Below are 57671 nucleotides of genomic sequence, written 5' to 3'. Positions count from 1 at the left end.
CGGCGTAGTGCGGCACATGGATATTAACCTGGCCCGTTTGGCCGATTCTATCCAAGCGGCCGATGCGCTGCTCGAGCAGGTCCGGATTCAGCGGCAGGTCGAACAGCACCAGCTCCTGGGCAAACTGGAAGTTGCGACCTTCGCTGCCAATTTCCGAGCAAATTAACACCTGCGCCCCGGCCTCGTGGTCGGCAAAGTAAGCGGCGGCGCGGTCGCGCTCCAGCAAGCTGAGGTCCTCGTGGAAAACCGCGGAGGCGATGCCCTTGCGCAGGCGCAGGAATAGCTCCAACGCTTGGGCGGTGTCGGCGCTGGCGCAAATCACCAGAACCTTCTGACCCTTGTTGTGTTTCAGAAACTGACCCAGCCAGTCTACTCGCGGGTCCACTTGCCACCAGTCGTCACCGGTGTGCTCCAACCAAAATTCCTGCGGGTGCAGATGGTCTTCCAACGACCGTTCGCACAGCGCCATCAGGTCATCATCATCCAGGTCGAGGGGGTGGCCGTGGAGCTTGCGTTCGGGAAAGCCCGAGACCGAGGCGCGGGTGTTGCGAAACAGCACTCGGCCGGTGCCGTGTCGGTCCAGTAGTTGGTGGATAGCGCTGTCCAGGGCTTCGCGGGGTTGGTCTTCGGCCCGAGCGGCGAGCTCGCCAATATCGTCTTTTGACAGGTATTTCGCCAGCGAGTCTTCCAGCTCGCTCGGCCAGGTCGCCGGCTCGGCGTCCCTGGCCACCAACAGCGACTGAACCAGATCATTAAGCGGGGCATATTGCTCCTGCTCCGCCAGGAAGGCGTCAAGGTCGTGGTAGCGGTCCGGGTCCAACAAGCGAAGTCGGGCGAAGTGACTCTCGACCCCGAGCTGTTCCGGGGTGGCGGTAAGCAGCAGCAGGCCTTCGGCGATTTTGGAGAGGGCTTCAACGCAGCGATAAGCCGCGCTCGGCTCGCCGTCATGCCATTGCAGATGGTGGGCTTCGTCCACCAGCAGCAGGTCCCAATCGGCCTCAAGCGCTTGTTCATGACGCTGGGGGTTATTGACCAGGAAGTCCAGGGAACACAGTATCAGCTGCTCGCTTTCAAAGGGGTTGTCCTCCGCTTCGGCGATTTCGATTTCCTCGTCATCGGGCAGCAGCGCCGGATCGATATCATCCAACCCCCCTATCGCCTGGCAGCGGGCCTCGTCCAACAATGTGAAACTGAGGTTGAAGCGCCGAAGCATTTCCACCAACCACTGATGTTGCAGGCTTTCGGGCACGACTACCAGGGCGCGTTTTACTCGGCCAGTCATCAGTTGCTGGTGCAGGATCAAGCCGGCTTCAATGGTTTTACCCAGCCCCACTTCATCGGCCAATAGCACACGCGGGGCGGGCCGACGACCGACTTCGCTGGCGATATAGAGCTGGTGCGGCAGAGGCTGTACTCGCGGCCCCGTCAAACCAAATGCCTGGCTCTGGCGGTGGCGATGCAGGGTTTCCAGGCTCTGATGCCGAAGACTGAAGTGGCTGTATTTATCGATCTGACCGGAAAACAACCGCTCTCGGGGGGTGCTGAACTGCACGAAGCTGTCCAGCTCAAACTCGGGGATCAAATGCTCCTCGCCCTCTTCCGTGCGGCCCTGGTAGGCCAGCAACAAGCCCTGCTCAAGCACCTCTGTAATGGTGATGGTGGTGCCATCTTGGTGGCTAACCACTTCATCCACCTGATAGCGCACCCGGCTGACGGGCGCGCTGCGCAGCGCGTAGGTGCGCCGTTGCCCCGCCGCGGGAAAGCTCAGCGTCACCTGGCGCTCATCCACTTCCAGTACAATACCTAGGCCCAGTTCCGCTTCGGTGTCACTCACCCAGCGCTGACCGATCATAAATTGCTGTTGACTCACGCCCGCCTCTTTTCTTCGTCACTGATTTCAGGATGCGCATGATACTGGCTGCGTGCCCGAAAGCCAAAGGATAGTCCGGTTTGACGTGGATATCGTAGAATAAGGGTCATTAACTCGCTAATCCGATGTATGTAAAAGGAGAGACCATGCCAGCGCTCGCCGAGCTTGTAGCACCCTACAATGGCGTCACCCTGACCGATAGCCGCACCCTCTTCCCAAGTGCCGAAGGAGAGGGCCTGCCCTTGATTCGGGTTGAAACGGCCCGATGCGAGGCCATTATCGCGCCCCAGGGGGCGCAATTGCTCTCGTTTACCAGGGCCGACGGCACACCCCTGCTCTGGCTCAGCCCCCAGTGCCACTTCCAACCCGATAAGGCATTGCGCGGCGGCATCCCGGTGTGCCTACCCTGGTTTGGCCCTCACCCCGACGGCGACAAACCCCAGCACGGCTTTGCCCGTACCCGGGACTGGACCCTGAGCCAGGTGGCCGAAGGCGAAGACGGCCGGTGCGAACTGTGGTTCGAGCTGCCCCACCCGGGCGATAAGCTGTTTGAAACACCTTTCAAGGCCGAGCTGCGAATGATGCTGGGGCACCAAATTGAACTGGAACTGCGCCTGACCAACGAAGCCGAGCAGCCGGTGGATTTCACTTGGGCACTGCACAGCTACCTGCCGGTGAGCGATCTGGACAAAGCGCGGGTTCCCGCCCTCAAAGAATGCACATACCTGGATAACCTGAAGCAACATGAGCCCGCCAAGCAGTCTGGGCCTTTGACCTTCAGCGGCGAAGTCGACCGAGTATTCCCCTCTGTGGAAACGCCCGTGACGCTTGAGCCCACCCCTCGAATTCGCATTGAGCACCACAACTGCCCGAGCCTGGTGACCTGGAACCCGGGCCCCGAAAAAGCGGCAAGCATGGCGGATATGGGGGCCGGCAATGAGCGCGGTTTTGTGTGCTTGGAAAGAGGCGCGGTACTGGAGGAAGGCTGGACGCTGGCGCCGGGGGAGAGGCGTGCGGCCATGGTGAACATTAGCGCGGCTTGACAGGTGCGGGGCCGAATCACGCGCCTTGCGCAAGGCCGACCTACTGAAGTTGCGCGAATGTCATCATTAAGTGTCGGATTAGGCCCGCCAGGGCCGTAATCCGACAACGAAGCAGCGGTTAAGCCGGCAGCAAGTCCTTCACCGCGTCGCGCTCTTCCTGCAGCTCTTTTTCAGTGGCCTGCATTTTTTCGCGGGAGAACTCATTGATCTCCACACCCTGAACGATTTCCCAGTCACCGTTCTTGCACACACAAGGGAATGAGTAAATCAGGCCTTTTTCGATGCCGTAACTGCCATCGCTGTAAACGCCCATGCTTACCCAGTCACCCTCGGCGGAGCCCAGAGCCCAGTCACGCATATGGAAGATGGCGGCATTGGCGGCGGAAGCGGCCGAGGAGGCGCCACGGGCTTCGATAATCGCCGCGCCGCGCTTTTGAACCACCGGAATGAACTCGCTCTCGTACCAGGACTGATCGACCAGTTCCATGGCGTTGGTGCCGGCCACTTGGGTCTGGTGAATGTCGGGGTACTGGGTGGAGGAGTGGTTGCCCCAGATGGTCAGGTGAGTCACATCGTTGATGGTTTTGCCAGTTTTCTGTGCCAGTTGGGTCATGGCCCGGTTGTGGTCCAGGCGGGTCATGGCGGTGAACTGGCGGGGGTCCAAGTCCGGCGCGTTGCGCTGGGCAATGAGCGCATTGGTGTTGGCCGGGTTGCCGACAACCAGAACCTTAACGTCGCGAGAAGCGTGGTCATTCAGGGCCTTGCCCTGGGCGGAGAAGATCTTGGCGTTGGCTTCCAGCAGGTCCTTACGCTCCATGCCGGGACCGCGCGGACGAGCGCCTACCAGCAGGGCGTAATCAGTATCTTTAAACGCCACAGCGGCGTCATCGGTGCATTCCATGCCGGCCAACAGCGGGAAGGCGCAGTCATCCAATTCCATCGCTACGCCTTGCAGGGCTTTCAGTGCGGGGGTGATTTCCAGCAGCTGCAGAATCACCGGCTGATCCGGGCCCAGCATCTCGCCCGCGGCGATACGAAACAGAAGGGAGTAGCTGATTTGGCCGGCGGCGCCGGTGACGGTAACGCGTACAGGTGCTTTCACAATGTGTCTCCGTTTTAGGTATGAATTCATTGACTTGCTCCCCGAGGTTCCTCGCCGATACTGCTCCGGCGGCTCCGACCCGTGGGGATGGCCGGCTGTCTTGTTGTGGGAGGTTAAACCGATGCAGCCTGACGGCCGGTCATTATAGGGAATTGGGAGAAAATTTCACCTGAGAAGCGAATTTTCCCGGCACGGGGCGCTTGAACACCGGCCGGAATCCAGGAAAACGGGCATTGCTATTCGCCTTCCACCCCCGTAATCGGGGTGATGCTGCCCCAGGTTTTGCAGCCGGGACACAGCCAATGCAGCTGGTTGCCCGCAAAACCGCATTTGCGGCAATGGTGGCTGGGTTTGGCTTCCAGTACCTGATCGACCAGCTGCTTAAGTAGCTGTAGGTTGTCTCGCGCCCGTCCTTCCGAGTGGAGCAGGTGCAGCTCTACCAGCCGATTCAACATTTTAATGGTGGGCCGGCGCCGGAGGTGCTCGGCAATGCAGTCCGCCGCTGCGTAGTCGTCCTTGGCCCAGCGCACCTGCTCGGCCATTTTGATGGCTAGAGAACTGCTCGGGTACTGGGCCAGGAGTTCTTCCAGGTAGCGCTGAAGCCCCTTGTGGTCACCCAGCCGTTCATAGCAGGCACATACCAGGTCGAGGCTTTCCACCAGCAGCTCCGGATCCTGGTGGGGAATGCGCTGCAAGGCTTTCAAGGCTTCTCGCTCGTTACCCAGACTGTGCTCCAACTGCCCCCATAACAGACTGGCCCGAACGGATTGACGATCATAACCCAGGGCTTTTTGCAGCCGCCGACGGGCGTCCAAGACATCGTTTCGCTCCAGTGCGTCTTCGGCCAGCTCACAGCAAAAGTGCGCGCGGGCAATGGCACGGGCACCATTGTTGCGGCCGAACCGGCGATGGTTGAGTTGATTGGCCGCCTCAATGGCTTTATCCCAGTCTTTTTCGTCCTGGTAAATTTCGATTAAGTGACCCAACGCTTCGGGCTTGTATTGGCTGTTGACCTCGACCAGCTCCTGAAGCAGCCCCTCCGCCCGGTCGAGCAACCCGGCGTGAATAAAGTCCCGTGCCAGCTCAAGTTGCGCTTCATGCAGTTGGGGCGTGGTCAGGCTGGGGCGAGCGAGCAGATTCTGGTGGATACGGGTGGCCTTGGCAATTTCCCCCCGGCGGCGCAACAGGTTGCCAAGCGCGAGGTGGGTTTCCAGGGTATCCGGGTTCACTTCCAGGGATTCGATGAAGGCATCGACCGCGCTGTCGGCCTGGTCATTGAGCAGGTAGCTCAGCCCTTTGAAGTATTTGGGCCCGAAGTGGCGGGTATCTTCTTGTAGCCGACGCCCCCTCTGGCGCCACCCGAGGAAGAATCCGGCGGCGATGGCAACCACGATCAGGCCGAATAAGCCGATGTCGACCATAGCGATCAGTCCCGAATGGGTTGCAGGCGCAGTTGTTTAAGTTCTTTCTCACACCGGGCCACCTGCCGCTCTTTGGCCCGCAGTCGCCGACGCAGGCCCATGACGGGTGGCAGACTGACGGCCATGCCGAGCAGTACGCCCAGGCCGGTGAACAGAAGCAGCCAGACGCCCAGCGACAGGGTGGGCAGTTCTAGGCCCATGAAGCTGACGGGGACGGTTTGGGCGTTTTCCAGTGCGAACCAGATGCCCAAAACGAATGCGAGCACGATGAGTGCGATTTTGACCCAGCGTGAGAGGGTTTTCATGGGGTCGTGTCCTTGGGCCCTTGGGCGCCGGGGTTAGTGGTGAAGGCTTTCGTTAACACGGTCGCGCATCTCCTTTCCCGGTTTGAAGTGGGGTACGTATTTGCCGTCAAGCTCGACGGTTTCTCCGGTTTTTGGGTTGCGCCCCATGCGCGGTGCGCGATAATGCAGGGAGAAGCTGCCGAAGCCGCGAATTTCAATTCTTTCTCCTGTGGAGAGTATGTCGGCCATGTGGTCTAGAATCAGTTTGACGGCTAATTCTATGTCCTTGACGGGGAGTTGGTCTTGCTGTTCGGCGATGTACTCGATCAGTTCCGATTTGGTCATGGCGGCTGCCCTGTTATTGGAGAAGAGAGCGCTTTTGCGCCCCGTGCTGGCCTTGCACTTATTTTTGTCCTATTTCAACAACTTAGGCTTAGCTTATACCGGACTTTCCACACACGCAAGGGGGCCATTCCAGGCCCTTTCGGCACGCTGTATCGCGTCCTACGCTCCAGAGAGAGCGGCCTGGGAGGGGGATGCCTTCCCTGGACACGCCGTAAATACATCCCTGTAGGCTCGAATCGCGGGTCCCCCGCTCCACGGTCCAGGGAAGGCATCCCCCTCCCAGGCCTCTGTGCCAAATTTTGGTGTAGGGCACGGTAAGCGAAGCGCACCTGCCAAAAACGGGTGGGAAAATAACCACCCTTTTGCCCGCATATCACCTCAATGTCCGATTACACCTTAGAGCAAATCCGACCTATGGAGGCTATTGAAACGTAGGGTACGGTAAGCCGAAGGCGCCACCTACCACGAGGGCCTCCGGCAAATCACCCCACCCCTCACTTAATGGCTCAACTCCAACAACAGCTTGTTCAACCGGTGCACGTAGGCAGCCGGGTCTTCCAGGTGGGTGCCTTCGGCCAGGTTGGCTTGGTCGAAAAGCACTTTCGCCAAGTCGGCGAAGCGGTCTTCGTCCGCTTCCTGGTCGAGCTTTTTCACCAGCGGGTGGTCCGGATTGAGCTCGAAGCTGGGTTTGGTTTCCGGCAGTGACTGGCCAGCCTGCTCGAGGATGCGGCGCATCTGGGCGCCCATTTCGTGCTCGGCCACGACCACGCAGGCCGGGGATTCGGTGAGCCGGTGGGTGATGCGCACGTCGGAAACGTCGCTTTCCAGGGCTTTTTTGACCCTCTCGATTAGCGGCTTGAGTTCTTCGGCCTGTTTTTCCTGGGCTTCTTTCTCGTCTTCGCTGTCGAGCTTGCCGAGGTCCAGTTCGCCTTTGCCGGCGTCCTGGAAGGATTTGCCGTCGTATTCCATCAGGTGACTCATCAGCCACTCATCAACACGATCGAACATCAACAGCACTTCGATGCCTTTTTTGCGGAAGACTTCCAGGTGCGGGCTGTTTTTGGCGGTGTTGAAGTTTTCCGCCGCGATGTAGTAGATCTTGTCCTGCCCTTCTTTCATCCGACTGATGTAGTCATCCAGAGACTGGTTCTGCTCCGGTGTGTCGGTGTGGGTGCTGGCGAAGCGCAGTAGCTTGGCGATTTTTTCGCGGTTGGCGAAGTCTTCGGCCGGGCCTTCTTTCAGCACTTGGCCGAACTCTTTCCAGAAGGTCGCGTATTTTTCGCCGTCGTTTTTCGCCACTTTTGACAGCATGTCGAGCACGCGCTTGGTCAGCGCGGTGCGCATGGTGTCGATGTTGGGGTCTTTCTGCAGGATTTCCCGCGAGACGTTCAGGGACAGGTCGTTGGAGTCAATCACGCCCTTGATGAAGCGCAGGTACAGCGGCAGGAACTGCTCGGCGTCGTCCATGATGAAGGTGCGGTGCACGTAGAGTTTCAGGCCGCGGGCGCCGTCGCGGTTGTACAGGTCAAACGGCGCGTGCTCGGGCACGTACAGCAGGCTGGTGTAGTCCAGCTTGCCTTCAACCCGGTTGTGACTCCAGGTCAGCGGGTCGGCGTAGTCGTGGCTGACGTGTTTGTAGAATTCCTTGTACTCTTCATCACTGATTTCTGAGCGAGAGCGCGTCCAGAGTGCGGTGGCGGTGTTGACCACTTCGTCTTCGGGCTCTTTGTCCTTGTCTTCTTCGGAGGTCTGCTGTTTTTGCATGACCACGGGGATGTCGATGTGGTCGGAGTATTTTTTGATAATGGAGCGCAGTCGCCAGTCGTCGGCAAACTCTTCGGCGTCTTTGCGCAAGTGCAGTTCGACGGTGGTGCCACGATCGGGTTTTTCAACATTCTCGATGGTGAATTCGGCTTCGCCTTGGCTTTCCCAGCGCACGCCCAGGTTGGCATCAGTGCCAGCCTTGCGGGTGGTTACCACGACTTTGTCGGCGACGATAAACGCGGAATAGAAGCCCACACCGAACTGGCCGATGAGCTTGGAGTCTTTTTTCTGGTCGCCGGTCAGGTTCTTGAGGAACTGGGCGGTACCGGATTTGGCGATGGTGCCGAGGTTGTCGATCACGTCGTCCCGGTCCATGCCGACGCCGTTGTCGCTGATGGTGAGGGTGTTGGCTTCTTTGTTGACGCTGACGCGGACTTTGAGGTCGCTGTCGCCTTCGTACAGGGCGTCGTTTTCGAGGGCTTGGAAGCGCAGTTTGTCGGCGGCGTCGGAGGCGTTGGAGATGAGCTCCCGCAGGAAGATTTCCCGATTGGAGTAAAGGGAGTGGATCATCAGGTGCAGTAGTTGTTTGGCTTCGGTTTGAAAGCCGAGTGTTTCTTTGTGTGCGTCCACGGTCATGGGAGTGTTTCTCCTGTTGTTTCCAATAGCGTTAAACATGGACTCCCCTACCATCACTGGTCGGGGAGGTTGAATTCGGATGGAGAGGATTTGGGGGCGATGGGGGGAATATCAAGGGGTTGTTTATTGTTTCGGGGGACTACGCATTTCAGTGCTACGGGAGGGCATACCGCCGCGAGACCCGCCGTGAATACCTCCCTGTAGGCTTCTCATCGGCATCCATGCCTCAGAGAGCCTCGCAGCGGTATGCCCTCCCTTCGCTGGTGGTTAGCTGGACGCTCGCAGGAGATAGCTCGCCCAAGAAAGTGCCAATTGATATCCCAGCCAAAGCAGCTCTGTGGGAGGAAAGGCGGTGGATGGTGCGACCCGAAGTGGCCAGAGCGCCTCAGCACCCAATCACACTCATGGAGGGTGAGGGTGTGCTACCTCCTCGAACTTTCCGTTGGCACAGCGGAGGGAGGGTAGGTGTCTGCGAGACCGTGGAGCGGGGGACCCGCGATTCGAGCCCCCAGGGATGGGTTTACGGCGTGTCTCGCAGACACCTACCCTCCCGCAGCGCTCTACTTCGAAGCTCCCCTATCCCGCCACTCAAATTAAGCCCGGTTCTTCTCGATTCGAATGCCCGAGAACGTCAGGTCCAGAGTGCCCTCGGTGGCCAGGCTGAAAGGCTCCAGCACGCGGGTGAAGAACTCCTCCGGGGGAAGAACCAGGCCGAAATCCGAGCCCACATCCGGGAAGCGGTCCAAACCGATGACCAGCGTCTGCCAGCCCTGCCCTTCCAGATCGCGCAGCTCGGCGGTGACATCCACCTCCGAGACCGCCGACGGACCGCAGCCGACCAGCCACTTGACCTGAGCCGAAGGCGCCTTATCCACCTTCAAATCCACCACCAGCGCGCCCTTGGAACGCCAGTAATCCGTCAGCACCTGACGATCCCGAGTGGCCAGCGAGACCAAGCCGAAACCCTCGCCATTCCAGCGAACGTGGCGGGCGTCCTCCTGAACCTCGCGGTCCACCGAATCCACCACTACCGTGGACACCTCGACCCGGTTGCCCGTCATTACATCGCGGTCGTTTTTGCCGCCTTCCACTTCGATCTGCCAGGCATCCAGGGGACGGAACTTGAACAACTCCCACACTTCCTCGGTGGCGGGCAGCTTTAAGCCTTCTTCGGAAAGGTTATCGGAGAGTTCGTCACTTTGCCCATATTCCAAGCCGTAACCGAAGGGGAATAGCGGTTGGTAGCCGGCCTCACCCATATTCAAAGGGGCCTGATCCGGCTGGGCCGGCCAGGAAAAGCTCAGCTTGCCTTTGACCGGATGCCGCACCTGCCCTTCGGCGTCGGTGAACACGACGTCGGTCACACCGGCGCCTTCGGTTCCCGGCTGCCAGACCACCATAAACGCGTCCGAAGCGTTCAACTCACGGTTCACCCAAAGCGGCCGGCCGGTGACGAACAAGGACACCACGGGAAGCCCTTTGGCCTTGAGCGACTTCAACAGCTCCCAATCGCGGGTATCCCGGGGTTTATACTGTACGTTCTGGACATCGCCCTGCATCTCCGCATAGGGGTCTTCCCCGAAAACGACCACAGCAACATCCACAGGTTGGTCAGTTTCCCCTTCAGGGCTCACCACCAGCTCGCCACCGGCCTCACCGACCACCGACTCAAAGGCGGATTTGAGGGTCGTTGCACCCGGGAAGTCCTCCATGCTGGTGCCTGTGCCCTGCCAAGTGATGGACCAGCCGCCCACCTGCTTGGAGATATTGTCCACGCCGTCCCCCGCCAATAGGATGCGCTGCTTGGGGTTGAGCGGCATCAGGTTGTTCCGGTTCTTGAGCAGCACCAGGGACTCCCGCACGGCCCGACGCGCGACCTCACGATGTTCGGCCGCGCCCAGCTCCGACTGTTTGCCCGCCAACGCCCGGCTGGAGGGCTTCCCGCGTTCGAACAAGCCAGCCCGCAGCTTGACCCGCAGAATACGGCGCACAGCGTCGTCAATACGGCTCATGGGAATGGTGCCGTCCTTCGCCTGCTCCACGGTATTGTGGAACAAGGTTTTCCACTCGGGGTGCGGCACCATGAAAATATCCAGGCCGGCGTTGACCGCGTGGGGGCAGTTGAGCACCTCGGCGCCGGGAATAAAGGCGTGGCCGTTCCAGTCGCCAACCACCAGCCCATCAAAGCCCATTTGTTCCTTCAATACGGTGGTCAACAGATGGTGATGCCCGTGCAGCGGCTCGCCGTGCCAGCTGTTGAACGAGGCCATCACTGTCTGGACACCGGCTTCAATGGCACTGAAGTAGCCGGCCCCGTGAATATCACGCAGAGTTTCTTCCGAGTCGACGTTATCGCCCCGGTCAATGCCGTTAACGGTGCCGCCGTCCCCGATGAAGTGCTTGGCGGTGGCAATGACGTGGTGTTCATCGAGGCGGTCATCGCCCTGCCCTTGCAACCCTTTGACCATCTCACCGGCGTAGGCCCGCACCAGGTCCGGATCTTCCGACCAGGACTCATAGGTGCGCCCCCAACGATCATCCCGCGCCACGGCCACGGTGGGCGAAAAGTCCCAGTCCAGGCCGGTGGCGGCGATTTCCCGGGCGGTGACTTCACCAATTTGGCGAAGCAGCTCGGGGTTCTGAGCCGCGCCCAGGGCGATGTTGTGGGGGAACAGAGTCGCCCCCACCAGGTTGCCGACCCCGTGAACCGCGTCGGTCCCCCACATAATGGGGATGGGCAAGCGTCCCTCGGAGTCGTCCATGGAGGCGTCCCAGAACTGATCCGCCAAAGCGACCCAGTCGGTGGCCTTGGCGTACCGGTCGTTATTGGGCACGCTCCCACCGCCGTTGAGCACGGAGCCGAGGTGGTATTCCCGGATATCGTCCGGAGTCACCTGCTTGATCTCGGGTTGGATCATCTGCCCAACCTTCTGCTCCAATGACATTTTTCCCAGCCATTCTTCCACACGCTGCTCAAGGGCATCATCCTTCTTCAGCGCGCTTTGCAGCCGGGGCCAGGTCACTTGGCGGGAGGCGTTGAACATAACGATTGACACTCCATTTTCATGGTTTGATCGGTTATAAGGCCGCGCATTCTACCATAGTCATGGGCAAAAAAAGACAGCGCTGTCAATTCTGTGATGCCGCTCATACTTGCACCTCAGCGGCAGTGCGTTACTCTTGATTCCGCTTTTTTGTGAATCATTGAGGGTCTTTATCTATGTGGCAACAAACTGAGTTCCGCCTTTCTCCCAAAAGCCGTGGTTTTCATTTGGTGACCGCTGAGGTGGTGAAGGCGATGCCTTCGATTGAGACGGTCCGTTGTGGGTTGTTGCATTTGTTTATTCAGCACACGTCGGCATCGCTGTCTATCAACGAGAACGCGGACCCGACGGTACGCGGGGATTTGGAGCGGCATTTCAATGAGTTTGTGCCGGAGCGAGCGCCCTACTACGAGCACGATTATGAGGGCGATGATGATATGCCGGCGCATATTAAGTGTTCGATTCTGGGGGCGAGTGTGACGGTACCGATTACGAACGGTCGTTTGAATCTCGGCACTTGGCAGGGTATCTATTTGTGCGAGCACCGCAATCGTGCGGGAGGCCGGACTCTGGTGGCGACGGTTCAGGGGGACAATCAAGGATAAGGGCTCGATGAGTTAATCAGTTATCTGCACGCCCGGCAGCCGGAGGGGTGTATGGGGTCTCCGAAGGGTGTACCCCACCCCCGACCGGACGAGAGGCCCCAAAACCAATAAGAAGAACACTTGATAGACATCAACGCGCCCCCATTATAAAGACTATATTCTCAGTGTAAGCCACCTACTCCGCTGTGCTTTTAGGTGATACAAGAGGCCGTGTATGGAATACAAGGACTACTACAAAACCCTGGGCGTTGAGCGAACCGCCTCCCAGGACGACATCAAGCGGGCCTACCGAAAACTGGCCCGAAAATACCACCCCGACATCAACAAAGACCCCGGCGCCGAAGACCAGTTTAAAGAACTCGGTGAAGCCTACGAAGTGCTCAAAGACCCCGAAAAACGCGCCGCCTACGACCAACTGGGCAGCCAATGGCAGCGCGGGCAAGACTTTGAGCCGCCACCGGACTGGGAACAACAGCGCGGGTTCAGCGGTGATGGCGGCTTCTCCCATATGGGCGGAATGGGAGGCATGGGCGCCGGCGACTTTAGCGACTTCTTCGAAAGCCTCTTTGGCCAGGGAGGCTTCCGAGGCGCGGGCGGCTTTCAGCAAGGCGGCTTTCGCAGCCGCGGGGAAGACCAGCACGCCAAAATACAAATCGACCTCGAAGACGCCTACGCCGGCGCCACCCGCCAAATCACTCTGCGCCAACAGCGAGTCGATGAGCAAGGCCAAGTGGTCAATACACCCCGAACCCTGAACGTCAAAATCCCCAAGGGCATCAAGCCCGGGCAGAATATCCGACTCGCCGGACAAGGCTCGCCCGGCATGGGCGGCGGGCCCAGTGGGGATCTTTATCTCGAGATTGAGTTCAAACCCCACAGACACTTCCATCTGGATGGGAAGGACCTGTTCCTCGAACTGCCCCTGACGCCCTGGGAAGCCGCCCTCGGCACCAAGGTCCAGATACCGACACCCACGGGCAAAGTGGACCTGAAAATTCCCGCCGGCTCCCAGTCCGGGCGCAAGTTGCGGCTCAAGGGGCGCGGGCTGCCGGGCAGCCCGGGCGGAGACTTGTATGCGGAACTGAGCATTCACACCCCGCCCGCCCACGACGAGGCAGCGGCCGAGCTTTATCGAAAACTGGCCGAGGCCGCTCCCTACAACCCCCGTCGTCATCTGGAGGCTTGACCATGACCACCACCAGCCTAATGGGATACATTCTGGAAGAGGACGTCGAGCTGACTCTGGGCGAGCTCTGCCACAGCTGTCGGGTGGAGGCGGACTTTGTGGTGGAGCTGGTAGAGGAAGGCGTTATTGACCCCCTGGAACCGACGGCAACCCAATGGAGCTTTGAGGGCAGCAGCCTGGTTCGCCTGCGCCGAGCGGCCAGTCTTTACCGGGACCTGGGCGTAAACGTAGCGGGCATCGCCCTGGCTCTGGATTTGCTGGAAGAGAGCGATCGACTCAGGGCGGAACTGGCCCGCAGGCGGTTACAGCCCTGAGCTGGGTTTGAAGCCATATAGCCCTGAGCTGGGTTAGAGGCCTAGGCCCTGAGCTCCTGAGCTAGAAAGGGGCAGGGACGGAAAACGAGAGTGCTTCGCCGGTCTCCGGGTCCTCAAACGCCAGGGTGCACGCATGCAACAGCAGGCGCGAGGCCATGGCCGCGACTTCCGGCGGCGCGTAGAACTCGCAGCCCAGAATGGGGTGCCCCATCGCTTGGCAGTGTAGACGCAATTGATGCGAGCGACCGGTGACCGGGTACAGCGCCAGTCGCGTTCTGTCCTGCGAATGGTCCCGCTCCAACACTTTGAACCGGGTCAATGCCGGCTTGCCGTCCTCGGTGATTTTACTGCGTGGTCTGCGCTCCGGATCCGGCGCCATCGGCAAGTTGATTTCGCCTTCATCGTCTCTAACAATACCCTGCACCACCGCAGTGTAGGTTTTGCTCACCGAGCGGGCCTGAAACTGACGACTCAAGTGTGACAGGCTGGTTTTGGTCAAAGGCACAACCACTAGCCCCGAGGTATCAAAATCCAGGCGGTGGACGGCATGCACCTGAGGGTGCTCGGCCCGAAAACGTTCAATGACGCTATCTCGGTTGGCCGGGTGCCTTCCCGGCACCGTAAGCAGACGCGGTGGTTTATTCACCACCACAAAAGTCGACGCCTCGCGTACAATCTCCAGTGGTTGATCACAGGGCGGAAGGACCGTTAGCTGGTCAATCGGTGTTGTCATAGACACTCATACTTACGTTAATACACGGATTTCAATACGTGGATAGTCACACCCGGAATTTAACACTCTCGCGTAAACGGGCCTTCGAATGAATACTGAAAACGACGACCAAAAGCCTAAAAAACCCAATTTTTTCCAGATTGTTCTCAGCACATTGGCCGCGGCTTTCGGGGTGCAGAGCAGCAAAAACCGCGAGCGGGATTTCGCTAGCGGCAGCGTCGCTACTTACATTGCGGCCGGCGTTATCTTTACTGCCGTTTTTGTGGTCGGGATGATCTTCCTCGTACGATTGGTGCTGGCGAACGTAGGCTAAGCAAATAGTCGGCCTCAGTAGAGCGGCTGGCACAGCCGCTCGTTTGACCGCGTTTACACGTGCTTCCAAAGCTGGCTACTGTCCACATCCACCGCTCTCAGCAGCTTCTGAATATTGCCCTTGAAAGCCCGAAGCTCGGTGGGATGCAGCTGGTTGAGAAAGCGGTTTTGATGTTTGACGGCCTCATCGTTCAGGCTTTGAACCAGTTGCTTTCCCTCCCGAGTCAAATGAATTTTAACCGAACGCCGGTCCAAACCATCGTGCTCCCGTTGAACCAGGTCCTTCGCTTCCAGCCGGTCCAGCAGGCGGGTAACGGCCGAGCGGTCCACCGCGATATTATCGGCAACCTGGGCCGGGGTGTTGGCCAGCTCGTGGAAAAGGACATTCAGAATCATCCATTGGGGCCAACTGACATCGTGCTCGGCCAGTGCCTCGTTAAAGGCCTCGCGCATGCAGCTCGCCAGGCGGGCGATCCAGAAGGTGAAGCTGTTGTGTAGGTGAAACGCCGAACCGGCGGTACGAGCGGAGCCAAGCATAATACCCTCGCCATCATGAGCATGAAATAACGCCATGCTGCCAGACATTAGTTGACAGTGCAATTATATCAAAAAAGATCACCAAAGCGTCTATGCTCGCGGTTCGACTCACCGGACTGATCGATCAGAAAAGGAGGGATTCAAACAAGCCGGTCATTAAAACAACGATTAGTCAGGCAAGCGGGGCAATCGACTGACGGGAGGGGCGGGAAAGTTGACCCCGCGGGCGGAGCCAACTCGAGAGTCGGTCAATTATTGACCACTCACCCAATAAATGCAGGTCACCACAAAAATGGCAATCAAAGCCACGGCAGCCACGGCATCGGCGACGGCGTCACCCTGGTCATTGTGCTCTGCGTTCTCGTTCATAGCATCAGTATTCTCAGCCATTATTGTTATTCTCCCCTCTGTTCAAATGAATAGGCTTCGGTCAAGGATCAACGGTGGTTGGGTTTGGCCAGCCACCCGCACTGGGCCAGATCTAATCACAACGTCCACGCCTTGACAAGCCCACCACTGCAAACCGGGCCCTTCTGGCGTGGTTCAGCGCATATAACCACACGGCATGAGATTAGCCCAAATTGATTGTTCAGTTGTCCCCCCTTTTTTTGCTATTTTACCCCCTACAGCGAACCGCCGTTCCCGGCCGCACCCCGCCCCGAGGGTCGCCCCGGGCGCGGTTTTCGTGTATCCTCCGCGGCGTCTAACCACCGCCCCCGGGCCGGCCGAAGAAGGCCTTGTGCCCAATGGCAACAACGACTGGCAGTACAGGTAGATCAGCCCCCTATGTACATTTATGATGATTACGACCGCCGTATCCAGGGTCAGCGCGTTAAGCAGTTTCGCGCCCAAATGGAGCGGTACCTGGACGGGCAGCTGGAGGAGGCGGAGTTTCTGCCGCTTCGGCTGCAAAATGGCCTCTATGTTCAGCGCCTGGCGCCGATGCTGCGTATCTGTGTGCCCTACGGGCTGCTGAACAGCCGCCAGTTGCGCAAGCTGGCCCACATTACCCGTACCTATGACAAAGGCTACTGCCACGTCAGCACCCGCCAGAACATCCAGCTCAACTGGCCCCAGTTGGAAGAGGTGCCGGATATTCTGGATGAACTGCTGGAAGTGGAAATGCACTGCAACCAGACCAGCGGCAACTGCATCCGCAACACCACCACCGACCAGTTTGCCGGTGTGGCCACCGACGAGTTGGTGGACCCTCGCCCTTACTGTGAGCTGATTCGCCAGTGGTCCACCTTCCACCCGGAATTCGCGTTCCTGCCGCGCAAGTTTAAAATTGCCGTCAGCGCCACCGAGGAAGACCGAGCCGCCATTCGGGTACATGACATCGGCCTTCAGATCGTCCGCAATGACGCCGGAGAACTGGGTTTCAGCGTCTTCGTCGGGGGCGGCTTGGGCCGCACGCCGGTGGTGGGCAGCCTGATCAACGAATTCGTACCGGAACAGCACTTACTGACGTACCTGGAAGCGATCCTGCGGATCTACAACCAGTTCGGCCGGCGCGACAACAAATTCAAGGCCCGGATCAAGATCCTGGTTCGCGCCATGACCCCCGAAGTCTTCGCCGAAAAAGTCGCCGCGGAATGGGAGCACCTGAAAGACGGCACCGCCACCCTCACCCAAGAGGAAATCGACCGGGCCAAGAGCTATTTCACCGAACCGGACTACGAATCGACCGATGAAGTCGCCGTCCAGTCAGAGATCGATCGGCTGGCCAGTGAGAACAAGGCCTTCTCCAACTGGCTCAAGCGCAATGTACGGGACCACAAGAAACCCGGCTACGCAGCGGTCAACCTATCGTTAAAGCCCACCGGGATTTCACCGGGGGACATTACCGATAAGCAGCTAGAGACCCTGGCGGACTTGGCAGACAACTTCAGCTTCGGCGAAGTGCGCACCACTCACGAACAGAACATGGTGCTGGCGGATGTGCGCAAGGCCGACCTGTACGAGCTGTGGCAGAAGGCCAAGGCCGCGGGTTTTGCGACTCCGAACATCGGCACGCTGACCGACCTGATCTGCTGCCCTGGCGGGGATTTCTGCTCCCTGGCCAACGCCAAGTCCATCCCCATCGCCGAGGCGATTCAGCGCCAATTTGACGACCTGGATTACCTCTACGACCTGGGCGATATCGACTTGAACATCTCCGGCTGCATGAACGCTTGCGGCCACCATCACGTGGGCCATATCGGTATTCTGGGCGTGGACAAGAAAGGCCAGGAGTTCTACCAGGTGACTCTGGGCGGCAACTCCAGCAACGACGCCTCGCTCGGCAAGGTGATCGGCCCCTCGTTTAATGCCGAAGAGATGCCCGGCGTCGTCCAGAAGATAATCGACGTGTACGTGGAAAGCCGTACCGAAGAAGAGCCCTTTATCGACACCGTTAACCGGGTGGGTATTGCCCCCTTCAAGGAGCGTGTTTATGCCAAAGCTAGTTAAAGACGGCGCCATCGTCGACAATGACTGGACGCTGATGGCGAAGCCCGAGGGCGAAGCGGCCGAGGCAAGCGTCCCCGAGGGCAAGGTGATTGTTCCCTTGAAAGTCTGGCAGGCGCAGCACGACGCCCTGTCCGAACGTTCCGATCTGGGCGTGTGGCTCGATACCGATGAAACCGCGGACGAGCTGGGCGATGAGGCCAAGCGCTTTCCTCTGGTGGCGGTTCACTTCCCCGCCTTTGCCGACGGGCGCGCCTTCAGCACGGCCCGGCTACTGCGGGAGCGTTTCGAGTTCACCGGCGAACTTCGCGCCGTCGGTTACTTTCTGGCGGAACAGGCCTGCTACCTGCGCCGCTGCGGAGTCAACGCCATGGACTTCGGGCCGGATCGGGAACACCATTTGGAACCCGCCCTTGAAGCCTTAGAGGATTTTACCGAGTACTACCAAACCTCGGTGGACCAACCCCTGCCGCTGTTCCGCCGGCGGGCGTCTTAGTGAGTGGCAAGAACCAGCCATAGGAAAGGCGACGGTATAGAAGAAACGAGCAAGGAACCGCCACTCAACAAACCATCAAAAGCGCCGGGGCTACCCCGGCGCTTTTTTTTGGACGCGAAAAGCGCAGCGTTACTGCAGGAGTGATTCCTGCCGATAGCGGTGAATGGTTAACAGCAAAAACAAGGCGGCGACAACACTCGTCGATACCATGGAGAGGCCCGCCTGGGACCAGGCAACGTCCTGCCCTTGAACGATACTCCCCATCAACTGGTACTGGCCCAGCAACGGCATGGCCATGGTCAGGGAATCTTTGGGAACGTCCATGAACTGGAGCGCAAAGAAGGGGATCATCGGGACCATCATCGCCAGCCCCAACTGGGTTTGCGCCTCTTTGGTGGAGCGGGCGAACGCGGCGATCATTACCAGAAACGCCGTCAGGAAAAAAGCGACCGGCAAGTGCAGGCCCCCCGCAATCACAAACGTCATGGCCGAAAAGTCATACTGGCTGGAAAACCCGCTCTCATCGAGTAGGTTGAACAAGAAAAACGCCGTCAACAAAGGCGCTAGCAAGGAGATCAACACAAAGCCCAGTACCGCCGTAAACTTCCCGAGCACAAGCTGTACCCTCGAGACCGGCAAAACCAACAGGGGCTCCAGCGAGAGGCGCTCGCGCTCCCCCGCCGTGCTATCCACCGCCAGGTAAAACCCTCCCATCATCATGGAAAACAGCAACAGGAAGGGAATCAACAACCCCACCATCACCTCTCCGCCCACTTCTCTTGAGAGGTCGTGCTCACTGATCTGCAATGGCTGGAATACCTGAGGGTCCATACCTCGAGCCAGGAAGCGAAGGCGTCGCATCTGTTCGTTGTAACCATCCAACACTCTCCGCAGGCGCCTCCGCTCCCGGTCGGCGCCTTCCTCACTGCTGTTGTAATGCAATATCAGCGAGGCCGGCTCTCCGGCCTGGAAAGCTTCGCCGTAATTAGAGGGCACCTCCAGCACCAACTTGTGCGTACCTTCCCGCAAGGTGGATTGATAATTCTCCCGAGCCTTTTCCACATCAATATTATGCTCAGAGAGGAAACGCATAAGGTTGGGCGCCCGCTCAGCTCCGGAGACCAGAACGCCCAGGGGCTGCTCAAAATTCACGGTGTGTTTATTGACGTTAAACACCAATGGCCCAATCATCAGCGCGGGAAGGAGCAGCGGACCGTACATCAGGGTAAAAAACATGGAGCGACGATCGCGCAGGTTGTCCCGTATTTCTTTAAGGACGATAATCCAGAAGGCTCTCATGCGCTCACCTCCGGGCGTTCGCCAATGGCCACCACAAAGGCGTCTTCCAGATCCTGTTGGCCGGTTTCTTCCAAAATGCCGGGCACGGTTCCGGTCATCGCCACGCACCCGTCACTGATAATGGCCACCTGATCGCACAGGCGCGCCACCTCCTGCATCACATGACTGGAAATCAACACGCAGTGGCCCTCATCGCGCAGCCGCCGAAGAATCGCCCGCAGGTTGCGCGTTGCCATTACATCCAGCCCATTGGTGGGTTCATCCAGAATCAGCGTGCGAGGGCGGTGAATCAACGCCCTCCCCAGAGCCACCTTGGTTCGCTGCCCCTGGGAAAAGCCATCGGTCCGGCGATCGGCAAAATCCTCCATATCGAGCAGCTCCATCAATTCCCTGGCCCGAGCCTGGGCCTGAGTACGGGAGAGGCCGCAAAGGCGGCCGTAATAAACGAGGTTTTCCCGACTGCTCAGGCGGGGATAAAGTCCGGCATTGTGGGGTAAGTAACCGAGGTTTCGGCGCACGGACAGAGAGTCTTTCACGACATCGTGGCCATCTACCCGGGCACTGCCGCCGTCCGGGCGGATCAGCCCCGCCAGAATTCGCAAGCTGGTGGACTTGCCCGCACCGTTGGGGCCGAGCAGGCCGGTAATTTCCCCATCCGAAGCCCGAAAGCTGACATCGGTCAGCGCCGAGACCCCTTTGGTTTTTCGCCCCTTGGCTTTAAAGCGTTTGGCCAACTGTTCGGCTTCAATCACAAATCTTGCTCCTTCAGGGGGAGGGTCCATTGACGTTCAAAAATACCGGTACGGTTTCGAGTCGTTTGAGGCAGTCCGTTTTCAGCTCGTCGGTTTGGGCCGACTCCACAAATTGCGCGATAACGCTCGGGACACAGCCGGTGGTGCCGACATGATGCCCCCGGTGCGGGACCGTAATGTGGCGAGCATTCTCCAAGCCTTCCAACACCTGCTCTCCATAAGAGGGCGGTGTAACCGGGTCCCTTTCGCCGCTTAGTAGCAGTGTGGGGATGGCCGAACGCAGCGGCTCTTTGTAGGAGGCACCCACATCACCTTTGGGCCAGACCTCACACAGGCCCTTTAACCCTTCCACCATCTGCGCGCCCATGTAGGTGTTCTGCAGAGCTTCGGTGGGCACCTCGTCGATAAACGCCACATCCTCGGAGCACATAACACTGTTGTGCATTCCCATGGCCAGGTCGTCGGAGACATCCAACCGACGAGAAAGTCTCGCCAATGGGGCAAAGTCTTCTTCGCGATAGGCTTGCGCCAGGATCGGCGGCAGGACGGACAGCACCTCACTGTTATAGAGCGCCATGCGCACCACTGCCACCAAGTGCCCATGACGCAGCGTTTCCTCTACCCGGTTGCCACTGCTGATATCCCGGTACCGAACCTTCACCGGCGCCTCTTCGAGCCGTTCAAACAGGCCCTCTAAGGCGGGCTTCAGCTTCGGGTAGGCTTTTCCACAGGCTTCGTCCCGCTCGCACTGTTCGATGAGGGCGTCCAGAGCCGCCTGGCTGTGCAGCGCGATTTGGGAGCCGAAGTTTTCCTCCGCCGGTAACACCCCGTCCAGCACCGCCGTGCGAATGGCGGCGGAATGAGTACGCATGTAACTTTGCGCTACGCGCGTACCGTAAGAGACGCTGTACAGGTTCCACTGGGCGACACCCAGCGCTTCGCGCACGCGCTCGAAATCACGAACCGCCACCGGCGTTACATACTGGCGCGGGTCACCTTCAAATTGAGAAAGGCATTCGCGCCCCAGCTCCTGGAAGCTCTCCCGATCATCCGCCAGCAGTAGCTCTTCGCGGTGGCTCAGGTCACAGGTTTGGGCGTGGGAGTGCCCCGTACCTCGCTGATCAACCAAATAGATATCCCGCTGCCGAGCCAAGTCCTGAAAGGCTTTGTCCAACCAAAGAAAGCCTTCGCTTGCCGCCTGGCCGGGACCACCGGCAATGGCCAACAGAGGATCATCGGTTGTGCGGGCGGCCGTGGCCGGCAAGCGGGCAATCAACAGCTCAAGACGGCGTCCTTCGGGCTCAGCGTAGTTTTCCGGTACCTCCAGAAAAGCGCACTGCACATACCGCCGATGGTGACGAGCACTTAACGCACAATCACGAAATTCCAGCTCCCCGACTTGGGCCGCTACCGCTTCGGTTACCTCGAGCTCACCGGCTCCGGCAAACGAGGCCAAACACAACAACACCGCAGACCAACACCCTTGTTTCATTGGTATTTCCCGCTTATTCAATAGCAAAAAAGGGGCGCAAAGCGTCCGCCTCCCACATGGTGTCCTGATACCCTAGCTCCATAAGTTCACGAATAAAAGACTGGTGGAACAAAAGATAACTGGCGGCGGTCGCACCACCACCCTTGGTGGTGGCACCGATGGCCCGCAAGAAAAAGCGCAGGCTCTTGGGCAGGTAACGCACCTTGCGACCGGCGATATTGTCGAGCTCGCGGGAGGGCGAAATAATGCGGTTCTCCACGGGGCGCAACGGCAAGCCCGATTCGGCCAATGTGTCCGGCGGAATCATCTCCACCAATTCATTGATGCGCTCCAGGTGTTCCAAGTCCCCCTCCAGGGCATCAATGAAAGCGCTGTTAAAAAGCTGGCCCACAATCTGAGCCATGGAGGGGGAGTGACGCACGGTGCGACGTTTGGTCGGGGTCTTGGCTTCGCGGTTGCCGCTGACGCCGACAATAAAAAGCGACTCCGCGCCCAGGTGCAAAGCCGGGCTGATAGGCGCCAGCTGACGTAAAGCCCCGTCCCCAAAGTACTCGCGATGAATTCTCACCGCCGGAAAAATAGTGGGGATGGCCGAGGAGGCCAACAAGTGCTCAAGTTTTAAGCGCGTGGGCACACCTATTCGGCGGTAACGGTTCCACCCCTCCAGGGATTCCTCGCCCTGGAAAAAGCTCACGGACTCTCCAGAGGTGTAACCCATGGCATTGACGGCTACCGCCGAAAGCTTGCCACTGGCAATGGCCGCATCGAGGTTTTCAAAACGAATAGCGGTGCCCAACAAGTGCCACAGGGGGCCGTTGTCTAGCATCGACAGCGGACGAGTCTTACCCACCCCTTCGTTGAACAGGGAGTAGCCCAACAGGCCCAAGCCGCGGCCCAAGTCACTCCAACCGTGCTTATAGATCTGTCCGGGTGTCAGGTTTTGCCAAATACCCGCCAAAGAAGCTACCGCTTCGCGGAAGTTACCCGGATGACAAGCCAGCGCCAAAGCATTGATAGCGCCGGCGGAGGTCCCGCTAATAATGGGAAAGGGGTTGCGTGTCTCGGCCGGCAGAATGTTCGCCAATGCCTGCAATACACCCACCTGGTAGGCGGCTCGCGCGCCGCCACCGGAGAGAATCAGGGCTCTTTTCATAATGTCTCTCGTCCGCGTCAGGCAGAACCCGAGGCTTTATTCGGCTCTTCATCCCGCAACTCGCGCCGCAGTACTTTCCCGACATTGGACTTGGGCAACTCATCGCGGAACTCGACCTCTTGCGGCACCTTGTAGGCCGTCAAGTTTTTCTTGGCAAAGGCTCTGATCTCTTCCACGGACAGCCCGTTATTGGCTACGACATAGGCCTTTACCCGTTCACCACTCTCTTCATCGGGCAATCCCACGACGGCCGCTTCGGCAATGTCCGGATGAGTACACAGCACATCTTCCACTTCATTGGGGAAGACTTTGAAACCGGAGACATTAATCATGTCTTTTTTCCGGTCAACAATCCGAATATAACCGTCTCTTTCAATAACCGCCATGTCACCGGTTCTAAACCAGCCGTCTTCACTGAGTGCCTTTTCCGTCTCCTCGGGCCGATTCCAGTAACCTTTCATTACCTGAGGCCCGTGGACACAGAGTTCGCCCGCCTCTCCCTGAGGCAAGACATTGCCTTCATCATCAATCACGCGGCATTCAGTCTCGGGCAGAGGTACGCCCACGGTGCCCTCCCGAATGCCCCCGGGCGGGTTGCTGGACACCACCGGCGAGGTTTCCGTCAGCCCGTAGCCTTCATAAATTGGCACCCCGGTGACCTCTTTCCAGCGCTTGGCGGCCGCGGCCGTTAGCGCCATGCCCCCGGAGGCGGTCAAACGCAGGTGGCTGAAGTCCAGGGCGCGAAAATCCGGGTCACGGCACAACGCGTTGAATAGCGTATTGAGCCCCACAAAACAGGTAAACGGCTCGCCCTTCAAGGCCTTCACAAAGCCTTTGATATCCCGCGGGTTGGGAATCAGCAAACTGTGATTCCCCAGAGACATGGCCGAAGTAATGTGCAGGGTGAAGGCGTAGATGTGGTAGAGCGGCAAGGGCGCGACGTAGTATTCCTTGTTAACCCGGAACTGCCCTTCCATGTGCTCATTGAGTTGGTACATATTGGCCACCAGGTTGCGGTTGGTCAGCATCGCCCCCTTCGCTACTCCCGTGGTGCCCCCGGTGTACTGCAACACCGCCACATCCTCCACCGACCGGTCGACCGTTTGATAGTCTCCATTGGTGGACGCCAACGCCTCTCGCAGGCCGATGGCATTGGGAAAGGAAGCCTCTGGGACCATCTTCTTAATGTATTTGACCACGGCGTTCAGCAGTACCCGCTTCATCGGTGGATGGAGGTCTGCCAGCTCGGTGACAATGACCTGCTCCACGTCCGTTTCGGAAATGATTGAAGCCGAACGATCAGCAATGTTGGCCAGCACCACCAAGGCTTTGGCCCCGGAGTCCTGAAGCTGATGCTTGACCTCCCGCGCGGTGTAGAGCGGGTTGGTATTGACCACTACCAGACCGGCGCGTAGCGCACCCAGTAGCACCACCGGATACTGCAATATGTTGGGAAGCTGAATCGCAATGCGATCACCGGGCTGCAGCTTGGCCTCTTGTTGCAGGTAGGCGGCGAACTGCGCGGAAAGACGATCGATATCCCTGTACGTCAGAGTATGGCCAATGCAGGTGAATGCCCTGCTCTGAGAATAGTTTTTGAGGGCCTCATCCAGGGCCGACACCACCGTACGTTCGTAATCGTGCTTCATCGTTACAGTACTCCATTCTGTTTAGCGCGAGCGGCGCCATTATGTTTAGCGCAAGCGGCACCGTGACATCCATTGGTTGCGGCATTTTGCGCCATTTAATCTATTATCGTTTCCCCGCGGGTCGAGTGAGATCGACAGGCCACTCGGTCTAGCCACCCATCCTAGGGTAGTGCGGGGTTCCTCAGATTATCGGTGTCAGAACAGGGACTTGCAACCATGACCGGGGGATTTTAGCGATTCCACCCAAAGATTCGCGCTTCGGGTGGAACCTGGAGGGGTCGAGAGGAAGTTAATCGAAGATACGGTTAAAGAACTGTTGAGTCTTATGCCATGAGTCGGCATCCGCTTCCGGGTCATAGGCCAACGGCAGCTCGTGCTGCTTACCGGCTTCGGTGGCCGCCGGGTTGGTAAAGGCGTGCTTGGCGCCGGGGTAGCTGTGTACTTTAAAATCCGCGTTGGCGCTACGCATTTCTTGTTTGAAGGCTTTCACCTGCTCGGCGGGGACCATCGGGTCCGCCTCGCCGGTGAACACCAGAACATCCGCCTGAATATCACCCGGTTGCGCCGGGGTTTCCGAGGACAGCATGCCGTGATAGCTCACCACGCCATCAAGATCGATCCCGCTCCGAGCCATATGCAAGACCACGGCTCCACCGAAACAGTAGCCGATGGCGGCGATGTCATCCCCTTCCACCATGGGCTGCTCACGCAACACCGACAACGCCTTGCGAAAACGTTGTTCCGCGGCGGATTTGTTACTCATCACCCCCTGCATAAACTCATTCGCTTTACTGGGGTGTTCGGCATACTTACCCGAACCGTACATATCCAGGGCAAAGGCGGTGTAACCGAGTTCGGCCAGCATATCGGCCCGTTTACGTACATAGTCCCCGTGGCCCCACCATTCGTGAACCACCAGTACGCCGGGACGCTCGCCTTCTATCCGGTCGTCATAGGCAAGGTAGCCGGTGAAGGTTTCACCATTAACGGTATAATCAATTTCCCGGCTTTGGACCTCGGCGTGGCTAAGGGAGGCGGTTCCGAGCAAAACGCCCGCCAGCGCAAAACATACTAATCGAGGGGTAGATAGAAAAGAGTGCTTCATATCACGGTTCTCCTTGAGTAAAAATTCAAGCGGACAATGCTGCCTTTATACGTCTCAAACCACAAGCTGTATCACCGCTACCAACCAGCCGAGGGCTGGGAGAGGAGGTTTCTCAAGCGGCTGTTGGCGGGTCGTTAGAGGTCTGCCAATTGCCAAACATCATAGGCCGGCTCTTCATAGGGGTGGGCCTCACGCAGGGCCGCCAGCGCCGGGCCGATCAGATCATCTTCGCACACCAGTTCCACCCGGTATTCGGACACTCGCTCCACCTGACCGGCCTGCCCGATAAACGGCTGACTGCCATCAAGGGGCCGGAATTGGCCCTGCCCGAGAATTTGCCAGCAACAGCTGTCGTAGTCCCCAATTCGCCCGGCACCGGTGGCAAACACCGAGGCCTTCACCGACTCGACGTGGGTTTGCGGAACGTAAAATACCAATTTATACAAAGCCAGCCTCCTGATCTTACGATGAGATTTCGCAGTGGGTACTACGGGATAAACCTTTGGGAGCAGGGTAGCAAAAAAGCCCTTAGCGAGCACGGGATAGGTTTAAGCGTTAGCAAGCACGGGAGGGCTCTAATCGTCAGCGAGCACGGGATGGTTTTGAACGATAGCGAGCACGGTGTTTGGTTAAAACGTTAGCGCGCGCGGTACAGAATGCCCGGTTCGCACCGGACCATTTCAAACAGCCGCGCCGCGCCGCCCAGCCCCTCGGAAGAGCCCAGAAACAGGACCCCCCCGGGTTTAAGAGAACCGTGAATCTTTTCCAGGATCCGCTGTTTTAGCTCGGCGTTGAAGTAAATTAATACGTTGCGACAGAACACCACATCAAACTTGCCCAAACCCGCATAGGAGTCGAGCAGGTTCCAAGCCTTGAATTCAATCCGGTCCCTGATAATGGGCTTCACCCGCCAAACATTTTCCGTAGGGTTGTCAAAATAACGGGCCAAGCGCTCGGGGGATAGCCCCCGCACCACCGATAAGCGATCGTATTCACCGCGCCGAGCCTGGTCCAGCACTAGCGAGGAAAGGTCCGTAGCGACCACGTGCACCGGGCGGGCCAAAGCCCCCATACGCTGACGACGAAACTCCTCCACCATCATGCTGATCGAATACGGTTCCTGCCCGGAGGAGCAGGCGGCCGACCAGATGCGAACCGGCCCCGCCATCCGGTTCTCACTTTGCATCCATTGGGGTAGAAGCTGGTTGTGCAGGTATTCGAAAGGGTAAGTGTCCCGAAACCAGAAGGTTTCATTGGTGGTCATTACGTCAATGACTTGTTCTTTAAGGCGGCGGTTGCTGTTCTGTTTGAGTGCCCGTACCAAGTCACTGAACGAGGAGAGCTTGTACTCCTCCAGTAGCCGACGTATGCGGTTGGAAACCAGGTACTGCTTATTGTCGCCCAACGCAATACCGCAAGCCTCCTGAAGAAATTGACGAAAATGGTCAAATTCCGCCTGGTCAAAATTATCGCGCTTTCCCGCTGCGTTAGTCATGCACTCGTACCGCTCAATGCCAACCCTCCAGTGACCGCAGCCACCCCTGTAATGGCAACGCCCTTCAGGCGCCACCCTCTCCAATCAAATCTTCACCGGTAATCGCCTTGATCCGGTCGTTGACCTGGTGCGCCAGCTCATCAGGGCTAAACTTCGCCAAAAAGCTGTCCGCCCCGACTTTTCTGACCATTGCCTGGTTGAAGACGCCGCTGAGTGAAGTGTGCAGTAAAATGTACAGCTCTTTCAATTCCGGTTTGTTGCGGACTTCCGCTGTAAAGGTGTACCCGTCCATTTCCGGCATCTCAATATCGGAAATGATCATCACCAGTTGCTCGTTCGGGTCTTTCCCCTGAGCAATCATCTCCAGCAGGTAATCCAGCGCCTCGCGTCCGTCCTTGCGCAGTGTCGTCTGCACGCCGATGGACTGCATTACCCGCTGAATTTGCTTTCGGGCGACGACCGAATCATCCACGATCAAAACGTGCTTCTTAACCACCCGCTCGCCTATGCCCTCTTCCAGAATCCCTTCACTGATCTGCTCATTGACAGGGGCTGCTTCCACCAGAATTTTCTCGACATCGACGATTTCCACCAGTTCGCCGTCCACTTCCGTGACCGCCGTTAGATAGTGGGCCTTGCCAGCGCCTCGGGGTGGCGGATGGATGTCGCTCCAATTCATATTGACGATTCGCTCTACCCCTCGCACCAGAAACCCCTGCAGCGTTCGATTGTATTCGGTAATGATGACAAAACACTTTGATGCGTCTTCCAGCGGCGCCCGACCGATGGCCTGGTTCATGTCCATAATGGAGAGAGTGCCCCCACGAATATGAGCCACCCCCCGAACCGCTCGATTTCGACCGGGAATGGCATTCAGGGGCGGACAGGGCAGAACCTCTTTGACCTTAAAGACATTAATGCCATAAAGCTGCTTCCCGCCCAGCCGGAACAGCAGTAGCTCCAGCCGGTTTTCTCCCACCAGTTGGGTCCGTTGATTCACATTGTCCAGAACACCGGCCATAATTGCCTCTAACTCTCACTTCGCTAGACCGAACCGCCCTTTATGGTACCCCTACCAGGAGCACAGGCCGGCACACTCTTTGCTTTAACCACCTATGTATAGCCTATAGCGGCTGAAACCCGACACTCTTTAAGGGCTCGGTCCCCATCTGATGAAAGAATAGGACAAAAAATGCGGCTTTGTCGCTTTTTGCACAAATTCAGTACTTTGTTTGCCGCCGCCTTCTCCACGGAGGGGCGTCGCACGCTATGGGCCCTGGTATTGGGAGCAATACCCCTGGCCGCGCTGTCGCAGGCGCCGCAGGATCTAACCCTAGTGCGAACCCAAGTCACTGATTATCTTCAACAATACTACCAAACCGCCGACATTGAACGCGTCGAGGTAACGGTCGGGCGGTTGGACCCACGACTGCGGCTGGCCGCCTGCCCGTCCCCGCTAGAGCTCAGCCACAAAGACGCGGAACGCCGTGGGGGAAACCTAACCGTTCACACCCGCTGCCCCGGGCCGACCCCCTGGGCCCTGTATGTGCCCGCCGAGGTGGCGGTTTACCGTCAAATCGCCGTGACCAGCCGCAGCCTGGGCCGGGGGCACCGACTGAACGCCGGGGATGTTACCCTGGCGGTGCGCAATACCGGGCAGCTACGTCAAGGTTTTGTCACCCAACCGGATGCTATTATAGGCATGGAGGTGCGGCGCCCCCTTCAGGCCGGGGATCCCCTGCGCCTGAGCCAGCTGGAAGCGGCCACCGTGGTACGCCGCGGGGACCAGGTGAGACTGAAGGCGAAAACCGGTAGTATTACCGTAGATACCAAAGGCACCGCTCTCAGCGACGGGCGCGTCGGAGACCAGGTAAGAGTACGTAATGACCGGTCCGAAAGAGTGATCCGAGGGCGGGTCATCGGCCCGGGCACCGTGGAAGTCATTCTATAACGTGAACTGCATCACGTTTATACCAAAATAGCATTAAAGTTATAAAAGTGCCGGCCGAGATCTCGGGTACAGAGCATAAAACCGCCCGTCATGACCGACACCCGGTCGGTATCATCGATTATTTTGTTGGGGAACAGGATTATGGTTATCGATTCAAACAACGGCATTAAGCCCGGAAGCAACCACAGTGGCAGCAGCCGCCCGGCCAGTGTCACACCCAAAGACACCGGCACACCGGCCAAAGCGGACAGCCAGCCCAGTTCCGCCCGCCGCGACAGTGTCAACCTCAGCGCGGAGGCCCAGAGCATGAACCGCCTGGAAGAGAACCTGAGCAAGCTGCCGGATGTGGACAACGAGCGCGTGGCCAGCTTGAAAAATGCAATCGCCGAAGGCCGCTTTGAGATTGATGCCGAGCGCATTGCCCAGCATATGCTGAACCAGGACGAGCTGCTGGGCTAAAGGCACGCCTCTGTGTGGCTGGCAGGCCCCCAACACTGCCGGCCACAGCATCACTCTATTCGATGATCACCCGAGCCGAGGTTCCCATGACCCCCTCCTCCGAACAGGTCAGCCAGATGCTGGCCCAGGACATCCAAAGCATTGAGCAGCTGCAGCAAACGCTGGAGCAAGAGCGGGCCGCGTTGGAGCAACGCGACCTCTCTGCCCTGCCCCCGGTTATCGAAGCAAAAAACCAGCTGATGGCCGCGCTGGGAGAGCACGCACTCCAGCGCCAGGCCTGGCTTGATAGCACCGGCCTCAGCCGGGACCACGAAGGCTGGCAGCAGTGGCTGAAGCAACGCCCCGAAACGGCTTCACAAGTGGAAGAGTGGCAGCACTTGGCCGAGCGCTTCGCTCACTGCCGAGAGCTGAATGAAATCAACGGTAAGATTATTCACCGCTCACAACAAACCCTCGGGCAGATGCTCAATCTCATGCGCGGACAAAACAACGAAGGCCCCTCCCTGTACGATGCTCGAGGGCATTCAGGCTCTAGCGGCGGCTCTCAGACCCTGGGAAAAGCCTGAAGACACGACTCTCGCTTGTGCCCCCCGAGCGCTTTTTGTATAGTGGCGCACCTTGTCGTCCCCGTCGATTAACAGGATAAATCCTCCGCCTCCTAAGCGGAAGCTCCAGGTTCGAGTCCTGGCGGGGACGCCACCCCCTCGGCATACCGATTAGCCTACTAGGATCACGCGGGCCATGAATCTACTCCTGCTCAAAGATCAGGAACTGCTCGCCCCCGGGCAGGCCCGGGTCACGGATCAGCGTCGTATTGAACACATCACTCGCATCTTGAACGCCGGTGTTGGCGACACCTTGACGGTCGGCCAAGTCAACGGCCCTCTTGGGCAAGGTTGTATCGAATATCTGAATGAGAACGAGCTGGTGCTACGACTGGCGCTGAAACAAGCGCCTCCCGCCCCCTTGCCCCTGACGCTGGTGCTTGGCCTACCCCGGCCACAGCAAATCAAACGTATCCTGCAAACCGTCGCGAGCGCGGGGGTAAAAACGCTGCACCTGATTCAAAGCCGCCGCGTCGAAAAGAGCTACTGGCAGTCTCCCGCCCTGGCCCCGGAGGAAATTGAGCGCCAGCTACACCTCGGATTGGAGCAGGGCTGCGATACGGTGGAGCCAAAGGTCCACTTTCACCCCCGCTTTAAGCCCTTTGCGGAAGATATATTGCCCACGCTAATGGCCGAGGACCCACTGGCGCTGGTCGCTCACCCCTATCGCGCCGCTCCCTGCCCTTCACACGTTAAACGGCCAGTGATGATGGCGGTCGGCCCGGAAGGGGGATTCATCGACTTCGAAGTCGAACATCTGAAGGAAAAAGGTTTTCAGGCGGTACATTTAGGGGAACGGATTTTGAAGACTGAAACCGCTATCCCTTTTTTACTGGGGCGGTTGTTTTGACTCACACTATGGCTCCTTATCCGCTGCCTCGGCCAACATTGCATCAAATACTTCCAGTTCGACGCCAGGACTGAAATAAAACCCCTGAAAATAGTGGCACCCGTACTTTTGCAGCAAATCAAACTGCGCTTCTTCTTCCACGCCTTCGGCAATGACATCCAAGTCCAGCAGTCGGCCCATGGTGATGATGGTTTCCACCAGAACCCGGTCACTACGATCGTCGATAATGTCCCGAATAAAGCTCTGGTCGATTTTCAGCACACTCACTGGCAGCTGTTTGAGATAGCTGATGGAAGAGTAGCCAGTGCCAAAATCGTCCAGGGAGAAGCTGATACCATGCTCCGCCAAGCACTCCATGGTCACGATGGCTTCCTCGACATCCTGAATCACAATCCCTTCGGTGACCTCCATCTCCAGTGAGTTTTTCGGGATGGCGTGTCGCTCCAGCGTGCTCAGTACGTCCTCGGTAAACGCTGCCCGGCGAAACTGGCGGGGGCTGATATTAATGCTCAAACGCATGCCCCGCTTCCACCATCCGTGGGCCTGCCAGTGCACCAGAGTTTCACAGGCAGTTTCCAATACCCACTGCCCCACGTCCAAAATGAGGCCGGAAGTCTCCAGAATGGGAATAAAATCCGCGGGCGAAATCATCCCCTTGTCGGGGTGGTGCCAGCGCAGCAAGGCCTCCGCGCCCACCACCTGGCCGGTGCCCACGTCCACCTTGGGCTGATAATGCAAGGTAAACTGGTTTTCTTCCAGTGCCCGGTGAAGATCCCCTTCCATTAGCAGCTGACGACTGACCTTATCAGCCATTTCCTCGTTAAAGAACTCAATGGCATCACGCCCCTTTTCCTTAACCTGATACATGGCAGTGTCCGCGTAGCGCAAAAGCTCGTGGGCCGAGTTATCTTTGTCCGGGAAAAGCGCCACCCCGACGCTACAGCTGGTACGCAACTCCAAGCCTTCCGTCAGGAAAGGACGAGAAATGATATGCCGAATTTTTTCACCGACTTCCCCAGCTTTCAGCGCCGCCGTGGCCATATCCTCATCCAGAACCGTAAGCAACACCACAAATTCATCGCCGCTGAGGCGAGCGATCATGTCCTCCTCCCGCACAGAGCTCACCAGTCGCTTGGCCACCTCTTTCAGAACCCGATCACCGACCGGGTGCCCAAGGGAGTCATTGATGTTTTTAAATTGATCCAAATCGATAAACAAGACAGCGCCGCAGTAGCCATGCCGCGAGGCCCGGCGCAGCTCGAAGTCGAGCCGCTCCACCAGTTGCACGCGGTTGGGCAAATGGGTTAATGCATCATGGTGCGCCATAAACTCCATTTCAGCCTGCGCCTTTTTGCGGTCAGTAATATCGACCGATACCGACAGCGCAATCACCTCATCGTAGTAGCGAACCGGTAAAATGTGGGTTTGCAAGTAGAGCGTTCGACCGTCAGGGGTCACAAAGGCTTCTTCATTAATCTCAATGTCGATGCCCTGACGAATGACCCGCTGATCATTTTCCAACACCAGCTCCACGTCGTCGACCACACCGACCAGTAACTCTCGGGCGCTCTGTTCTCGCATCTGCCCTGGCGTTGAGTCCAATAAAGCCGCAAGAGTCTGATTGGCAAACAGGTAGCGGCCCTGTTCATCGCGACCGCCCACCAAGACCGGCAAACTGTCGATGAGTTGGCGCAAATGCTCTTCACTTTTGCGCAGCGCCAGCCCCCCAGCCCGGCGCTTGGCGAGGGAGAGTTCCATCGCGTTCAACAACTGATTGCCACTGTCGACCAGCTGTGCCAACTCGTCCTTACGCCCACGAAGCGGAGTCAGTCGCTTGACGCCCGGCTCCTCCGGGTCGATGTTTTTGATTTCCCGTGCGAGCCGCACCAAGGGCTTGGTCACAATGAAGTAGAACGCGAAAAACAGCAGGAGCACCAACAGGGCATTGCGGGCGAGCCCAGTTACCAGGTTAAGCATGGAACGTTCGTAAAAACCTGCCAGCGCTTGGTCCATATTCACCGTAAACGCCAGCTTCCCGGTGGCACTCTCATCGTAGCCCGGAATCGAAAGGTCGGTTTCCAGACGGCGATTTTCTTCATTGAACAGACGGGTAATCCAGCGGGTGCCGGAAGGCTGCGACTTACTCTCACCCTTGGCAAGGGTGTTGCCCAGGTCATCGGTAATCTGGACATGGGTGACAAAGTCATAGGCCAAGAGCCCGTTTACCACCTCCGCGGAGAGGTCGTCATCCAGAGTGTGAACCGCGCGTACCGCTGGCGGAGTGGCCACCTCCAACACACGGTGAAACAGCTCGTTCAATTCACTGCGCTGATTGCGCAAATCCAGATAGAGCTGAAACGAGCTCATCAACAACCCCAGCACGAAGGCCAGGATAATGCCGATTTTCGCCAGGCGGAACGAGACGCCCTGAAAGAAGGAAGGTGCCTGCGTCATTTTATGGTTGTATTCCCATGCCTCTGAAGGTCGGAGCGATAGCGGAGACTGCGAGCGGCGCTATCCAATCGATATACCGATTCTCCCACAGACTTCGCCTGGCGTCCAATTCTACATAATCCTTCAGTGGGCGCTCTTATCCGCCAGGTGCTCAGACTTGCCCAGGGCTCGCGCCACGGCCTCGTGGGTCAGTCGCCCCGAGTGGACGTTCAGGCCCTTGGCCAGACCGGGGTCGCGATCCAGCGCCTCCAGGCCTAGAGCGGCCAAGGCTTGAACGTAGGGCAAGGTCGCATGGCTGAGCGCCAGGGTCGCCGTCCGAGCCGCCGCCGAGGGGATATTGGCCACGCAGTAGTGAATTACCCCTTCTTCGACAAAGGTGGGGTTTCCGTGGGTGGTCGGTTTGGAGGTTTCAAAGCAGCCGCCTTGATCGATGGCCACGTCCACCAAAACCGAGCCATTGGGCAACTCCGCCAGCTGGGCACGAGACAGCAATGTCGGGGCGGCATCTCCGGCGACCAGCACGGCGCCAATCAGCAGGTCGGTGGTGGGCAGCAGCCGCTCTAAACCGTCCGCAGTGGCGTACTCACACACCACCCGTCCCCGGAACATGGCATCCAGCTCCCGCAGGCGGCGCGGCGACTTATCCAGGATGGTGACCTGCGCCCCCAACCCCACGGCCATGCGCGCCGCCTGAACGCCAACCACACCCCCACCCACGACGGTGACACCCGCTGGCGGCACGCCCGGTACCCCACCGAGCAGAATACCCCGCCCACCCTGGTGCAGCTCCAGGTGGTGCGCCCCGGCCTGGGTGGCCAAACGTCCGGCCACTTCGGACATGGGGGCGAGCAGCGGCAACTGCCCGCTGGCATCGGTCACGGTTTCGTAGGCGATACAGCTGGCACCAGAGGACAACAGCGCCTCCGCCTGGCGCGGGTCGGGCGCCAGGTGTAGGAAGGTAAACAGGATATGCTTGGGCCGCAGCCGGGAGTACTCCTCCGGCTGGAGCTCTTTGACTTTAACCAGCAGGGTGGCCCGCTCAAACAGCTCGTCGGCGCTCTCAAGCAAGATCGCACCGGCCTGTCGGTACTGCTCGTCATCGAAGCCAATGGCCTCCCCGGCACTGGCCTGCACCAACACCTCGTGACCGGCCTCGGCCAGCTCTCTGACGGCGGTGGGAGTCAACCCCACGCGGTATTCGTCGGCTTTAATTTCCCGGGGAACGCCAATCCTCATATCTACCCCTCCTGTAGGAGAACATCGGGCTCTCCCTTAAGTATAGAGGTGGGTCAGGACACTTGCAGGGCGGGAATGAATTGTTGCACACCGGCCTCTTCCGGGGTTTGCGTTTCCTCGGCGGCATCGGGGTCAATGCGCAGCCCCGCAAAATCAAACAAGTTGGCATCCGCCAGCTGCGAGGGAGCCACGTTGCGAATGGCCGAAAAGATGGTTTCCGTCCGCCCCGGATGCTGCTTTTCCCAGTCGTTCAGCATTTGCTTGATAACCTGACGCTGTAGATTTTCCTGTGAGCCGCACAGGTTGCAGGGAATAATGGGAAACGCTTTGTACTCGGCGTATTCGGCCAGGTCCTGCTCTTTGCAGTAGGCGAGCGGCCGGATGAGGACGTTGCGTTTGTCGTCGGAGAGGAGTTTGGGCGGCATGGCTTTGAGTTTGCCGCCGTAGAACATGTTGAGAAAGAGGGTTTCGATAATATCGTCACGGTGGTGCCCCAGGGCGATTTTGGTGGCGCCGATGTCGTTGGCGTAGCTGTAGAGGGTGCCGCGCCGCAACCGGGAACAGAGGCCGCAGGTGGTTTTGCCTTCGGGGATGACGTCTTTGACGATGCTGTAGGTGTCACGCTCAATAATATGGTACGGCACGCCCACTTTGGTAAGGTACTCTGGGAGTATGTGTTCGGGGAAGCCGGGTTGTTTTTGGTCCATGTTGACGGCGATGAGCTCGAACCGCACGGGGGCGGTTTTCTGGAGGTTCATGAGGATGTCGAGCATGCCGTAGGAGTCTTTGCCGCCGGAGAGGCAGACCATGATTTTGTCGCCTTCTTCGATCATGTTGTAGTCGGCAATGGCGCTTCCCGCTTGCCGGCGCAGTCTTTTTTGCAGTTTGTTAAATTTCAGGCGTTCTTGACGCTCAGCGGGCTGACTCATAGCGCTCTCGGTCTATCCTGTGGGTGGCCAATAGGTTGGTGTTACGGTGTGCCGACATTGTACGGATTTTAGCCGAGGCTGGGAATTGCCGCTTTGGCGGCAGCCGCTTGCCGCTGCTCCCTCTATTTCACAACCCCTGGGCCCAAGGCTTGGCAGCGTTTGTCTCGTCCGGTCCGGTGAGGTGTATGGCCTTCGGAGACCCGCCGTAAATACATCCCTGTAGGCTTCTCATCGGCATCCATGCCTCAGAGAGTCTCCGAAGGCCATACACCTCACCGGACCTCAGTGGTAATGCCACCAGCGGTGGGACCTGGCACTGAGGCTCTGAGGGGGATCGACCGGTTGTAGACTCTCTGAGGCATGGATGCCGATGAGAAGCCCCCATGGATGGGTTCACGGCGGGTCTACAACCGGTCGATCCCCCTCAGAGCCGGACTTTCCAACGACCACTTTTTGCGGTCACCTTTTCCATGGCACACCCCTTGCAAAGCTGAAAGAGAAACAACAATACCGCCAGCTGACTGACGAGAAATGAAGGTACCCTATGGCCCTGTTGCGTGCCCTAATGAACAAACTATCCAGCGAACCCGCAACAACCGCCTCCCACGAGGTCGAGAGTCCGCGAACCGAACTCCCCTGCATCCGCCACCTGCGCCCCCTACAACAGCGCAAACAACTGCTCACAATCCGGCACGGCAAACGCGACTACCAAAGCCTCATACTCGCCCTCGACACCGACCGGGAACTGCTCTGGCTCGACGAACCCTTCCCCCGGGCTCTCAACCTAGAGCCCGGCGACGAACTCACCGTCAGCCACCACCACAACGGCCAACTGTTCGAATTTACCGTCCCCATCGTCGGCTGGAGTACCGCCAACCGCCCCGGGGGCATGGCGCTGCCCCTGCCTCGGGACTTCTACTGCGGTCCCCGTCGCCGGTGGCCGCGGCTGAACGTCTTTGGTTGGTGCCCCATCAGCGCTCGGATCGCCGTGCCCGGGCTCTCACCGCTCAGCGGCGAGGTGCTCAACATCTCCGCCGGAGGCATGCGGCTCAGCCTGACCGGCGACTGGCGACCCTTTCTCCACCACCGGGACCTCCTTCCACTGTGTGAATTCACCGTCGCGCCCGGCCTAAAAGTACGGTGCCGAGCCCGTGTCTGTGCTTATCAGTTAAGCCTGCGTCCCTGGCGGCAAACCCGGGTCAGTCTGGCGTTTGAAGACCTCGCGCCGGAAACTCGCCAGGCCCTCGCACAGTTTGTTCTTGAGCGCGGCGAAAACGCCGTGGTGGCGGCGTGAATGTCTGAGCAGCGCTCATAGAGGCATACTACATAGAGCACTCTCTCCAAGGGTTCGCCCAAGCACCTCTGCACTCAATGTGGCGGGGAGCGGGCGATGACTCCCTCCGCCCTTAGTGCTCCTCGGGTTGTCTGAGCGTGACGAACTCTTCGGCCAGGGTCGGGTGAATACCTATGGTTCGATCAAAATCCGTCTTGGTGGCTCCGGCAGTCAGGGCTACTCCAAACCCCTGCATGATCTCCGCCGCTTCGGGCCCTACCATGTGGCACCCCAGTACTTTATCGGTATCGCGATCCACCACCAGCTTAACCAGCGCCCGCTCGCTGATGTCCGGTAGCGTGTATTGCATCGGGCGAAAGGCGCCGCGGTAAATAACAATGTTCTCGTACTCTTCCCGAGCTTGGTCTTCGGTTAAACCGCAGGTGGCCATGGTGGGCTGACTAAATACCGCGGTGGGAATATTACGGTAGTCCACCGGGGCGATTTTTTCTTCACCAAAGAGGTGTCGAGCCAGAATCATTCCCTGCGCCAGTGCCACGGGCGTCAGCTCCGCCGGGCCGGTCACATCGCCCAGGGCGTGGATGGAGGGCTCGTCGGTCTGAAACAGTTCATTCACTCGAAGGTGGCCCGAGTCGGTCAGTTGCACGGCGGTGTTTTCAAGCCCCAACCCCTCTGTTTTCGGGCGTCGGCCGGTAGCGTACATGACCCGCCCGGCTTCGATCGTTTCACCCTGTTTGGTATAAACGGCCAATAGCCCGTTAGCGCCTTTTTCAATCCGTTCTATATCCGCATCGAAGTGCAGGTGGATGCCTTTCTTGGGCATCTCTTGCGCGAGGTGTTTACGCAGGTCGCAGTCGAACCCTCGTAGAAAAAGTTCTCTTCGATAACATAGGTGGGTTTCCACTCCCAACCCATTAAAAATACCGGCGAACTCGACGGCGATATAGCCACCCCCGACGATTACAACGCGTTCGGGCAGCTCGTCCAGGTAGAAGGCTTCGTTGGAGGTAATAGCATGTTCCGCCCCCGGAACGTCGGGCACCCAGGGCCAGCCGCCGACGGCTAGCAGGATGTATTTGGCGGTGTAGGTTTCATCTCCCACGGCGATTTCGTGCGGCCCTTTCAGTTGGCCGGAGCCCTCGATGATCTCAACGCCCGCGGTGTGGAGTAGTTTTTCGTAGATGCCGTTGAGCCGTTCGATTTCTTTGTCTTTGTTCTGCCGAAGCTGGTTCCAGTCGAACTTGATGCTGCCGGCGTGCCAACCGTAGCCGGGGGCGCAATGAAAGGTTTCGCGGTAGTGGGAGGCGAAGACGAAGAGCTTTTTGGGCACGCACCCGACGTTGACGCAGGTTCCACCCAAATAGCGTTCTTCGATGATGCCTACTTTCGCGCCGTACTGCGCCGCAAACCGGCTCGCCCGAACACCGCCGGAGCCGGCGCCTATCACTAGTAAGTCGTAGTCGTATTCGCTCATGTTTTTGTGTGCTCCCGAGCTGATTTTGATGGTTTGTTCACGTCCGATCTGGTGTGGGGTGAACGTCACGCCCGGCCTGCTGTGGGGAACCCCTCACCAGGACACGCCGTAAACACGTCCCTGTAGGCTCGAATCGCGGGTCCCCCGCTCCACGGTCCTGGTAAGGGGTTCCCCACAGCAAGCCTACGAGGTACAAATCGACCCGTTGACCTCTGTCGACCCCATTCCCCATTGTGGGGCTTGTCGGTTCGGCGCGTCGGAGGCCGCAGCCGCCGTGTTTTTTGTTTGAGGTTTCGTCGTAGCATTAAGCTTGGTTTTGGTAGGTGGCGGCTACCGCCTTACCAACCCTACACATAAACAACATTACGTAAATTAGATTAATCCACCAATCCGGAGCTATTGGCACTGAGGCGAGCGAGGGAAAGCACCTGTTGTAGACTCTCTGAGGCATGGAGGCCGATGAGAAGCCTACAGGGATGTATTCACGGCGGGTCTACAACGGGTGCTTTCCCTCGCTCGCCGGACCCTCTAGCTCCAAATAAGTCGCCACCAATGAAAAAATCTTACGACACCCAACTCGTGGATTCTTCTTGGGCGAACGCCTCTTCCAGCGAAACCTGCAATTGCTCCTGAACCCAGCTTACCAAAGCATCCTGATGCTTGGGCTGCCAGCGCCCCTGTTGGAGACGCCGCGCCCAACCCAAAAGCCGCACCTGATCCTCACGGGACCAGTGCTCCGCCTCCGCCCGCAATACTACCGCACTGCGCTCCGCATGAGGCCGCAACCACAACTGACGTGTAAACGTCAGCGCCCGCGCCATCACCACCAGCGGAAAATTCGGATGCCGGACCGGCCCCATCACCTGCCGCTGGCGAGCCAACGGCAACCAACCAAACCGACGCCCCGGCAACTCCCGGCTCGCCAGCCAACCGCCCACCGAGCCCAACACCCCGCCCGAAATCGCACCGGCCAACAAAGAAGTGCCCCCAAGCCCCGCATCCAACGCCAGGCCCGTGGCCGCTCCCGCACTGCCGCTAACCCACAACAAATCCCGCTGCTTCAAGCCCCAAAGATACCAGGTTTCCGTGTTCATTAGATGATCGCTGCCCAGCTCCCACTGGCTCCGGCGCTCCAGTGGCCGGTGGTGGTGGCCCCAGGCCGCTCTCAAACGCTCGAAAAACTGGGTTTCATGCTCATCCAACCGCTGGCGTAGGACCGCCTCCGCCCGCTGGCGACCGATCGCCCCCGGAATTTGCACCGGCACGCTTTCTACCAACTGCTCCGCCCAGTACGCCGCCAACGCCTCGCTCACATCCGTCAGGCGTCGTTGGTCACGTACCGCCAAGCCGTTCATCAGCTTCTGAACCGGGCCCGACCAGGAGGGGGTCAACTCCCCCACCGCTCGCAACAGCGCTTGGCGCGCCGGCATGGTGGCGGTCAGCGGGTTAAACACCCTGACCCACTGAAAGAACTGGCCCAGCGTGCTCTCCCAGGCGGGCTGGTGAGCCTGAGTGTCCATGGGGTTGATAACCGCTAGACGGGGCTGGCCGGTCCAGCGCAGAATCTCCATTTCCGCTTCATCCAACGGCGACGGCGCCTGGGCGCCATCCACCACGTACAAAATGCCCGCCCCTTCCATAATGGGGCGCAACAGCTGCACTTCATCGGGGAAGCGCTCGGCGTGCCCCGGCTCCGCCAGGAAGGCTTGTACCCGCTTGGGGCGGTCTCCCGGGCTTACGGGCTCACGCTGCAGCCAGGACAGTACCTGACGTGCCCGTTGAAACCCCGGTGTATCGACCAGCGTCAACAGCACCTGGCCGTCTAGTTCAAACTCGAACGCATCCGCGCATCGGGTGGTACCCGACTCAGGGCTGACCCGAACGCTGTCGTTCTCGGTCAGTGTCGATACGATAGAGGATTTCCCGCGGTTGGGGTGGCCGACGACGCACAACCGGGGGTAGATCGGCTTATTCATTATGGCTCACCCACGTCAGCGCTTGGGTTTGGGCAAAATGGCGCCAGCTGGCCAGGTGTCGTTCCGGGCAGGTCCGATGGTCAGCCATAACCCAAAGCCCTTGCTCCGAGACGCCCGCCTCGCGAGCCCGCTGAATCAAGTCCGACAGTTCCGCCACCGGCGAGCGGTTGGCGGGCACGCGCCAGAGCAATCGCTCGGGGTGGGACTTCAGCAAGCGAGCCATTGTTTGTTCATCCTCCTCCCAGGGAGCCGTACCCAAGGTGGGCGCCGTGGCGTCTTCCAGCTCCCAATTAAGCAAAAGCGCACCCTGCCAGTCATTGGCGGTGCCCTGTCGCAAGGTGGGACTTGGGGCAGATGCGGGGGACCCCGCCGGCGCTCGGACCCGGGTTTGGCCCCGCAGCCGCTCCCTGCGTCTCCAGCGCCAAAGACTGAACCCCGCGAGGAGGGCGCGGGGCAATAGGTTGTAGAAGAGCAGGCTGGCCATTAAAAACGGCCACCAGTCCCCCGCCCGCGCTACCCCACCGTGGGCCGGGGCAATACGCACATAGCGGGTCGCCTCCAATAAGGCCGCATCCGGCACAGCGCCGGGCCACAAGCCTTGCCAAGGCGCGGAGAGCCAATTAAACAACGATACGGGGGGCCGTTCACTGCCGAGCAACGTCGAACTCCAGCCGAATGCCAGGTCCGAGAACAGCAGCAGAGTTGAGAAGCCCACCAGCAGGCCTGCGCCCACCACCAACCAGAGCAGTTGCAGGTAATAAAGCATTTGCCAGCGTTGAGCCCGAGAGGGGTACCAATGAAATCGCCATCCCCGCCAATGGAACAGCCAAGGGCGGCCCCGCCCTATTGCACTGACGGCCAGGGACGCCAGCGCACCGAGCAGCGGCAAACCCGCCCACAGCAACCAGAGCCATAGCACATTCAACCGCCCCGAGGGGGCGTAGCTCAGAGAGCCGGCGGCCACCAGCACCCCGGCAAAGGCCGCGAGGGGCCAGCTCCACCAGGGAAGAGACAGACGGCCCTCAGGGCCACCGATGGTGTGAGTGCTTCCCATTCCCTCTCCAGTCAGTTAAGAAGCGCCGTCAGGCAGGACAAGTCAGCGGGGATTTAACCATATCCATGGAGGCTGGGGCGAGCCCACCGCTATTTTCGGCCGACATTACGGAGAACGAGAAGGGAAGCGAGGGCGGGCTCGGAGTCAGACTTCGATGTCGATTCGGCGGCGCCGGCGGCGATCTCCAGAACGCAGATCCACCAGGGGCTTTATATTCCGGCGACGGCGATCCCCTTGCCGACGCTCACGAATCGGCGCCACGGGGGCGGTATCCAGTACCTGTTCGTCTACCGGTAGGGTCTGGTCCTGGGCGCGGGTGGTGTTTATCTTGGTGCGCGCCGCCGGGGGCAAAGTGCTTGTTGGGCCAACGTAGGTCATAACGGCCTCCGAATGAGTGTTACACCATCAACCTGACGGCGGTTACTTCTTACCCTATCGGCCTTTGGCTGAAATTCTTGACAACGTGACGGTCAATTTGTGACGGATTCCTCATCCCCGTCAAGTTTCTGTCGCTCCGGCCTAAACCAACTGAGCTGCTGATGCAGTTGCACTACTTCCCCGACAATCAGCAGGGTCGGGCCGTGGACGTCGTTCCGCGCCACCAGTGATGGCATGGATTCAAGGGTGCCAACCAGTACCCGCTGGTCCTGACAGGTGCCCTTCTCAACCAGCGCCACGGGGGTCTCAGGCCCTCGGCCATGGCGTATCAGCGTGTGACAGATGTCCTCCAGGCCCACCAGGCTCATGTAAAACACCAGCGTCTGCCCGGGCAACGCCAACTCAGGCCAGGTCAGATTGGGACTGTCGGTTTTCAGGTGGCCGGTAATGAACCGAACGGACTGGGCGTAATCCCGATGGGTGAGCGGAATACCCGCGTAGGCCGCGCAGCCCGAGGCGGCGGTAATGCCGGGCACCACCTGGAACGGAATCCGGTGCGCTGCGAGCAAGTCAATTTCTTCCCCACCCCGGCCAAAAATGAAAGGGTCGCCGCCTTTGAGGCGTAGCACACGCTTCCCTTCCCGAGCCAGATTGAGCAGCATTTCGTTAATGCTTTCCTGCTCCAGATGATGATGGCTGCGGCGTTTACCAACGTAGATTCGGTCCGCATCCCGACGCACCAGGTCCATCACTTCCGGGGAGACCAGCCGATCGTAAAGCACCACATCGGCCTGCTGCATCAACCGCAGGGCCTTGAGCGTGAGTAGCTCAGGGTCTCCCGGCCCGCCCCCAACCAGATAAACTTCTCCCTGGGTATCCACAAACGCCGGGTTGGCCAAGTCTTGCTCAATGGCCCGCTCGGCCTGCTCGTCCTGGCCGCTGAACACCAACTCGGCGATGGGGCCCTGAAGCACTTTTTCCCAGAAGCGACGGCGATTTTCCTCGGAGAAAGATTGTTTGACCCTTTCCCGCCAGCGGCTGGCCAGCTGGGCCAGACGACCGTAGCTTTTGGGGATTAGGGTTTCGAGCTTGGCCCTGACCATTCGCGCCAATACCGGCGCTTCGCCCCCGCTGGAAACCGCGATGACCAAGGGGGAACGGTCGACAATGGCCGGAGTGATAAAACTGCAAAGCGCGGGGCTGTCCACCACATTGGTGGGAAGGTGCCGGGCCTGGGATTCCCGGGAAATTCGTTCGTTCAGGGCTTGGTCATCGGTGGCCGAACAAACAAGAACCACCTCATCTAGGTCCTCGCTCTGAAACTCACGGTAATGCAGTTCACCGCCGCCCTGGTCCGCGAGTTGTTTGAGCTCCTCGGAAATATCCGGCGCGACGATACACAGACGGGCGCCGGCGCGGGCCAATAGACGACCTTTGCGGGTGGCAATATCACCGCCCCCCACCAACAGGCAACGCCGCTGCTTAAGATCCAGAAAAACGGGAAAATAATCCATAGGGTATCAACCGGGCTTCAGCCAATGCGGTTAGCGAACCGTTGAACAACGCCCCCGACTCATCGGGGGCGTTGTTCAATGGCCTCGTCAGGGCAAAATTAAAACGACGCGTTCGGCCCCAGGACTTTGGTTCCGCCCATGTAGGGCTGCAGCACTTCGGGAATGGCGATATTGCCATCGACTTGCTGGTAATTTTCCAGTACCGCCAACAGTGTGCGACCAATGGCCAGCCCTGAGCCGTTAAGCGTGTGCAGCAGTTCCGGCTTGCCGGTTTCCGGATTGCGATAGCGAGCCTTCATGCGGCGGGCTTGAAAGTCCCGGAAGTTACTGCAGGAGGAAATTTCCCGGAAACGCTCCTGAGACGGTACCCAAACTTCGATATCGTAAGTTTTGGCGGCGGAAAAACCCAGGTCCCCACCACACAGAACCACCGTGCGGTACGGCAGTCCCAGCTTTTGCAGAATGCTCTCGGCATGGCCGGTCAGTTGCTCCAGCGTCGCTTCTGAGTCCTCCGGGCGAACAAACTGCACCAACTCCACTTTCTCAAACTGATGCTGTCGAATCAGGCCACGAGTGTCCTTGCCATGGGCACCGGCCTCGCTACGGAAACAGGGCGTGTGGCTGACAAAGCGCATGGGCAGTTGCTCGGCGCCTTCGAGTAGCACGTTCCGCAGAATATTGGTGACCGGCACTTCCGCCGTGGGGATCAGGTAAAAACACCGCTCGTCAGAAAGCTTGAACAGGTCCTCTTCAAACTTGGGCAGCTGGCCGGTGCCGGTGAGCGAGTCCGCGTTCACAATAAACGGGACGTTCACCTCCTCGTAGCCATGCGCCTCAATGTGAGTATCCAACATGAACTGGGCCAGAGCCCGATGCAAACGGGCAATGCCCGAGCGCAACAGCGCGAAGCGCGCGCCGGTCAACTTGCTGGCGGTATCAAAATCCAGGCCGCCCAGGCGCGCGCCGAGATCCACATGGTCCACGATCGGAAAATCAAACTCGCGCGGCGTGCCCCAGCGGCGAACCTCCACGTTGTCGTCCTCGGTTTCCCCTTCCGGCACGTCGTCCGCCGGAATGTTGGGGATACCGCTCAAGATATCGTCCAGTTCCGCCTGGATCCCCTCAAGCTGGGATTCCGCCTCACCCAGCTCTTGTTTCATCTGGTTAACCTGCGCCAACAGCGGTTCGATATCCTCACCGCGACTTTTCGCCTGCCCGATCGACTTGGCGCTGGCGTTGCGCTCCTTTTGCAGATTCTCTGTCTTGATCTGCACGTCGCGACGCTGCTCTTCCAGTGATTTCAGACGCGCCACGTCCAACTCATAACCGCGCGTTTTCAGTGCTTCCGCAACCGCTTCCGGGTTGGTACGAACAAGTTTTGGATCCAGCATAAAAAAGTCTTATTAATGTCAGTAGGTTAAAAGTTAAAAAATCAATCGCGCCAGATAGACCGATAATACCACCGCCAATAAGCAACCGAGCAGTGTCACCAGCGAGTAAACCACCGCCAGTGCCGGCGCACCGTTCTGCCAAAGCAGCAGAGCGTCCAAGGAAAACGTCGAAAATGTAGTCAGCGCACCCAGGCACCCCGTAATCACGAAGGGCCGACACTCAGCCGGCACCATGCCTTTGTCCACAATCAGTACAAACGCCAGCCCCACCAGAAAACAGCCCAGCAGGTTGGCCACCAGGGTTCCCAGGGGAAAGCGAGCGCCCATTAGGGGAAAGAGCCATGTCGTCAAACCAAAGCGGCCCATCGCCCCCAGAGCCCCTCCCAGCGCCACCGCCAACCACTGCATTATCGTCTCCCGGAGTCGTCGTCACCCGAATACCGCTTAATCGGGCTTTTGGCATCCAGCTCGCGGAAGTGCGCGAACTTCTCCTTGATTCGTTGCTCAAGGCCCCGTTCCACCGGCTCGTAATAGCGCCGATCAGCCAGCTCAGGGGGCAAGTAGCACTCCCCGGCGGCGTAGGCGCCCGGTTCGTGGTGGGCGTAGCGGTATTCGGCCCCGTAATCCATGGATTTCATGAGCTTGGTGGGCGCATTGCGCAAATGCACGGGCACCTCGTAGCCGGGCTGCTCACGCACCTCGGCCATTACCTGATTAAACGCATTATACACAGCATTACTTTTAGGTGCCGAGGCCATGTACACCACGGCCTGGGCGATGGCCAGCTCCCCTTCCGGGCTGCCGAGCCGTTCCTGGGTATCCCAGGCGGCCAGGGCCAAAGGCAGCGCCCTGGGGTCGGCGTTGCCAATGTCTTCGCTGGCAATACGTACGATGCGCCGTGCGATGTAGAGGGGGTCACAGCCCCCATCGAGCATGCGGGCGAACCAGTACAGCGCCCCGTCGGGCGAGGAGCCGCGCACGGATTTGTGCAAAGCGGAGATCTGCTCATAGAAAAGATCGCCCCCCTTGTCGAAACGGCGCACATCGGCCGCGAGCACCTCTTCCATGACCCGCTGGCCGATCACTTTTTGCCCGCCCTGCTCTTCCGCCAGATCCGAGGCGATTTCCAGCAGGTTCAACGCCTTGCGGGCATCGCCATCGGCGGCCTTAGCCAGGGTCTCCAGCCAGTCATCCTCAATCCGGATACCTTGGCCGCCCAGTCCACGCTCGGCGTTCTCGAGGGCTTGCTCCAGCACCTGGCGAATGTGCTTGTGCTCCAACCCCCGCAGCACGTAGACCCGACACCGGGACAGGAGGGCGTTATTGAGTTCGAAGGAGGGATTTTCGGTGGTGGCGCCGATAAAGATCAGGGTGCCGTCTTCCACGTAGGGTAAAAAGGCGTCCTGTTGGGCTTTGTTAAAGCGATGGACCTCATCCACAAACAGGATGGTCTTGCGCCCCCGGTTAACCCGCTCCTGCTCGGCCACCTGCACCGCCGCCCGGATGTCCTTGACCCCGGCGAGCACGGCGGAAATGGTTTGAAAGCGGGCATCGGCCTGTTCGGCAAACAGGCGCGCCAGGGTGGTCTTTCCCACCCCGGGGGGGCCCCACAGAATCATGGAGTGCAGGTGGCCCCGCTCAACCGCATCCCGCAGGGGTTTGCCGGGTGCCAGCAGGTGCTCCTGGCCGATGTAGTCCCCCAGCGCGCGGGGTCGCATACGGGCGGCCAGGGGTTGGTAGACGGGCTCGGTCTGGAAAAGGTCGTCCACCATTAATCGACCAGTACGTCTACACCGTCGGGGACTTCAAAAGTGAACCGGTCCGCATCGACGCTGGCATTGCGTTTGAGGTTTGAGAGGGAGAACCGGGTCACTTGGTCCAGGTTGTCGTGCATGGTGATTTCTTTGAGAAGCTTGCCATCGAATACGAGGACCAGGGCGCCGAACAAGCTTTCTTCGTCTTTGGGTGTGAGGGTGAAGGCGGCCCGGCCTTTGTCGGTCTCGGTCTGTTCAACGTCAAATTGCCGGTTCAGGGCGCTCAATTCGTCGCTGAGGATGAGCGCGGGGGTGTTCTGCAGTTCGGCGTCGAAGTCGCGCACGGTGACTTGCATAAGGTCGGGGTCGTAGAGCCAGATTTTGTTGTGGTCGGAGACGAGGCGTTGTTCGAAGGGTTCGTGGGTATGCCAGTCAAACTTGCCGGGCCGTGCCATGGCGAAGTCGCCGCTGCTTTCTTCCAGCACTTCGCCTTCGCTATCGTAGAGGGTTTGGGTAAAGTCGCCTTTGAGGCTGTCCATCTGGTCCAACCGCGAGCGCAGTTCGACAGCGGGGTCTTGGGCCTGTGACGCCATGCCCGCAAGTAGCAAAAGGGCAAATACTGGAACGTTGAGTTTCTTCATGTCATTAACCAAATTGGGGAGTTGTTTGTGTTTGACCTTTGGTGGTGGTTGGGAAGTTCCGGCCGTTGGGGGAAAGACTGGTCGTAGACCCGCCGTGAACCCATCCATGGGGGCTTCTCATCGGCATCCATGCCTCAGAGAGTCTACGACCAGTCTTTCCCCCAACCGCCTCCGTGCCACACCGGAGCAACTCTACTCTTAGATTCGGACTACACCCACAAGGCTCAGCCTGATCAGTCGAGTTGAAGTAACGCGGCAAGTGTGGGCTTCGCTCTTGCACCACCATACGCCAAGTTTCTGAACCCCCCATGAAGCGACCTTGGCACTGAGGCGGGGGAGCGGGTATACCCTTCGGAGACTCTCTGAGGCATGGATGCCGATGAGAAGCCTACAGGGATGTATTCACGGCGGGTCTCCGAAGGGTATACCCGCTCCCCCGTCGGACCCGCCAAGAACCGCCAACCACTAATTCTTGGGAACGAGAACCTCCCGATTCCCATTATGCCCCGCCTCGGAAACAACACCCGCTGCTTCCATCGTATCAATCAACCGGGCCGCCCGGTTGTAGCCGATACGCAGCTTTCGCTGAACCCCCGAAATCGACGCCTTGCGGGAATCAATCACATGCGCCACCGCCTGATCGTACAGGGCATCACCCTCACCATCATCACCGCCCTCTTCCCCACCAGGCATACCCGGCACCGGAATCGAACTGGTCGTGCCCTCATCCGTGACCCCCTCAATGTAATTCGGCTCACCGCGCTTCTTCCAATCCGCCACCACCTTATGAACTTCATGATCATCCACAAAAGCCCCGTGAACCCGCACCGGCATACTCGTGCCCGGGGGGAGATACAACATATCCCCGTGGCCCAGCAACTGCTCCGCGCCACCCTGGTCCAGGATTGTTCGGGAATCGATCTTGGACGACACCTGAAAACCGATCCGGGTCGGCACGTTGGCCTTAATCAAGCCGGTTATCACATCCACCGAGGGGCGCTGGGTTGCCAGAATCAGATGAATACCCGCCGCCCGGGCCTTCTGGGCGATACGAGCGATCAATTGCTCCACTTTCTTGCCCACGATCATCATCATGTCGGCGAATTCATCGATCACCACTACAATGGCCGGCAGGTGCTCCAGGTCCGGGGCCGTGGCCTCTTCTTCCCCCGCCTCGTAATGGTCCTCGGGCTTGAACAGCGGGTCTTTCAGCGGCTCACCGGCCTTACGGGCTTCGTTGACTTTGCGGTTGTAGCCCGCCAGGTTGCGCACGCCCATGGCCGCCATCAGTTTATAGCGGCGTTCCATTTCCCCCACGCACCAGCGCAGGCCGTTGGCGGCGTCTTTCATATCAGTGACCACCGGGGTCAGCAAATGCGGGATGCCCTCGTAGACCGACAGCTCCAGCATTTTGGGGTCCACCAGCATGAGCCGCACCTCCTCCGGGGAGGACTTGTACAACAGACTGAGGAGCATAACATTCACGCCCACCGACTTGCCCGAGCCGGTGGTGCCGGCCACCAGCAGGTGGGGCATTTTGGCCAGGTCCGCCACGATGGGCTGCCCGGAGATGTCGCTGCCCAACGCCATGGTCAGTACGGATTTCGACTTGGCGTAGACATCGGAAGCCAGCACTTCGCTCAGGCGCACGATTTCCCGGTGCTCGTTGGGAATCTCGATCCCGACCACGGACTTGCCCGGAATCACTTCCACCACCCGCACACTGATTACCGCCAGAGAGCGGGCCAAGTCCTTCGCGAGGTTGGTAATCCGGCTGGCCTTGACCCCGGGGGCCGGCTGAATCTCAAAACGGGTGACCACCGGGCCGGGCTGAACCGACACCACTTCCACTTCGATGCCGAAATCCTTGAGTTTGAGCTCCAGCATGCGGGACATGGCTTCCAGCGACTCTTTGGAGAACGCCTTGTCGCTGTGCTCGTCCGGGGGGTCCAGCAGGGCGATGGAGGGCAGGTCTCCCTCCGGTGGCGTGCTGTCCTTGGTGTCGAACAGAGAGGCCTGTCGCGCCGGTTTGGGCTGGGGCTTGGGCGGTGTTTTCTTGGGGGGCTCGGAAATGGTGGGCGGCACCCGTTTGGCGGTTTTCTCCACCTGCTTGGCCACGGCCTCCCGGCGATGCTGCTGCGCCTCCTTGGCAGCCTTGCGCTCAGCACGCCGGCGCTGCCACTGCTGCCATTGACCGTGCAGCTTATCTATCAGCAAAAGAGTCAAACGGCCGGTTTCGTCCATCAGCGCCAACCAGGAGAGGTCGGTAAAAATGGTGATCCCAAACAGAAACACGGCCAGCAGGATAAGGGTACCCCCGGTGTAGCTGAAGGCGCCTTCCACCCCTTCGGCCACGGAGGCGCCCAGCAAGCCGCCGGTGGAGAACGGCAGTGCGGCGCCGTCAGGGTAATGCATGCTGGTAATCGCCGTGCCGGCCACCATGACCAGAATCAGGCCGACAATACGCAGGGAGATTAATAGCCAGTCGAAGCCCGGCTGGCGCTCCCGGTCCCGGAAGACCTGCCAGGCCCTGTAGGCCAGCAGCACCGGGAAGAGGTAGGCCAAGTAGCCGAACAGCGACAGAAAAACATCCGCCAGCCAGGCCCCCGCCGGGCCGCCGGCGTTGCGGATACGAGTGTTCTCGCCAGTATGGGACCAGCCCGGATCGCCGGCGTCATAGGTCATCAGCGCCAGCATCAGGTAGACGCTGACCGCCACCAGGGCAATGAGCGCCCCCTCTTTGACGATGCGGACCAGAAGGCTATCGACCGGTGTCGCGTCGTTACTGGCGGTTGTAGACTGGGAACGTTTCAAACAAGATTCCTATCAATTCGATGCAGCCGGCACTCTACTATAGTCATGTGCGCTACCTATAGTCACGTACGCTACGAAGTCATGCAGGGCTGCCGGCGTCATGGCTGATCAGCGATGGCGGCCATTTTAGCGGTCTGGGAGAGGTTTGCAAAAGCGACGCCATCATAGTGTCAGACTCGGCCCCGAGAGCTTACCATTAATGAAAGCAATACTTGGCATTGGTTCATACTATTTTGCGCCCCGTTGGTGATTCACTTATGATGAGCGCCATTCGTATCTCCCTCCAACGTTTAACGTAAAGGATCTCTCATCATGAGCGAAGCACAGCACCATCGCCTGATCATTCTGGGATCGGGTCCCGCCGGCTATACAGCGGCCATCTATGCGGCCCGTGCCAACCTGAAGCCGGTGCTGATTACCGGCATGCAACAGGGTGGCCAGCTGACCACCACAACCGACGTGGAAAACTGGCCGGGCGGCATTAGCGAGCTGCAGGGGCCGGACCTGATGGTGCAGATGCAGGAACACGCGGAACGTTTTGACACCCAAATCATTTTTGACCACATTCACGAGACGGATCTGAGCGAGCGGCCCTACAAGTTGGTGGGCAACGAGACCTACACCTGTGACGCTCTAATTATCGCCACCGGCGCTTCGGCCCAGTACCTGGGACTGCCCTCGGAAGAAGCATTCATGGGCAAAGGCGTCAGCGCCTGTGCCACCTGCGACGGTTTCTTTTACCGCGATCAGAAGGTGGCCGTGGTCGGCGGCGGCAATACCGCCGTGGAAGAGGCCCTGTACCTGTCCAACATCGCCAGCGAAGTGACCCTGGTTCACCGTCGGGACAAGCTCAGAGCTGAGAAAATCCTTCAGGACAAGCTTTTCGCCAAGGCCGAAAACGGCAATGTTCGCCTCATCTGGGACCACACCCTGGACGAAGTATTGGGTGATGACAACGGCGTGACCGGCGCTCGCATTCGCAGTAAACTCAACGAATCCACCCAAGATCTGGATGTGCAGGGCGTGTTTATCGCCATTGGTCACAAGCCCAACACCGATATTTTCGAAGGGCAGTTGGACATGCAAGACGGCTACATCAAGATTAAGAGTGGCTTGAATGGCAACGCCACCGCCACGAGCGTACCCGGCGTTTTTGCCGCCGGCGATGTTTCCGACCACGTGTATCGCCAGGCCGTCACCTCCGCCGGGTTCGGCTGTATGGCCGCCCTGGATGCAGAGAAGTACCTGGACGATCTATAAACCGGCGTCCGGCCGGCCTCACGTGGCCGGCCTTCCCTGACTATGATTACACTCCCCTGGCTCGATCCGGCCACACTGGACTTTCCGCCCACCGATGAGGCTCTGGACGACCCCAATGGCCTGCTGGCCGGCGGCGGCGACCTGTCTCCGGAGCGCCTGATTCACGCCTACCGCAACGGCATTTTCCCCTGGTACGAAGACGGCCAGCCCATACTCTGGTGGACGCCCGACCCCCGGGCGGTGGTCTACCCGGACCGTTTCCACCTCTCCCGCTCACTGCGCAAAACCCTCAAGCGCGGCCTGTTCACGGTGACCGCCGACACCGACTTTGAGGCGGTAATGCGCGCCTGTGCCGCCCCCAGAGACGGGGCGGCGGGCACCTGGATTACCGAGGAGATGTTGCAAGCGTATATCCGCCTGCACGAGCTGGGTGTGGCGCACTCCATCGAGGTGTGGAAAGACGGCCAGTTGGCGGGCGGACTCTATGGCTTGGCGCTCGGGCGAGTCTTTTTTGGCGAATCCATGTTCAGCCGGGCGGACAACGCTTCCAAGGTCGGCTTCGCTCACTTGGTGGCGCAGTTGAAGGCTTGGCAATTTCGCTTGATCGATTGCCAAGTGAGCAGCGGGCATTTGTTCAGCCTGGGGGCGGAGGAAATTCCCCGTGAAGTGTTTGAAAAAATCCTGCTAGACTGTGCTTATCTACCCTCGATTACCGGCCGGTGGCACATCAACGCGCCGGTGCTTTGAATACCCAGGCGGGAGGAGACGTTATGACCGACCTGTCGAACCTCAAACTCTTCGCCACCCAGCCTCATCCCTGTAGTTATTTGGAGGGTGAGGAGGCCACTACCCTGTTTATCGACCCCCATGCACCGGTGGATCAGGAGTTGTACTCCCAGCTCTCTCAGATCGGTTTCCGTCGCAGTGGCGCCCATTTGTATCGCCCGCACTGTGCTCAGTGCAATGCGTGTGTCTCCTGCCGGATTCCGGTGGAGCACTTCCGACCGAACCGCAATCAGCGTCGCTGCTGGCGCCGGAACCGGGATTTGACGCTGGAGATGGTCGATCATGCGGATTCCGATGAGCATTATGAGCTGTACGCGCATTACATTAATACCCGCCATCGGGATGGGGATATGTATCCGCCTTCTCGGGCGCAGTATGATGCGTTTTTAAGCCGGGCCTGGGGGGTCACGCAGTATTTGGAGGTTCGCGATCAGGGTCGCCTGGTGGCGGTTGCGGTGTGCGACCGGCTGAAGGATGGTCTGTCGGCGGTGTATACGTTTTTTGACAGTACGCAGGAGCGCCGCAGTCTGGGCGTGTTCGGGATTTTGGCGCAGATTGAGGAAGCCAAGGCGCTGGGGCTCCCGCATGTGTACCTCGGCTACTGGATCAGGCAGTGCCGGAAGATGGATTATAAGACGCAATATCGGCCGTTGGAGATGTTGGCTAATCGGCGTTGGGTAAGGGTGACTTGAGATTCTTCGTAGGTTGATTTAACTGCAGCGTTGCATCACGCCCGGTCCAGCGAGGGGGTAAAGCCTTCGGAAACCCGCCGTGAACCCGTCCATGGGGGCTTCTCATCGGCATCCATGCCTCGGCTTTGGCTTCCTGCGTCGCCCTAACACCTACATCCATGTAGGCGTCAGAGAGTTTCCGAAGGCTTTACCCCCTCGCTGGCCCTCTGTGCCATGACTTAACTTTGAGTATACCCCTCCCCTTTAATGGAGGTGGAGACTCCAAAGCCGCTGAGCCTGTAGGGTTGGTAAGGGCGTCAGCCCGCCACCTACCATTTGTTACCCAAGCTGGTGGATGCGCTCCGCTCCGAGGCGTCGGGCCGATCCACCCTACAGCGATGATTTCGAGATTACCGCCCTTTTTACGTCACGCTTTTTCGTAGGTGGCGGCGTTCGCCTTACCTACGCTACGCGATAACAAGTCGCTACGAAGCTCTTAGGCCGAGGGAGTGGAACACCCTTGGCCGGACTTTATGAGACCCAAAGGCGCAGATAAACCACCTTTTATCCCCCCAGCACTTGGCCTTTCTGCTCAATTCAGGCACAATTCACGCCTATTTTTAGCCCGACCGGGCAACATTCAGACTTAACCTGTGCAAGATGTCTGAAGTTCAACGACGATGCACACACAGAAAGCTGAGGAAACGGCCGAATGGCGAAAGAAGACAATATTGAATTTGAAGGCGAAGTAGTCGACACCCTGCCCAACACCACCTTCCGGGTAAAACTGGAAAACGGGCACGTAGTGACCGCGCATATCTCTGGAAAAATGCGGAAAAACTACATTCGAATCCTAACTGGCGACAAGGTCAAGGTCGAAATGACCCCCTACGACCTCTCCAAAGGGCGTATTACCTACCGCTCCCGTTAACGCCCCGCTCGCACGGCTCGCGTCCATAAAGCCGCATTGAAGGCGGGCCTGCCAAGCTAGTCGAACCGACACAAAAAAACCCGCGCACCCAATAGCAATGGGTAGCGCGGGTTTTTGTGCGGCGGTATGCTGGCCCTAGTCGTCCTTGCCCTGAATATGAATTTCCAGTTCCTTGTTCTCGGCATCCACATCCACCTGAACGGCTCCGCCGCCTTCGGACAGAGAACCGAACAGCACCGCCTCGGCCAAGGGTTTCTTGACCTTCTCCTGAATCAGGCGGGCCATGGGGCGAGCGCCCATTTTTTCGTCGTAGCCATGCTCGGCCAGCCACAAGCGGGCGGCGTCGGTGACTTCCAGCGTCACTTTCTTGTCGTCCAACTGAGACTGGAGCTCCACCAGGAATTTGTCCACCACCGTTCCAATCACATCCATGCTCAAGGCGCCGAACTGCACCATGGCGTCCAAACGGTTGCGAAACTCCGGCGTGAACATCTTTTTGATGGCTTCTTTACCGTCCAGGCTGTGATCCTGGCGAGTAAAGCCGATGGAGCGACGGCTCATGTCCTCCGCCCCGGCATTGGTGGTCATAATGAGGATCACGTTACGGAAATCCGCCTTGCGACCGTTGTTGTCGGTCAGCGTGCCGTGGTCCATAACCTGCAGCAGCAAGTTGAACACCTCGGGGTGGGCTTTTTCGATTTCATCCAGCAGCACCACGCTGTGCGGGTGTTTGCTGACCGCGTCGGTTAGCAAACCGCCCTGGTCAAAGCCGACATAACCCGGGGGCGCACCGATCAAGCGAGAGACCGTGTGCCGCTCCATGTATTCGGACATGTCGAAGCGAATCAGCTCGACCCCCATGCACTTGGCCAACTGGCGGGAGACCTCGGTCTTACCCACGCCGGTGGGCCCCGCAAAGAGGAAGGAACCGATGGGCTTCTCCCCCGAGCTGAGGCCGGCACGAGAGAGTTTGATCGCCGTAGACAGCGTATCGATGGCCTCGTCCTGACCAAAAACGGTCATTTTCAAGTTGTCATCAAGCTTGCGCAGCTGATCCTTATCGGAAGACGACACGCTTTTCGGCGGAATACGGGCAATTTTGGCGACAACGGCTTCAACGTCGGACACGCCCACGGTTTTCTTGCGCTTGCTCGGCGGCTGAAGCTGTTGAAAGGCGCCCGCCTCATCAATCACATCAATGGCTTTATCCGGCAGGAAGCGCTCATTGATGTAGCGCTCCGCCAGTTCGGCCGCCGTGCGCAACGCCGGGTCGGTATAGCGCAGGCCGTGATGCTTTTCAAAACGGCTTTTGAGCCCCCTGAGGATCTGATAGGTCTCATCCACCGTCGGCTCTTTCACATCCACCTTCTGGAAACGGCGGGACAGTGCACGGTCTTTCTCGAACACCCCGCGGTACTCCTGGTACGTGGTCGAACCCATGCACCGCAACTCCCCGGAAGACAGAAGGGGCTTTAGCAGGTTAGAGGCATCCATGACACCCCCGGACGCGGCGCCCGCACCAATGATGGTGTGGATTTCGTCGATAAACAGGATCGCATTCTGCTGCTTCTTCAACTCCCCAAGCAGCCCTTTAAAGCGCTTTTCGAAGTCGCCCCGGTATTTGGTGCCGGCCAACAATGCCCCCATATCCAGGGAGTAGACAACGCTGTCCGACAGCGCGTCGGGCACACTGCCATCAACAATCCGCTTGGCCAAGCCTTCGGCAATCGCGGTTTTACCGACACCGGATTCACCCACCAGCAGCGGGTTGTTCTTCCGGCGACGGGAGAGAATCTGACTGACCCGCTCTACTTCGTACTCACGCCCAACCAGAGGGTCGATACGACCCTGCATGGCCTGCTCGTTCAAATTGGCCGCAAAGCTTTCCAGCGGGCTCTGGCTGGGCGAATCGCCGCCCACCGCATCTTCATCGTGCTGCTCTTGGCCCGCATCGCTGCCGTGGTCGGACTGCCCCGCCACTTTGTGGATACCGTGGGTGATGTAATTAACCACATCAATACGGGCGATGCTTTGCTGCTTCAGGTAGTAAACGGCCTGGCTTTCCTGTTCGCTGAAAATCGCTACCAGAACATTTGCGCCCGTGACTTCCTGTTTACCGGAGGACTGAACGTGGAATACCGCGCGCTGTAACACCCGCTGGAACCCCAACGTGGGCTGGGTTTCGCGTTCGGTGTCGTCCTCGGGAATCAATGGCGTGGTCGAGTCGACGAATTCAATCAACTCCTTGCGCAGCTGGCCTAAATCGGCCCCGCAGGCCCGCAGCACATTGGCCGCCGACTCGTTGTCTATCAACGCCAGCAACAGGTGCTCAACGGTCATGAACTCATGCCGTTTTGAGCGCGCGCCCTTGAACGCCAGGTTCAGGGTAATTTCGAGATCTTTACTTAACATCGCTGATAACCTCTACAACAGAGTCACCGGTCGTCTTCTCCCGCTGCTTCGATTTCACAAAGCAATGGATGTTCATTTTCCTTGGCGTACTGATTGACCTGAGCCGCCTTGGTTTCCGCTATATCGCGAGTATAGACACCACATACCGCTTTACCTTGTGTGTGGACTTGGATCATAACCTGCGTCGCTTTCTCCCGATTCATCGAAAAAAAAGTTTCCAAAGTTTCGACCACAAAGTCCATGGGAGTGTAATCGTCGTTGAACATTATGACTTTATACATGGACGGGCGCTTGAGTTTCGGCTTTTCCGCCTCAACGGCCACACTACCATCGCCCTCGTCCTGATCCGGGTCTTTACTTAAGGTTAGATGAAAGATTGCCATTTTTCCCACAACTACTCAAAAACGTTACGTAAAATTTTGTTCGCCGATGGCGCTCTACGGCCAGTGTATACGCCCTATTGTAACGGATCGATGCCCTCAGACCTATACTTGCGTCCGCCCCAATACTTGACAGAACTGCCGTTCTCAGCTAAAACAACTCGAGTTGGTTAAAAAAGCAGCAGGATTATGCTAAAAACAAGCCTTCCTGTTATTAGCCGGCCCACTCTAATAACTACTAACTATGAGACGGCTGCGTCTCTTCGAAAAAGAAGGATTCCCTCATGCCTACAGGTACGGTCAAATGGTTCAATAACGCCAAAGGCTATGGCTTTATTCTGCCGGATGAAGGTGGCGAAGACCTATTCGCGCACTACTCCGCCATCCAAATGGATGGTTACAAGACCCTAAAGGCAGGCCAATTAGTAGCGTTTGATGTCACAAAAGGTGATAAAGGCTATCACGCGACCAATATTATTTCCTCCGACTCGCCCAAAGACACGGCACAACCCCACGCCAACGCTGAACAGCGACGGGATTTTGATGGTGCCAACAGCAAGACGGCGCACGCCACTACCCACTAAGCTGCGTAAAAGGCGAGCGCTGATCGGGCAATAAGCAAAACCCCCGAGGTCCTTGGGACCCCGGGGGTTTAGTGTAGTCACCGCTTACGGGCAATAAAACCCGGGCTCCCACCCGGACTTATGCCTGCTTCAGCGCGTCCAGCGCACGGTTCAACGTTTCGCTCGGACGCATGGCTGACAGCGTCTTCTGGGTGTTCGGACGGTAGTAGCCGCCGATATCCACCGGCTGGCCCTGGACCCCGTTCAGCTCGCCCACGATGGTCGTCTCTTCGGCCTTCAGGGTTTCCGCCAGTTGGGTAAAGCGGGCTTTCAACGTCTCGTCCTCGGACTGGGCGGCCAGCGCCTGCGCCCAGTACAGCGCCAGGTAGAAATGGCTGCCACGATTGTCGAGCTCGCCGGTTTTGCGCGAGGGCGATTTGTTGTTTTGGAGGAAATCCGCATTAGCCTTGTCCAGCGCGTCCGCCAGCACCCCGGCTTTGGCGTTCCCGGTCACTTTACCGTAGTGACGCAGCGATTCCACCACCGCCAGGAACTCACCCAGTGAATCCCACCGCAGGTGATTTTCTTCAATGAACTGCTGCACATGCTTGGGCGCGGAGCCGCCAGCGCCGGTTTCGAACAGACCGCCACCATTCATCAGGGGTACAATGGACAGCATCTTGGCGCTGGTACCCAGCTCCATGATCGGGAACAGATCCGTCAGGTAGTCACGCAGCACGTTACCAGTGACGGAAATGGTGTCCTTGCCCTGACGAATCCGTTCCAGTGAGAAGCGCATCGCCTCCACC

51 protein-coding genes, 1 tRNA gene and 1 pseudogene (2 of these 53 cut by a window edge) are annotated in these 57671 nt (G+C 58.8%); 18 read left to right on the top strand and 35 right to left on the bottom strand.

What is annotated here, in order from left to right:
* Positions 1-1870, bottom strand: the 5' portion of a protein-coding gene (rapA, locus tag AAE514_RS00510) for an RNA polymerase-associated protein RapA (protein WP_347329525.1). The gene continues 1049 nt to the left of window position 1, outside the view; the window shows 1870 of its 2919 coding nt (coding positions 1-1870); its start codon is at positions 1868-1870; its stop codon lies beyond the left edge, outside the window.
* 146 nt (positions 1871-2016) lie between these two features.
* Here rapA and AAE514_RS00505 point away from each other — a divergent pair, with 146 nt between their 5' ends.
* Positions 2017-2913 (top strand): D-hexose-6-phosphate mutarotase, encoded by an 897-nt coding sequence (locus AAE514_RS00505; RefSeq protein WP_347329524.1) that lies wholly within the window; start codon positions 2017-2019, stop codon positions 2911-2913.
* A gap of 118 nt (positions 2914-3031) precedes the next feature.
* Here the strand turns inward: AAE514_RS00505 and AAE514_RS00500 are convergent, their stop codons facing one another.
* From AAE514_RS00500 to AAE514_RS00475, 6 genes and pseudogenes are all read right to left on the bottom strand, one after another.
* Positions 3032-4015, bottom strand: coding sequence for a malate dehydrogenase (locus AAE514_RS00500; protein WP_347329523.1), 984 nt, complete (start codon positions 4013-4015; stop codon positions 3032-3034).
* Between the two features lie 236 nt (positions 4016-4251).
* Entirely contained in the window at positions 4252-5436 is a 1185-nt protein-coding gene (gene lapB / locus AAE514_RS00495; protein ID WP_347329522.1) for a lipopolysaccharide assembly protein LapB, read from the bottom strand.
* 5 nt (positions 5437-5441) lie between these two features.
* The gene (locus tag AAE514_RS00490; RefSeq protein WP_347329521.1) at positions 5442-5741 is read right to left on the bottom strand and encodes a LapA family protein; all 300 of its coding nucleotides are present in this window, start codon (positions 5739-5741) and stop codon (positions 5442-5444) included.
* A gap of 33 nt (positions 5742-5774) precedes the next feature.
* Positions 5775-6080: pseudogene (gene ihfB / locus AAE514_RS00485) on the bottom strand (integration host factor subunit beta); the annotation flags it as partial.
* Positions 6081-6563: 483 nt separating this feature from the next.
* On the bottom strand, positions 6564-8465 hold the full coding sequence (gene htpG / locus AAE514_RS00480; protein ID WP_347329520.1) for a molecular chaperone HtpG: 1902 nt from the start codon (positions 8463-8465) through the stop codon (positions 6564-6566).
* A gap of 593 nt (positions 8466-9058) precedes the next feature.
* Positions 9059-11509, bottom strand: a complete 2451-nt coding sequence (locus tag AAE514_RS00475) for a glycoside hydrolase family 3 protein (protein WP_347329519.1) — start codon at positions 11507-11509, stop codon at positions 9059-9061.
* A 176-nt stretch (positions 11510-11685) separates the two neighbouring features.
* On the opposite strand from AAE514_RS00475, the gene AAE514_RS00470 reads away from it, so the two are divergent.
* The 3 genes from AAE514_RS00470 to AAE514_RS00460 all read left to right on the top strand — a co-directional run bounded on the left by AAE514_RS00470 (position 11686) and on the right by AAE514_RS00460 (position 13614).
* Positions 11686-12114, top strand: coding sequence for a secondary thiamine-phosphate synthase enzyme YjbQ (locus AAE514_RS00470; RefSeq protein WP_347329518.1), 429 nt, complete (start codon positions 11686-11688; stop codon positions 12112-12114).
* A gap of 214 nt (positions 12115-12328) precedes the next feature.
* Positions 12329-13300 carry a DnaJ C-terminal domain-containing protein gene (locus tag AAE514_RS00465; RefSeq protein WP_347329517.1) on the top strand — a complete coding sequence of 324 codons (972 nt, stop codon included), beginning with the start codon at positions 12329-12331 and terminating at the stop codon, positions 13298-13300.
* 2 nt (positions 13301-13302) lie between these two features.
* Positions 13303-13614, top strand: coding sequence for a chaperone modulator CbpM (locus AAE514_RS00460; protein ID WP_347329516.1), 312 nt, complete (start codon positions 13303-13305; stop codon positions 13612-13614).
* Positions 13615-13675: 61 nt separating this feature from the next.
* Here AAE514_RS00460 and AAE514_RS00455 read toward each other — a convergent pair whose 3' ends face one another.
* The gene (locus AAE514_RS00455) at positions 13676-14347 is read right to left on the bottom strand and encodes an RluA family pseudouridine synthase (RefSeq protein ID WP_347329515.1); all 672 of its coding nucleotides are present in this window, start codon (positions 14345-14347) and stop codon (positions 13676-13678) included.
* Between the two features lie 88 nt (positions 14348-14435).
* On the opposite strand from AAE514_RS00455, the gene AAE514_RS00450 reads away from it, so the two are divergent.
* The gene (locus AAE514_RS00450) at positions 14436-14660 is read left to right on the top strand and encodes a DUF2970 domain-containing protein (protein WP_347329514.1); all 225 of its coding nucleotides are present in this window, start codon (positions 14436-14438) and stop codon (positions 14658-14660) included.
* 53 nt (positions 14661-14713) lie between these two features.
* On the opposite strand, the gene AAE514_RS00445 is transcribed toward AAE514_RS00450, so the two are convergent.
* The gene (locus AAE514_RS00445; RefSeq protein WP_347329513.1) at positions 14714-15232 is read right to left on the bottom strand and encodes a MarR family winged helix-turn-helix transcriptional regulator; all 519 of its coding nucleotides are present in this window, start codon (positions 15230-15232) and stop codon (positions 14714-14716) included.
* A gap of 216 nt (positions 15233-15448) precedes the next feature.
* Complete coding sequence (locus AAE514_RS00440; RefSeq protein WP_347329512.1) at positions 15449-15586, bottom strand: hypothetical protein; 138 nt, start codon at positions 15584-15586, stop codon at positions 15449-15451.
* Positions 15587-15982: 396 nt separating this feature from the next.
* Between AAE514_RS00440 and AAE514_RS00435 the strand changes: the two genes are divergently transcribed.
* Complete coding sequence (locus tag AAE514_RS00435; RefSeq protein ID WP_347329511.1) at positions 15983-17647, top strand: nitrite/sulfite reductase; 1665 nt, start codon at positions 15983-15985, stop codon at positions 17645-17647.
* Entirely contained in the window at positions 17631-18140 is a 510-nt protein-coding gene (locus AAE514_RS00430; protein WP_347329510.1) for a DUF934 domain-containing protein, read from the top strand. The genes AAE514_RS00435 and AAE514_RS00430 overlap by 17 nt, the downstream gene beginning before the upstream one ends.
* Before the next feature lie 129 nt (positions 18141-18269).
* On the opposite strand, the gene AAE514_RS00425 is transcribed toward AAE514_RS00430, so the two are convergent.
* The 9 genes from AAE514_RS00425 to AAE514_RS00385 all read right to left on the bottom strand — a co-directional run bounded on the left by AAE514_RS00425 (position 18270) and on the right by AAE514_RS00385 (position 28106).
* Entirely contained in the window at positions 18270-19439 is a 1170-nt protein-coding gene (locus AAE514_RS00425; protein WP_347329509.1) for an ABC transporter permease, read from the bottom strand.
* The gene (locus tag AAE514_RS00420) at positions 19436-20191 is read right to left on the bottom strand and encodes an ABC transporter ATP-binding protein (protein WP_347329508.1); all 756 of its coding nucleotides are present in this window, start codon (positions 20189-20191) and stop codon (positions 19436-19438) included. Before AAE514_RS00420 ends, AAE514_RS00425 begins: the two co-directional genes overlap by 4 nt.
* A gap of 13 nt (positions 20192-20204) precedes the next feature.
* On the bottom strand, positions 20205-21683 hold the full coding sequence (locus tag AAE514_RS00415; RefSeq protein ID WP_347329507.1) for an alpha/beta hydrolase: 1479 nt from the start codon (positions 21681-21683) through the stop codon (positions 20205-20207).
* A 13-nt stretch (positions 21684-21696) separates the two neighbouring features.
* Positions 21697-22836 carry a patatin-like phospholipase family protein gene (locus AAE514_RS00410; protein ID WP_347329506.1) on the bottom strand — a complete coding sequence of 380 codons (1140 nt, stop codon included), beginning with the start codon at positions 22834-22836 and terminating at the stop codon, positions 21697-21699.
* Positions 22837-22853: 17 nt separating this feature from the next.
* Positions 22854-24485 carry an AMP-binding protein gene (locus AAE514_RS00405; protein ID WP_347329505.1) on the bottom strand — a complete coding sequence of 544 codons (1632 nt, stop codon included), beginning with the start codon at positions 24483-24485 and terminating at the stop codon, positions 22854-22856.
* A 289-nt stretch (positions 24486-24774) separates the two neighbouring features.
* The gene (locus tag AAE514_RS00400) at positions 24775-25590 is read right to left on the bottom strand and encodes a dienelactone hydrolase family protein (protein ID WP_347329504.1); all 816 of its coding nucleotides are present in this window, start codon (positions 25588-25590) and stop codon (positions 24775-24777) included.
* Between the two features lie 134 nt (positions 25591-25724).
* Positions 25725-26036, bottom strand: a complete 312-nt coding sequence (locus tag AAE514_RS00395) for a YqfO family protein (protein WP_347329503.1) — start codon at positions 26034-26036, stop codon at positions 25725-25727.
* A 191-nt stretch (positions 26037-26227) separates the two neighbouring features.
* Positions 26228-27085 carry a CheR family methyltransferase gene (locus AAE514_RS00390; protein WP_347329502.1) on the bottom strand — a complete coding sequence of 286 codons (858 nt, stop codon included), beginning with the start codon at positions 27083-27085 and terminating at the stop codon, positions 26228-26230.
* 64 nt (positions 27086-27149) lie between these two features.
* Positions 27150-28106: a chemotaxis protein CheV gene (locus tag AAE514_RS00385; protein WP_347329501.1), complete on the bottom strand. Its 957-nt coding sequence runs from the start codon at positions 28104-28106 to the stop codon at positions 27150-27152.
* 171 nt (positions 28107-28277) lie between these two features.
* Here AAE514_RS00385 and flgA point away from each other — a divergent pair, with 171 nt between their 5' ends.
* The 5 genes from flgA to AAE514_RS00360 all read left to right on the top strand — a co-directional run bounded on the left by flgA (position 28278) and on the right by AAE514_RS00360 (position 30950).
* Positions 28278-29036 carry a flagellar basal body P-ring formation chaperone FlgA gene (gene flgA, locus AAE514_RS00380; protein ID WP_347329500.1) on the top strand — a complete coding sequence of 253 codons (759 nt, stop codon included), beginning with the start codon at positions 28278-28280 and terminating at the stop codon, positions 29034-29036.
* A 141-nt stretch (positions 29037-29177) separates the two neighbouring features.
* The gene (flgM, locus tag AAE514_RS00375) at positions 29178-29495 is read left to right on the top strand and encodes a flagellar biosynthesis anti-sigma factor FlgM (protein WP_347329499.1); all 318 of its coding nucleotides are present in this window, start codon (positions 29178-29180) and stop codon (positions 29493-29495) included.
* 86 nt (positions 29496-29581) lie between these two features.
* On the top strand, positions 29582-30061 hold the full coding sequence (locus tag AAE514_RS00370; protein ID WP_347329498.1) for a flagella synthesis protein FlgN: 480 nt from the start codon (positions 29582-29584) through the stop codon (positions 30059-30061).
* A 57-nt stretch (positions 30062-30118) separates the two neighbouring features.
* Positions 30119-30194 (top strand) — tRNA-Arg (locus AAE514_RS00365).
* Positions 30195-30236: 42 nt separating this feature from the next.
* Positions 30237-30950, top strand: a complete 714-nt coding sequence (locus tag AAE514_RS00360) for a 16S rRNA (uracil(1498)-N(3))-methyltransferase (protein ID WP_347329497.1) — start codon at positions 30237-30239, stop codon at positions 30948-30950.
* Positions 30951-30956: 6 nt separating this feature from the next.
* Here the strand turns inward: AAE514_RS00360 and AAE514_RS00355 are convergent, their stop codons facing one another.
* The 3 genes from AAE514_RS00355 to ttcA all read right to left on the bottom strand — a co-directional run bounded on the left by AAE514_RS00355 (position 30957) and on the right by ttcA (position 35569).
* Entirely contained in the window at positions 30957-33404 is a 2448-nt protein-coding gene (locus AAE514_RS00355) for a putative bifunctional diguanylate cyclase/phosphodiesterase (RefSeq protein ID WP_347329496.1), read from the bottom strand.
* Between the two features lie 123 nt (positions 33405-33527).
* Positions 33528-34640 carry an alanine dehydrogenase gene (gene ald, locus AAE514_RS00350; RefSeq protein WP_347329495.1) on the bottom strand — a complete coding sequence of 371 codons (1113 nt, stop codon included), beginning with the start codon at positions 34638-34640 and terminating at the stop codon, positions 33528-33530.
* Between the two features lie 53 nt (positions 34641-34693).
* Positions 34694-35569 (bottom strand): tRNA 2-thiocytidine(32) synthetase TtcA, encoded by an 876-nt coding sequence (ttcA, locus tag AAE514_RS00345; RefSeq protein WP_347329494.1) that lies wholly within the window; start codon positions 35567-35569, stop codon positions 34694-34696.
* Between the two features lie 544 nt (positions 35570-36113).
* On the opposite strand from ttcA, the gene AAE514_RS00340 reads away from it, so the two are divergent.
* Complete coding sequence (locus AAE514_RS00340) at positions 36114-36863, top strand: flagellar brake protein (RefSeq protein WP_347329493.1); 750 nt, start codon at positions 36114-36116, stop codon at positions 36861-36863.
* Positions 36864-36975: 112 nt separating this feature from the next.
* On the opposite strand, the gene gorA is transcribed toward AAE514_RS00340, so the two are convergent.
* The 10 genes from gorA to AAE514_RS00290 all read right to left on the bottom strand — a co-directional run bounded on the left by gorA (position 36976) and on the right by AAE514_RS00290 (position 49859).
* Complete coding sequence (gene gorA, locus AAE514_RS00335) at positions 36976-38337, bottom strand: glutathione-disulfide reductase (RefSeq protein ID WP_347329776.1); 1362 nt, start codon at positions 38335-38337, stop codon at positions 36976-36978.
* Positions 38338-38900: 563 nt separating this feature from the next.
* A complete protein-coding gene (locus AAE514_RS00330) occupies positions 38901-40313 on the bottom strand; it encodes a DUF3482 domain-containing protein (RefSeq protein WP_347329492.1) in 1413 nt (470 codons plus the stop codon).
* Positions 40306-41367 (bottom strand): DUF2868 domain-containing protein, encoded by a 1062-nt coding sequence (locus AAE514_RS00325; protein ID WP_347329491.1) that lies wholly within the window; start codon positions 41365-41367, stop codon positions 40306-40308. The genes AAE514_RS00330 and AAE514_RS00325 overlap by 8 nt, the downstream gene beginning before the upstream one ends.
* 144 nt (positions 41368-41511) lie before the next feature.
* A complete protein-coding gene (locus AAE514_RS00320) occupies positions 41512-41745 on the bottom strand; it encodes a hypothetical protein (RefSeq protein WP_347329490.1) in 234 nt (77 codons plus the stop codon).
* Positions 41746-41837: 92 nt separating this feature from the next.
* Complete coding sequence (gene cysG, locus AAE514_RS00315; RefSeq protein WP_347329489.1) at positions 41838-43259, bottom strand: siroheme synthase CysG; 1422 nt, start codon at positions 43257-43259, stop codon at positions 41838-41840.
* 98 nt (positions 43260-43357) lie between these two features.
* Positions 43358-44650 carry a serine--tRNA ligase gene (gene serS / locus AAE514_RS00310; protein ID WP_347329488.1) on the bottom strand — a complete coding sequence of 431 codons (1293 nt, stop codon included), beginning with the start codon at positions 44648-44650 and terminating at the stop codon, positions 43358-43360.
* 33 nt (positions 44651-44683) lie between these two features.
* Complete coding sequence (gene crcB / locus AAE514_RS00305; protein WP_347329487.1) at positions 44684-45058, bottom strand: fluoride efflux transporter CrcB; 375 nt, start codon at positions 45056-45058, stop codon at positions 44684-44686.
* Complete coding sequence (locus tag AAE514_RS00300) at positions 45058-46422, bottom strand: replication-associated recombination protein A (protein ID WP_347329486.1); 1365 nt, start codon at positions 46420-46422, stop codon at positions 45058-45060. The genes crcB and AAE514_RS00300 overlap by 1 nt, the downstream gene beginning before the upstream one ends.
* Complete coding sequence (lolA, locus tag AAE514_RS00295; RefSeq protein ID WP_347329485.1) at positions 46422-47045, bottom strand: outer membrane lipoprotein periplasmic chaperone LolA; 624 nt, start codon at positions 47043-47045, stop codon at positions 46422-46424. Before lolA ends, AAE514_RS00300 begins: the two co-directional genes overlap by 1 nt.
* A gap of 465 nt (positions 47046-47510) precedes the next feature.
* Positions 47511-49859, bottom strand: coding sequence for a DNA translocase FtsK (locus tag AAE514_RS00290; RefSeq protein WP_347329484.1), 2349 nt, complete (start codon positions 49857-49859; stop codon positions 47511-47513).
* Between the two features lie 312 nt (positions 49860-50171).
* Here AAE514_RS00290 and trxB point away from each other — a divergent pair, with 312 nt between their 5' ends.
* The 4 genes from trxB to infA all read left to right on the top strand — a co-directional run bounded on the left by trxB (position 50172) and on the right by infA (position 53507).
* Positions 50172-51119, top strand: a complete 948-nt coding sequence (trxB, locus tag AAE514_RS00285; RefSeq protein ID WP_347329483.1) for a thioredoxin-disulfide reductase — start codon at positions 50172-50174, stop codon at positions 51117-51119.
* Between the two features lie 42 nt (positions 51120-51161).
* Entirely contained in the window at positions 51162-51866 is a 705-nt protein-coding gene (aat, locus tag AAE514_RS00280; RefSeq protein ID WP_347329482.1) for a leucyl/phenylalanyl-tRNA--protein transferase, read from the top strand.
* Positions 51867-51889: 23 nt separating this feature from the next.
* A complete protein-coding gene (locus AAE514_RS00275; RefSeq protein WP_347329481.1) occupies positions 51890-52597 on the top strand; it encodes an arginyltransferase in 708 nt (235 codons plus the stop codon).
* 691 nt (positions 52598-53288) lie between these two features.
* Positions 53289-53507 carry a translation initiation factor IF-1 gene (gene infA, locus AAE514_RS00270; protein ID WP_027330818.1) on the top strand — a complete coding sequence of 73 codons (219 nt, stop codon included), beginning with the start codon at positions 53289-53291 and terminating at the stop codon, positions 53505-53507.
* Positions 53508-53642: 135 nt separating this feature from the next.
* Here the strand turns inward: infA and clpA are convergent, their stop codons facing one another.
* Entirely contained in the window at positions 53643-55919 is a 2277-nt protein-coding gene (gene clpA, locus AAE514_RS00265) for an ATP-dependent Clp protease ATP-binding subunit ClpA (protein ID WP_347329480.1), read from the bottom strand.
* 23 nt (positions 55920-55942) lie between these two features.
* Positions 55943-56302 carry an ATP-dependent Clp protease adapter ClpS gene (gene clpS, locus AAE514_RS00260; RefSeq protein ID WP_347329479.1) on the bottom strand — a complete coding sequence of 120 codons (360 nt, stop codon included), beginning with the start codon at positions 56300-56302 and terminating at the stop codon, positions 55943-55945.
* A gap of 281 nt (positions 56303-56583) precedes the next feature.
* On the opposite strand from clpS, the gene cspD reads away from it, so the two are divergent.
* Positions 56584-56883, top strand: coding sequence for a cold shock domain-containing protein CspD (gene cspD / locus AAE514_RS00255; protein ID WP_347329478.1), 300 nt, complete (start codon positions 56584-56586; stop codon positions 56881-56883).
* Positions 56884-57001: 118 nt separating this feature from the next.
* Here the strand turns inward: cspD and AAE514_RS00250 are convergent, their stop codons facing one another.
* On the bottom strand, positions 57002-57671 hold the 3' portion of the coding sequence (locus AAE514_RS00250; protein ID WP_347329477.1) for an NADP-dependent isocitrate dehydrogenase. 1562 nt of this gene lie beyond the right edge of the window; the window shows 670 of its 2232 coding nt (coding positions 1563-2232); its start codon lies beyond the right edge, outside the window; it ends in the stop codon at positions 57002-57004.

Origin of the sequence: Marinimicrobium locisalis (genome assembly GCF_039822625.1) — a bacterium.
GTDB classification, from domain to species: domain Bacteria; phylum Pseudomonadota; class Gammaproteobacteria; order Pseudomonadales; family Cellvibrionaceae; genus Marinimicrobium; species Marinimicrobium locisalis.
Note: the sequence above shows the minus strand (reverse complement) of the source record. Positions and strands in the feature narration are given on the sequence as shown.

Excerpts from the sequence above, each read along its gene's own strand:
- htpG (WP_347329520.1), bottom strand. The coding sequence starts at position 8,465 with ATGACCGTGGACGCACACAAAGAAACACTCGGCTTTCAAACCGAAGCC.
- serS (WP_347329488.1), bottom strand. The coding sequence starts at position 44,650 with ATGCTGGATCCAAAACTTGTTCGTACCAACCCGGAAGCGGTTGCGGAA.
- lapB (WP_347329522.1), bottom strand. The coding sequence starts at position 5,436 with ATGGTCGACATCGGCTTATTCGGCCTGATCGTGGTTGCCATCGCCGCC.
- AAE514_RS00455 (WP_347329515.1), bottom strand. The coding sequence starts at position 14,347 with ATGACAACACCGATTGACCAGCTAACGGTCCTTCCGCCCTGTGATCAA.
- flgA (WP_347329500.1), top strand. The coding sequence starts at position 28,278 with ATGCGGCTTTGTCGCTTTTTGCACAAATTCAGTACTTTGTTTGCCGCC.
- AAE514_RS00400 (WP_347329504.1), bottom strand. The coding sequence starts at position 25,590 with ATGAAGCACTCTTTTCTATCTACCCCTCGATTAGTATGTTTTGCGCTG.
- trxB (WP_347329483.1), top strand. The coding sequence starts at position 50,172 with ATGAGCGAAGCACAGCACCATCGCCTGATCATTCTGGGATCGGGTCCC.
- AAE514_RS00430 (WP_347329510.1), top strand. The coding sequence starts at position 17,631 with ATGCCAAAGCTAGTTAAAGACGGCGCCATCGTCGACAATGACTGGACG.
- AAE514_RS00450 (WP_347329514.1), top strand. The coding sequence starts at position 14,436 with ATGAATACTGAAAACGACGACCAAAAGCCTAAAAAACCCAATTTTTTC.
- AAE514_RS00320 (WP_347329490.1), bottom strand. The coding sequence starts at position 41,745 with ATGACCTACGTTGGCCCAACAAGCACTTTGCCCCCGGCGGCGCGCACC.
- AAE514_RS00435 (WP_347329511.1), top strand. The coding sequence starts at position 15,983 with ATGTACATTTATGATGATTACGACCGCCGTATCCAGGGTCAGCGCGTT.
- AAE514_RS00300 (WP_347329486.1), bottom strand. The coding sequence starts at position 46,422 with ATGGTGGACGACCTTTTCCAGACCGAGCCCGTCTACCAACCCCTGGCC.
- crcB (WP_347329487.1), bottom strand. The coding sequence starts at position 45,058 with ATGCAGTGGTTGGCGGTGGCGCTGGGAGGGGCTCTGGGGGCGATGGGC.
- AAE514_RS00475 (WP_347329519.1), bottom strand. The coding sequence starts at position 11,509 with ATGTTCAACGCCTCCCGCCAAGTGACCTGGCCCCGGCTGCAAAGCGCG.
- gorA (WP_347329776.1), bottom strand. The coding sequence starts at position 38,337 with ATGAGCGAATACGACTACGACTTACTAGTGATAGGCGCCGGCTCCGGC.
- AAE514_RS00425 (WP_347329509.1), bottom strand. The coding sequence starts at position 19,439 with ATGAGAGCCTTCTGGATTATCGTCCTTAAAGAAATACGGGACAACCTG.
- cysG (WP_347329489.1), bottom strand. The coding sequence starts at position 43,259 with ATGGATTATTTTCCCGTTTTTCTGGATCTTAAGCAGCGGCGTTGCCTG.
- AAE514_RS00465 (WP_347329517.1), top strand. The coding sequence starts at position 12,329 with ATGGAATACAAGGACTACTACAAAACCCTGGGCGTTGAGCGAACCGCC.
- cspD (WP_347329478.1), top strand. The coding sequence starts at position 56,584 with ATGCCTACAGGTACGGTCAAATGGTTCAATAACGCCAAAGGCTATGGC.
- AAE514_RS00410 (WP_347329506.1), bottom strand. The coding sequence starts at position 22,836 with ATGAAAAGAGCCCTGATTCTCTCCGGTGGCGGCGCGCGAGCCGCCTAC.
- AAE514_RS00325 (WP_347329491.1), bottom strand. The coding sequence starts at position 41,367 with ATGGGAAGCACTCACACCATCGGTGGCCCTGAGGGCCGTCTGTCTCTT.
- AAE514_RS00390 (WP_347329502.1), bottom strand. The coding sequence starts at position 27,085 with ATGACTAACGCAGCGGGAAAGCGCGATAATTTTGACCAGGCGGAATTT.
- AAE514_RS00505 (WP_347329524.1), top strand. The coding sequence starts at position 2,017 with ATGCCAGCGCTCGCCGAGCTTGTAGCACCCTACAATGGCGTCACCCTG.
- clpA (WP_347329480.1), bottom strand. The coding sequence starts at position 55,919 with ATGTTAAGTAAAGATCTCGAAATTACCCTGAACCTGGCGTTCAAGGGC.
- AAE514_RS00275 (WP_347329481.1), top strand. The coding sequence starts at position 51,890 with ATGACCGACCTGTCGAACCTCAAACTCTTCGCCACCCAGCCTCATCCC.
- AAE514_RS00445 (WP_347329513.1), bottom strand. The coding sequence starts at position 15,232 with ATGGCGTTATTTCATGCTCATGATGGCGAGGGTATTATGCTTGGCTCC.
- AAE514_RS00360 (WP_347329497.1), top strand. The coding sequence starts at position 30,237 with ATGAATCTACTCCTGCTCAAAGATCAGGAACTGCTCGCCCCCGGGCAG.
- aat (WP_347329482.1), top strand. The coding sequence starts at position 51,162 with ATGATTACACTCCCCTGGCTCGATCCGGCCACACTGGACTTTCCGCCC.
- AAE514_RS00460 (WP_347329516.1), top strand. The coding sequence starts at position 13,303 with ATGACCACCACCAGCCTAATGGGATACATTCTGGAAGAGGACGTCGAG.
- AAE514_RS00385 (WP_347329501.1), bottom strand. The coding sequence starts at position 28,106 with ATGGCCGGTGTTCTGGACAATGTGAATCAACGGACCCAACTGGTGGGA.
- AAE514_RS00470 (WP_347329518.1), top strand. The coding sequence starts at position 11,686 with ATGTGGCAACAAACTGAGTTCCGCCTTTCTCCCAAAAGCCGTGGTTTT.
- AAE514_RS00355 (WP_347329496.1), bottom strand. The coding sequence starts at position 33,404 with ATGACGCAGGCACCTTCCTTCTTTCAGGGCGTCTCGTTCCGCCTGGCG.
- AAE514_RS00370 (WP_347329498.1), top strand. The coding sequence starts at position 29,582 with ATGACCCCCTCCTCCGAACAGGTCAGCCAGATGCTGGCCCAGGACATC.
- flgM (WP_347329499.1), top strand. The coding sequence starts at position 29,178 with ATGGTTATCGATTCAAACAACGGCATTAAGCCCGGAAGCAACCACAGT.
- AAE514_RS00330 (WP_347329492.1), bottom strand. The coding sequence starts at position 40,313 with ATGAATAAGCCGATCTACCCCCGGTTGTGCGTCGTCGGCCACCCCAAC.
- AAE514_RS00415 (WP_347329507.1), bottom strand. The coding sequence starts at position 21,683 with ATGAAACAAGGGTGTTGGTCTGCGGTGTTGTTGTGTTTGGCCTCGTTT.
- AAE514_RS00405 (WP_347329505.1), bottom strand. The coding sequence starts at position 24,485 with ATGAAGCACGATTACGAACGTACGGTGGTGTCGGCCCTGGATGAGGCC.
- AAE514_RS00490 (WP_347329521.1), bottom strand. The coding sequence starts at position 5,741 with ATGAAAACCCTCTCACGCTGGGTCAAAATCGCACTCATCGTGCTCGCA.
- AAE514_RS00340 (WP_347329493.1), top strand. The coding sequence starts at position 36,114 with ATGGCCCTGTTGCGTGCCCTAATGAACAAACTATCCAGCGAACCCGCA.
- infA (WP_027330818.1), top strand. The coding sequence starts at position 53,289 with ATGGCGAAAGAAGACAATATTGAATTTGAAGGCGAAGTAGTCGACACC.
- lolA (WP_347329485.1), bottom strand. The coding sequence starts at position 47,045 with ATGAAGAAACTCAACGTTCCAGTATTTGCCCTTTTGCTACTTGCGGGC.
- AAE514_RS00440 (WP_347329512.1), bottom strand. The coding sequence starts at position 15,586 with ATGGCTGAGAATACTGATGCTATGAACGAGAACGCAGAGCACAATGAC.
- ttcA (WP_347329494.1), bottom strand. The coding sequence starts at position 35,569 with ATGAGTCAGCCCGCTGAGCGTCAAGAACGCCTGAAATTTAACAAACTG.
- clpS (WP_347329479.1), bottom strand. The coding sequence starts at position 56,302 with ATGGCAATCTTTCATCTAACCTTAAGTAAAGACCCGGATCAGGACGAG.
- ald (WP_347329495.1), bottom strand. The coding sequence starts at position 34,640 with ATGAGGATTGGCGTTCCCCGGGAAATTAAAGCCGACGAATACCGCGTG.